Raw genomic sequence first — 57,671 nt, 5'->3', positions numbered from 1 at the left:
TCGACCACACTGCGTCCGCGCACAGGAAATAATCATGTTCTTCTGTACGCAGCAGGAGTCCCATCATGCCTTCCGCATGACCGGATACATCCACCCCCAGCAGACTGCCATCGCCAAAGATATCGTAGACTTCATCAAAAGGGAACTCCTCCCCCGCTCTCATCCACCGCTTAGGCTGACGCGTAACAGGCAATGATCTGGCCGCAAAATCCTCAGGCAACAACCCGGACAGATAACCTGCCTTCACAGCCGCAATCGAACCAAGGGAGCGCACCGCATCATAAGCCCTTGGCAAATAGATGAATTGTGCCTCCGGGAAATCTCGCACACCCGCGATGTGATCGCCGTGAAAATGAGAGAGGATGATATACCGAATATCCGAAGCTTTCAGCCCAAGCCCAGCCAAAAAATGAACGGCACTATCCTCTTCACGATAGACAACCGGTGTAATATGACGATACAGCGCATTGGGCAGATGAGCCGTTTCCTTGAAAAAGCGGGAGCTATATCCCGTATCCAGCAGGATTGGTCCATATACAGGGTGAATGATGCAAGCAAATCCTGCGGGGAAAGGTACTGGTCTTAATCGACCACCACGCAGCGTCAGAAACTCTGGATGTGTACAGTAACCCGCCGCACCCAAATATAGTTCTACCGGAGTTGTCGTCAGCATGATTCAGCCCTCCACCAGTCTGCAAATTGTTGCAATCCCTCTTCAATGGACACCCGAGGGACGTACCCTAATTGCTCCCGTGCATCCGTAATATCCAATGTCTGTGGAATAGATAAGGAGCCGACTGTATACCGTGTCAACGGAGGTTCACCCAACGCAGGAATATAGCCATGAACTCGCTCCAGCAACGCTGCCACACCATATGCCATCCGATAAGGAATGTTTCGACGACGCAAGGGCATATTCAGCATGCCAAACAGGCTGCTCACCAACTCATTAAACGCCCTCGGATCGCCATTAGAGATATTGTAAGCTCTGCCAAGCGCTTCGTCAGGGGCATCACGGCACAACAACAAGGCGTCCACCACATTATCCACACATGTCAGATCAATTAATGCCTGTCCACCGCCAATCATCGGCACGCCTGATTTCGCGTTTGCTGCGACTATTCTGGGAAATAACGTCTGATCATACGGACCAAAGATCGCTCGCGGTCGAATCATGATCGACGGAAGTCCCTTCGCATGCCCCTCCATCACAACCTGCTCCGCGAGAAGCTTGGTGGCTGCATAATGATTGGCTGGTTTGGATGGCAACGGGTCATTCTCATGTACGTCATATCGCGGTATGTAGTTAAAATAGATACTTGGAGTCGAGACATGTATGAATCGCTGTACATCATTTTTTAGGCAGCCATCCATGAGTTTCTGTGTCCCTTCCACATTACTGCTATGAAAGTCCTTATACTTCCCCCATGGTGATGATAGCGCCGCACAGTGAAAGACCACATCCTGCCCCGTGCACGCTTCATTTACTGCCGCCTCATCCCGTAGATCTCCGTTCAGAAATCGGATTCCTGCCGACTCAAGTTCTGTACCAATCTTTGGCTGTCGGCCCATGCCCGTGACTTCCCATCCCTCTTTTGCAAGTCGTGTCGCGAGATGCCTGCCCAGGCATCCCGTAGCTCCTGTAACCAATCCTCTGTTCATTGTTGTTCACCGTTCCATTCTATGTCGTGAGTCAAAGCTTCAGTCAGCGAGAACTTCTGTGATCTTGCCAGACGCCAGGCGGTCAGCACCACTGCAAATTGTTCAAACAAAGGCTGGATATCCTGCCGCATATAGACCACATCCCGGGCTCCACGCCAGGCAGCTACCCATGCCCGGAACTTTCCTTTGCCGAAGATCTGCTGCAGCCCGCTTCCCAACATGGGCAGCATGAGCATGGCTTTGCTGCCCCGTGCGGGCGTGATCATCCTTCCTTCCTTGACCAACGTCTCCGGTTCAGTTAGTGCACGCACCAAGTCATCTCCAGGGTGAAACAGATGAATCCCACTCGTTGCCCTCGGATTACACTCAATTGCGTAAACTTGCCCATCCTGACCTTCTATAAAATCAAACCCAATCTGTCCACTAAAACCTGTTGCCTGCACAAATTGTCTCACCCATGCAAGGGCCCCCTCATGTTCCACCTGTTCAAAAAACACACTGGCCCCCACGCTTCCTGTGCGGTAGCGGCTATCGTAGGTGGCGTGCGCAACCAGTTGTCCTTCGTGGGCTATGCTGTATGTACACAACACCTGACCAGGAATGAAGGCCTGTGCAACCCAAGGCGAAGCAGAGGATAATCCCCCTTCTTCCGGAGGATCGTTACGTAATTGTCGATGCTTCTTTTCGCTTACGTAACCTTCCTGAGCAGTCCCTGCCATACCCTCATCGATCAAGCGTGCTGGCATGCGAACTTTGGCGGCAAAGCGGGAATACACCGGTTTCCATACCCAATCTCCCATCGTTTCCAGAACAGACTGAGCGTCCATCCATTCCTGCTCATTGTTGATCAGACGTGTATCCGGGACCGAAAGACCGAGTGACCCTGCAAGCTGAATAAAATCATATTTATGGTGCAGCTCATGCAGCTGCTCCAGAGTTGTAACCAGGACACGACAATATGCACGCAGTCTGTCTGCCCCTTGAGCAACATAGAAGACTTCTTCACACATGGGGATCAGCAGGTCGATCTGCCAATCCTGTGCCAACCGTTCCAGCTCTTCCAGATAAGCACGTGTGTCATGACGCGGCGATGGGACCACGGCGCACTGTTCCACTGCACGGGATGATCTGGTCAGATGCCGTACGGCACTCTCCGCAACATAGACCCGATGGCCTGCACGATGAAGCATGCGTGCCAGATCGAGTGTAACGGGAGCCCTTCCGCCTGTAAGGAGCACACGAAGAGAAGCAGATGTACGATGTCCGGTTTCCCCAAATCTAGTAGTCAAAAATGAGTCCTCCCAATGATAATCCGGCAGCCGTGCCAATCATCAACACCCGATCTCCACGCTGAATACGCTGTTGTCTAATCGCTTCATGCAGACCCATCGGGATCGATGCCGCAATTGTATTGCCGTGATTTCGTGTGATGTCCATAAACCGATCTTCAGCAATGCCAAGCTTCTTGCGAATCAGTCTCATCGCCATCGCACTTCCCTGATGAGGAATGACCAATTGGAAATCCTCCATTCGATTCCCGGTCGCCTGCAGCATATCGCTGATGAATCCAGGTAGAAGTCTGGAAGCCATGCGGAAGATGGCCTGTCCATCCATATGAAAAAGATAGGGCTCCGGCTGATCTGCCTTATAATTCGAAGCATGCAGCCGTGTACCTCCACCTGCAATCTCCGAGAAGCGAGCACCTCGGCTGTAGGTTCGAAGGGAAGCATGTACAATCTGAGAGGATGACCCTTCAGGCGAACGTTCAATAATAACAGCGGCCGCTCCATCTCCGAACAGGGCCGCACTCTCTTTATCCGACCAATTGAGTCCGGCTGAGGCAATCTCGGTGGCTACGAGCAGTACTCGCCGGTAACGTCCAGCATCTACCATATAGGAGATCACATCGAGTCCGTTCAGGAAACTCAGGCAGGTTGCATCCATATCAAAAGCAGGTACGCCTGAATCTTGCTGCCCCATGGCCTGCTGGATAAATACCGCCGTACTTGGCAACGGTTGTTCCTTCGTGCCACTGGTACACACCAGGCAGTCGATATCACTGAATTGTAATCCTGCATCCGCAAGTGCAGCTTCGGCAGCCTTGGCACCCATGTAGGACGAGGTTTCTTCACCCGAAGCATAATGGCGTACACCTACACCTGTGGCTTTGCTAACCCAGCCCGCAGGCACGCCCAAGCGGCGATCCAGTTCCTCATCGGTGACCTCCTGTTCAGGCAGGTACTTCCCTGTTCCTGCAATCCTTACTCTTCTAAGTTGCATTTCCCCAACCTCTTTCTGTTCATCTGACTGATATATATAAGTTCGTATTCAAAAAGACCGGTTTTCAGTACCGAGAAGATGGGATGAAGCTAGAAATGGAGTAGCGGAGCGTAGGAAAACTACGTGAGCAACGGACATTTCGGCTGAATTCCATATTCGATGCTGATGATGCCGATAGGCATACTTCGTAATCAAAAGCGGACTTTTTGAAAAACCTCTATAAGTTCAGCTAATTAGTATTTACACTTACACTCCGATGACAGAACAACTTTCCGATCGCTGTTATCCCCAGATTTTTTTGATTCCCTTCTTAAAAAGGGAAAATCCGGGGATAAGCATATGCTTCCGATGCAGCTTTCTTTCAGAAAGCTTTTAGGCGAACGCTTCGCTTCTTCAAGTTATTTCTGTCCCTCCGTTATCGTGTAAATGTTTAGTTGAACATATATAAATGAAATGAATCCTCCACCTCAAATGGCGAAACGCCATGAAGTAAACCTTAAAATATATAATAAAGGGCAGATGCCTCTGCCCTTCCTGTTGTGTTTTCTTTTGTATAAAGTGTCATTTCTTCTTATTCAAAATCTCGGCAAGAGCGGCATCTAGTGTACCGTATGTGAACGTGAATCCTTCCCTCTCCAATCGCTCAGGAATCACCCAACGACTCTTGAGAACGAGTTCCGTCTCTGTCCGAATAAAACGTGCGCCCAGTTCAAGCATCCAGCGAGGAGAAGGCAGTCCAATCCGAACACCCATCTGTTCTCTCAGACGCGTCATCAGCTCCCGATTCGTAACCGGATGAGGCGAAGAGGCATTGAATACACCATTCAGATGTGGATGCTCTTGCAGATAGATCACCATGCGGAACAGATCCTCGATATGAATCCAGCTGAACTGCTGTGTGCCTGCACCTTGCGATCCTCCCAGTCCAAAACGGACGAGGTTCGTCATGGGCACCATCACGCCACCCTCGCCCAGCACAATCGCAATTCGCAGTGCAATCTGACGCGTAGACGGCAGACTGAACTCAAAGAAAGCCTGTTCCCAAGCTTTGGCAACGTCGACCGAGAAGCCAGAGCCAATCTCGCCTTCTTTTTCCGTCATGGGACGATCTTCAGCATGTCTGTATATGGTCGCCGTACTCGAATTAATCCATAGTTCGGGAGGATGATTACAAGCCAGGACGGCATCGCCGAGAATACGTGTTGTACGCGTTCTGGATTCCAGAATGACTTTGCGATTCTCCTCCGTATAACGGCAATTTACCGATTTACCTGCCAGGTTAATCAGCATCTCTGCTTCTTCCAGTGCCCCTATAATTCCTGCACGATCCTCCCAGGCAATATGACCGGGCTGACGCGAGATAATCAGCACCTCATAACCCAGCTTCCTGAACCTTTGGGCAAAATCCTGTCCGACAAATCCCGTTCCACCAGCTAATACAACCTTCTTCACGGTATCCCCTCATTTCCCATACTGGGTAAAGAACTCGCAAGATATAGATTGGAATGTTTCTATGCATGCAAAATGTAGATAATAGATTAACACCGCCGGTGATCCGTTGGTTTGATTTATTTCACACCCAGAGCTACGTACAAGCGATCCCGCTCTTCGATAGCCCATGCGTTTGCAGGGTTTTGTTCCAATTGATATCGGAGTTCATCATAAAAATCATGGATCATGAATCCGTCCGGCAAGTTCCCAAGCATCGCTGTAAAGTTGTACTCTGGCAGTGTTCTTTTTCCTTCACTGATCTGCTTCAACCAATCCATCCAATTTGCAAGAGTAAGCACTTCCTCCTGCCACAACTCGGCCTGTAACCCAAGCGCATCTTGAAGTTGCTCGTACGCCAATGGATCAGCGAAGGCTCGGCAAGCCTGAACAGCCAGTTCATACAACTCGGTCACTGCACGACGTACCTCATGCTTAAGTTCGACCTCCAAGCCTCCCATGTAATCCTGAATCTGAATGCTCTGTCCATCATCGTATAATAGCGGTGTCTGGGCCAACAGGCGTACAATCTCTTCCATCTCGTGCATTGAAACTCGCTTCTGCTCATAGAGAGCAGGTAATTGATATGCTGTAATGATCATTCACTCCTACATCGTTCTTCTATTAATGACCTATATTATAACATGGTTTGGCAATCATCTATCAGGATAACTTGACTATCCACTACAAGTTGTAGTAGTTTATACGTACTACGTAGTGTAGTAATACGATCGTTATGGACGCATAACGATGTTAAGGAGTGTTCACTGTGAACCAGATTCAAAAATTATCCGAAACAGAAATGGAGTTAATGGTCGTTATATGGTCATGCGCCCCACCGGTCACCTCCACAGAACTATTAGACATATTCGCTGAGAAGGGGAAAGCGTGGAAAGCGCAGACCATGTCTACCTTTCTGTCACGGTTGGTGGATAAAGGCGCACTTACCGTCACGAGACGTGGACGAACCAATGATTATGAGCCTCTTCTAAAGCCCGAAGATTACAAACTACAGGAAACGCAGCACGTTCTTGATGGACTGTATCAAGGTTCAGTCAAGAATTTGGTTTCGGCCATGTATGATGGTGACAAGCTTTCAGACGATGACATTTCAGAACTGAAAAAATGGCTTTCGGAAAAGTAGGTGCAGATGATGAATATCTTTTTTGAGATTCTGTGCAGCCTGACCGTGGCGGGAAGTATCGTTTCTGTTTGTATTTTGGCACTACGACTTATACCCGTATCTGTTTTTCCGACCAAGTGGCTCTACAGACTCGGTAAACTGGCTATCTTGTTTTATCTGTTCCCGGTATCTCTTGGCCTTTCATGGCTTTTGGATATTGCATTCCAAACGACATCAACTATACCGGGTACGGAGAATGCAGCAGCTTCAGGCTTACTTGCAGGAACGTTTATACCGGAACAAACCATTTCGGTAACCACAGCCTGGTTCTTGTTATGTGTATGGGGCACTGGAGTCATTGGTTTTTCTGCATGGCAGGTGTACTGTTACCGGAGATTTCTGAATGAATTATCTCGTACACGTACCCCAGTCCTCCGTCATAGTGAGGCAGCTATACAGCTACCATTAATCAAAGAGGGTTTGGGTCTCAAACGTAATATCACGCTTGCTCACAGCACGCTAGTACGAAGCCCTATACTGGTTGGCTTGTTTAAACCAACGATATATCTGCCACCCGAAAATACGGTGAAAATGGACATCAGCATGGTGATTCATCATGAGTTGGTACATCTGAAACATAAAGATCTGTGGGTCAAGGCTGTGACCTTGGGCGTTAGTGCCCTGCACTGGTTCAATCCCCTGATTCATATGATTCGCCGGGACATTCATACCTGGAGCGAGTTGGCCTGTGATGAAGATGTGGTGAAAGAGATGTCCCATGAAGAGCGAAGACGATATGGTGAGACGATTTTAAATGTGATGGCGGGAACCAAGAAAATACCTGCTCAATTTTGTTCGTCCCTATCGGGTGAAGGCAAACAATTAAAAAGGAGATTGATGATTATGTTTAATGTAAAGAAACTGAAAAAGAAACATTGGATGATAAGTATGGGAGCCCTCCTGCTTATTACTGGCGTAAGTACATCCACCGCAGTATGGGCATCAAACCATACGGTTAAAGTAGAGGCCAAGGCTACTGAAGCTGTGCCTGTTCCTTCCGTATCTGAGACCCCTAAGATCGTAGCTTCTCCCGATACAGCCGGAGTTTCTGAAGCTGTAACTGCTCCCGCTGCTTCCGAAACGCCTGAAATCGTGGCTATCCCTGAGGATGAAGTTTCAGAAAATGTACCAGCTCCTTCGACTGCTGAACCTTCTGAGGCTCAAGTTGTAGAATCAGCCACAGTTCCTTCTCCTGCTGGACCTTCTGAGATGGTAGCCCTTCCTTCCGAGGACAAGGCTTCCGAGGCCGCAACCGTTCCTTCTCCTGCCCCATCTTCTGAAATGGTAGCTCTCCCTGGGGATAAGGTTTCAGTAACTGTACCTGCTCCTTCAGAAAAATAACCTATTGTTAAGGAGTAATAACCATCCTTATATGCAAACAGGACGAAGCATAGATCATAGATCTCCGCTTCGTCCTGTTTCCGTTTTTCTGTCATGTGCATTAGATAAATGTTTTGATCGTAGCAAAATATTCACGGATCATGTTGACGGGTTTCAGATAACCCGGTGACGGAGCCGATATGCCGTATTCTGCTGCATAACCATTCTTGGCAGCGATGTATTTGGAACGGAACATATGATAGTCACTGGTGACAATCATGATCTCAGGGTGCTCTAACCCGGATTCAAGAATGATTTTTTTGGAAAAGGCCAAATTCTCCTGTGTACTTGTGGAGCGATCTTCCATAATCACTTGGGCGGGGTTAATCCCCTGTTCAATCAGATAGTTTTTCATGGCGAGCGCTTCGGGAATCGATTCTCCAGGTCCCTGTCCACCCGATACAATGACTGGTGTCTGAGGGTGACTACGAATGTAGTTCAGACTTGCATCTAACCTTTGTTTCAGGGTCAATGACAATTCCGTGCCACGGATGCCTGAACCCAGGATAATGACATAGTCCGCTTCTTCCGGATCATTCGCACCAAGCTGTGTGAATACAAGTGCTTCAATAATGACAAAAGAGACGGCAACCACGCCAAATCCGGTAAGGATAATCCGTTTCAGAATAACATGCTTCTGATAGTCAATCCGTCTTAGCACGATAAAAGCCACCGTGATCATTCCAAAAAACATGACTGCAAATCGTTGGCCCCAGAAGGCCAGAAATGCCACAAAACATGCCAACAGGACAAGATCAATGATCAGTCCATTTTTGTGTAAGAACTTTTTTATCAAATCCGTAGACACTCCTTCTTGTACCCACTATTCCGCAAATCACTTATTATTCAAGCTGTTATTATCGTTAGTTTCGGCCATTGTTCCTGCCAGCGCTTCTTCTGTACTCTCTGATTATAATAGTCAGCATCCGTGAAGAATGGACTTTTGCGGACTATAAGGTGATACAGATCATGCAAACCATGCGGAGCACAGATGTTAACCCGATCTTCTTCATCCAACTGTACACCTATGGCAGTCACAATCTCTGGCCAATAGCGAAGAGCATCTTCAGTAGAAAGATAAGGATCTGTGCCATTGCGCAGATGCATTCTCGCCTGATTTTTGACCGACCACTTGGCATTGCCTGTCAACTCACGGAGCTGACACTCCAACTGTATGTCTCTTTCCTCACGCAGGTCTGACGCATCATAATAGACAACATCAATATCACTGTGCAGCTCGCGAACAGCATATCCATGCAGAACATCCCAGATATAATTGCGAATATATCCTGCACCTATGTAACATTGTGGCAAATGGAGACCTCGGACTCTCCGCAGGTCATGCATTAATTGCTCATGCTCTGTAATTGCACGGATGAATTTCTCCTCATGCAGAAAATGGTTCTTCTCCCTACTCCCGATGCTCTACTCACTCCCTCAATCTATTCTACGTGCTTCACTGCGCTTACTTCCAATATATCATGTTTGGGTGTCTGCGATAAAATGAACAAATCCCCTCAGGCGGTCACCCTAAGTTTCATCTGAACAGATGGATCTTAAGGTCTTTCACCTGAGGGGATTGCATCGAGAGTCTGATTCGAGGTTTTAGTCAGCCCCACATCCCAATCAACAAAATGCCGACAAAAATAACGATGGAACAGAGAATACGCTTTTTCCCCTGCTGTTCTTTCAGCAGCAAAATACCAAGGAATGCGGCAAATATCGTGCCTACTTCCCGAAGGGGACCCAATCTTGCCATCGGTGCCTGTTGTAACGCAAACAGAAACAACAGGTACGAGCCCGGATTCAGTAATGCTCCAAGCATAATGGTCGATCGATTCACCTTCCACTCCTGACGCAATTGACGAGAAGCCAGCAACGCAGGCGTTAATCCGGCGACAAAACCAATGTTGGTCACTTCAAGTAATGATAAGGGTGAAATATGTTCCAGATTCAGTTTATCCACGAACACGTAACTGGTTGTACATAAACCCACACATAAAGCCATAAGAACGGGCTTCAATCCCGTTCTACGCGAGCCCGTCGTAACATCTCTGCTTCCGACGCCACTGAGCACCGTAAATCCGCCCAGCATACACGCAATGCCGATCCAGCCGTACAAGGATAAGGTTTCCCCAAGAAAAGTAACTCCAATTAGAGGCACCAATAAGGTGCTCGTTCCCCGCATAATCGGATAGATCTGAGATAGGTCGCCGAGTTCGTAGGTCTGAGACAACAACCAAGAGTACAAAGCCTGCAAGCCCATAGACAGAATTAACAGCGCATAGGCTGCAATGGATAAGGGTTCACGTGCCAACTCCATAATAAGTACAGGAAGCAATATAACCGTCGGAATCATCATAATGGACCACAAAAACACACTTTTGTTCAGACTGCGCTTGGTAAACATGCTCCAGACGGCATGAGCCATCCCGGAAGCCAGTACCAGCATTATAGGTAAAATCATAATCAAAACGTTCCTCTCTACTCCATTACTCTTTTATATAATCTATTGTGCTGAAGCGCTCCCAGGTTGATGTTCTGTCTGCTCCTTCACGACAGATCCGTCTTCCAGACGAAGCCATGTATCAAAGCTGCGTTGTCCCGCCTTCAACTGAATGACGCGTCCTCCGCGCAGCATGCCTTCCCTTCCATATGTACTGTGCCCACTCGAACGCCCGTAGCAGAGACGAATGCCGTGGTAATTCCCGTGAAAATCATTCACATGATCATGTCCGCAAAAGGTTCCCATCACATCGCCCATCTCCAGCAGTGCAGAGAACAGCCCCGAGTTCACTTGGGCAGAACAGACAGGCTCGTACTTGCTGCCATAGCAGATCTGCGTGTCCCACATGGACTGGTATTCAGGAATCGGGATATGAAAAAACGCCAAGGCGGGTAGCTTATCTCCGCGGCTGCGGCCGGGATTGACGCGTATGGATTCAGACATCAGCCACTGGATCTGATTGGGCTGAATCCAGTCATAGCCGGGAATAGACTCAACTGTGGAATAACTCCCTGAATCGAGGAAATATAACACTGCAGCCGGACTCCCATCCGAATCGGCTACCTCCAGCGTGTAATTGCTCATACCTGCAATCTCGCTTGGACCAGGCTCTGTCACTGTGTACTTATGTTCTTGAATGACATCCATTAATCCATCGGGAGTAATTCGATTTTCCGTATCATGATTGCCGTACACAAATGCCCACGGAATGCCACACTCTTCCACAACTGCTACGGCCTCACGAAAAGCCTGCTCTGGATGCTCACATGCCTTTTTCCCCTGATCCACCGGCCCCGTATAGATCACATCACCAGTAAACACCACCAGATCGGGCTGTTCCGCCTCAACAACAGTATTCATTAACTGCCGGGTTCTGATATCTTCAGGACGACCGTCTTTCCAGTGCAGGTCTGTAAACTGCACAATTTTAAACGTTCCATTTTTTTGAAAAGTCAGCTGTCGCTTCACTCTTTTAACCCCCTCATTAGTAGTAAGTAAAAATACATGTTATTTAATTCTGATCTCGTTACACTCTGTATGTTGTTTTGTGTGGTATTATGTTGTTTCATATGATCTTATCTTCACATGATAGTACTGTCAATACATCGTTAATTTTATCATCACATCTCTGTTCCATATTATTGGATAACGAAATAATCAAGATTTTAAATGACACAGGTTTGTTTCAATTCAAAGTAAACACCTGGCAAATTGACAAGCTTCGCTTGACCTTTTAAACTATATAAATCAACATAAATCCACAAGACTACACAACTCATAAATTTAAAATACATATGTATACGCAATACAGGAGGTTCGACAACGTATGTCTCTAACGTATGAAGAGCGCAAAAACACCATCCTTACCCGTCTGGCTACCCAAGGAAAGGTTCAGGTTCAGGTTTTGGCAAATCTATTTCAGGTTTCCACAGAAACCATACGGCGTGATCTGGATCGACTTGAAAAGGAAGGCGAATTGCGTAAAGTCTACGGCGGTGCTGTTCGTGTACGTTCAGGAATGATCGAAGCCCCTTTTCAAAAGCGTGCGCAACTTCAGATGAATGAGAAACAGCGCATCGGCATAGCTGCCGCCTCTCTAATTGAAGATGGCGAAACCGTGATGCTGGACAATGGCACAACAACACTCGAGATCATGCGTCAACTAAGAAATCGGTCACAGGTGACTGTCATTACCAACTCCGTTCCAATTCTCACCTGTGCGCTGGAAGACTTCGCAGGTAAAATCATTTTTGCCGGAGGTGAAATCAATACAGCGGTACAAGCTTCTACCGGACCTGTCGCACATAAATTGCTGAGTCAATTCAAAGTTAACAAAGCATTCATCTCTGCCGGCGGCATTTCGTTAATGGATGGTGTAACGGACTATTTGCTGGAAGAAGCACTTGTTTCCCGCAGAATGATGGAGCGAGCAGAAGAATCCATTTTGGTAGCCGATCACACCAAATTTGGTCGATCCACGTTTGCACAGATCTCCCCCATGAATCACATATCGATGGTAATTACAGACTCCGGATGTTCGACAGAATGGGTTGAGGCCCTGGAGCAACTGGAGATTGAAACGGTTCACAAGATTTGACAGTGTGGGCCATTTTTTATACCTTTAAGGTATAATGACCGTTCTATCCTATTTTCAAGAGAGGACATTCCTGATTATGAGTAGCAAAAAAGAAATGCTTCTGAACGTGGCTGAAGAATTGTTCTACCTTCACGGCTTCCATGCCATTGGTTTAAAGCGAATTATCACGGATGCCGGGATCGCCATCATGACGTTATATAACCACTTTGAATCCAAGGATGATCTTATCGTCCAAGTACTCCTGCGGCGCGAACAGCGTTATTTGGAACAGCTCCGGCAATATGCAAACAATAAAGAGCAACCCATGTTTCTCAATCTGGCTGAAGGACATGTAACTTGGCTAAAAGAACACGAATCAAGAGGGTGCTTGTTCTTACGCGCCAAGGAAGAATTCGGAGGTCACACTGACCATATCATCGTCCAGACAGTGAATGCGCATAAAAGACATATGAGAACATTAATCCAAACATTGGCGCCTGCTGCAAGTGATCGAGATCTGTTGCGATTTTCCCTGCTGCTGGAAGGTTCTACGGCACTTGCTGAGACAGAAAATGTAAATGAAGTCTGCCGTGAATTGATCCATATGACGCAAACCAGTTTCAAATAATGCTATTCCGGGTGAGTTAGTAGTTCAACTCACTTTTTTATTTAAATGAAATTATAATGATCGTTCTATCTAAAAGGCGGTGGATTTAATGAAAAAAATGATCTTCCCAGGCATTGCACTTATCGCTGTATGTTATGCATTCGGGAGATTCAGTTATGGATTGTTTATGCCGGAAATTTCGGAAGCCTTACACTTGAATGATGCAGCCTCTGGGGCGATTAACTCAGGAACGTATATTGCCTATTGTCTGTCCCTTCTAACTGCACCCCTGTTGATTAATCGCAAGGGGCATCATTATGTCATTCAATTGGCAGGGATCAGTGCAGTGCTCGGATTAACCGGCATCGCCCTGGCTCAGAATGCATGGGTTCTTGCATTTAGTGTATTTCTAGCTGGTTTGAGTACAGGCTGGGCCTCTCCGGCACTCGGTAACATGGTTAATGCTGAGCTTGCTCCCGAGCTACAAGCAAGAGGCAACAGCTGGATTAATACAGGGACCAGCTTCGGAATTGTTATATCCGGTCCACTCTACTGGCTGTTCACGGATTACTGGCGTCTAACCTACATCCTGTATGCTGCAATCGGCGTTGTCGTTCTGCTGTGGAACAGACGTGTCATTCCAGCAACCAAGACCCTGCCTTGTACCAAATCTCTCTGGACATGTATGAAACCAACCAGACCTGGGTCTGCTCTGCTCATGGCATGTCTGTTGACAGGTTTCAGTTCTGCAATCTATTGGACCTTTGCCCGAAATTTCCTTACAGACGAGAAAGGGGCCTCCGATTCGGAAGCCGTGTTGTTCTGGATTGTGATGGGGGTTATGGGCATACTCGGCGGATGTGCTGGCCGCATTATTGAACGGATCCAGATTGGGTGGTCCTACCGAATTGGCATAATGTTATTGGCTATTTCGCTTGGGGTTATCCTTCTGCCATCCATGACTGCCAGCATAATTTCTGCCATCATGTTTGGGAGCACCTACATTTTTCTGACCAGTGTATTTATCGTTTGGGCAACGAGATTATTCAGTCCGAATGTATCCATCGGAATTAGTCTTGCCTTTCTCGCGCTGGGTGCTGGGCAATTCCTTGGCTCCTCCATGGCAGGTTACACGATTGAAGTGTTCTCCAATACAACGGCATTTCTGGCCTTTGCTGCACTCGGCCTGTTCGGATTGTTAATTCGAGTGAAATAAATGACAGAACAACGTTCTGATCGTTTTTTATTCTACTCGGCGTACACTTCCGGTCAGTCCATGTTGAAGCCGTACATCTGCAAAAGTAACTGTGGTCCCTTGCCCGACTGGGGATTGGGCCACAATGCCAACTTTGATCTCTTCGGGGCAATCGAGGCCAAAATAACGTACCAGCTTCCACTTCTCACCATCTTGGGAATAATGGAAAGCAAAGCTGCTGCCTGCGCGGGCTACACGTAAATAAGGCTTGCTGACGTCTACAGGGGATGATACACAATCATCCGAGTTACCACGGGTCACAACACTAAGAATGGACGGCTGTTCTTCAAAAAATTCAAAGCAGACTTTAGCCCAATTCGTATCGTCCACCATTACCATCAGACAGCCCGAGTCATACTGTTCTTTCATATCCACCTGTACTTGAGTGACGATGCTGAAATCTCCCTTGATTATCGTATGTAAAAATGGAGCTGAGGCTTTCACCGGGTCACCTCCCGGATCAATGAAAAAGTCACTGACTGGCGAAACGGTTATCGTTACTTTGCCGTCTTCAATGGACCAATCTGCTGGCTCGTTCAGCCATCCCAGGTTGGCAGATAAAGTTTGACCTGAACAATGTTCGAATAGATTCGTCATGTGGCACACCCTTTGTGTTGGAATATAAGTTTACTAATTTCTCTATTTGTATTCGGTATGTCTCATGGTTAATCCTGTAGGCTTAGCATCAAGTTCCATCCCCTTCATCTTACACCCATGTGTACGGTTGTATGAACCGCTCGTCCCAGACCTGTACCTCAATATATCGTTCCGGCCCCTTATCACCTTTACGGTTCCATTCCTGAGGCCAACCATAGAACTGAATAACTTCGATGATTTCATCTTTGGTATAAATCTGCTTACGATAAGGTTTAGCATCGTCAAACCTCATTGTTGGAAACAAGTCCAAAACTCACAACTGCATCTGGAAGGTCATCCCATGGAATGATTACATGATCGGGTTCTGAATACCAGGACAACAGCCATTCGCATGCACCAAGCGTCAGATAATGGGGATATGATTGTAGTGGCTTCCCACCTTTGGCAACAAACTGTTCATAAGCCCTTTGCTCAAGCGTTCTGCGAATTGCCATGTAATCTGCGGGTCGTCGACTGGCAAAGTTCCTTCCCTGAAGACGGATCTTCTGTGTAACTGTTTCTGCTTCATCCGCAGACAGGCTGGAGAGATTTCTGAAGGGACCAAGACTTTGTTCAAAATAATGATAGGCATTCCAGTCGTGCATACATTCTCCTCCTTTGAACAGGATCGATTTGGTCTTTTAAATTCAGTTGATAGAAATCGCCGCCCCTTACTATTAATAAGGTAATTTTATCCAAAATATGATAAACTGGATATACGAGATTAATTCAATGATATGAATTACAACAGGAGGAGATCAATCTATGTTTGGTGTTAACGTGAAAAAAGCAGAAGATCAACTGGTCATCCGCTGGCAGTTCTCCAAAATCGAAATTCCAATTGTACATATCACATCGGTCACTCTGGATGATACATACGGTGGCAGCGAACCATCCGCCATTCGAATCGGTCCGGTTAATGGCACAAGCGAGAGGATTCTGATCCGTACGGTTAATCAATCATATATCTTATTCACGAACAGTGTGAATTTATATCCCAATATCCGAGATATGCTACAACCGGCAAACTAGATTGTGGTTCGAAACGGATTTTTATGTTTCTCCAAGGAATAGCTCCATTTACATATGTACGCCACCAGAAAGAAGCGTGAGTATTCGCATTAAATCTTCTAGCGAATACTCACGCTTCTTTGATGCCAATACCAGTTGTTCGAAGTAACGTTCTTACAACCAACTCCATTTCGGTAGCTGATCCAACGTGATAATCTCTTCGCTGTTATACACTTCCTTCAAAAACGCCACTTCATTATGCGCCCCGTCTTTCAGAAATCCACCTGTCCAAGTACAGAACCAACTCCAGTGTACATCCTGTTCCTTCATTTGCTTAGGGTCAGGGATGGAGCCGTTCTCGGCGAGTGCAATGATTTTGTTGTCCTTCACAAGCTCACGCAGGTTGGCGTAACGTGCTGCCAGCGGACTGTGATCTCCTGCTTCCGGGTATACATCTACACTCACAATGTCCACGACATCATCCCCTGGATACCATTCCTGTTTTTCCGAGTTCCAGACCCAGATGAGATTGTGCAGCTTGTGCTCGTGCACTAATCGATTATACAACAACCTATACAACTGTATGGCAGGTTCGGGGCCTTTCGCTCCCCACCAGAACCATCCACCTTCGGCTTCGTGCAGCGGTCGGAATAACACGGGCACAACAGCATCTTTCAACTCTTGCAAGTGAACTGCAATCGCGTCGATATCCCGGATCAATAACTGATATGCTTCCGATTCAGTATCAGCCAGCGCTGAACTCAGATCATAGGTAGTCGCATCCGTATAAAACCCCCGCCACCACTCCTTGCCCGGTTCATCGATCAGATTCGTAGGTGCATTCCAGTGCCAGCATAGCGTCACGATTCCCCCTTGATGGTGCCATGCAATGGCATCCCGAATCTCCTGAGAGACCGCGCCGCGCTCTGTTCTTGATGGCGAATATTCCATGAGATCGAATCCAATCACAGCTGGTTTCCGCCCTGTATTTTCATTAATCCAGTTCAGATTGCTGTAGTCCTGCTGACCTGACAACATCCCTTTCCCATAACGCTCGACCAGGAACGCCATTAGTTCTCTGGCTTCGAATGTCGCTGCTTCATTCACCGGAGCACTGTTGATCATACGTACCGTCATCGCTAACACCTCCAATTAGGTTTACCATTTTAACCCACGACCCCCGAGCGCTCAATGCTCTCCACAAAATAACGCTGCACGAACAAGTACAAAATAATCAGTGGTGCAATCGCCAGCAAAATGCCTGTATCCACGATCATCGCCACATAGTTCGGATCTGCCTTGATGCCCGAGTTCGAACCAAAGCCCATCAGTTGTGGGATTAACTGGTTCGCCTGAGCAGGTAAGGAAGCCACCTTCAGTGAGATCAGTGGACTTTCACTCATGAATAATGCCGAATAGAACGTATCGTTGTACTGCCACACAAATGAGAACAGAATGACCGTAATCAGCGGTGAGATCGCATTGGGCAGCATGATTTGAGCAAATGTTTTGAATCCACCAGCACCGTCAATCAGGGCGGCCTCCTCAATTTCCTTTGGCATACCCTTGAAGAACTGACGGAAAATATAGATGAACAACCCTGCCTTTAGCCCACCTGCCGTAGCCGCCGTAATCATGGAGGGCCAATACGTATTCAGCAGATTGATGCCATTCTTTCCCGTGAACAACTGGATCATGCCCATAAAATCAAAGCTGCGGAAATGCAGATACATCGGCACCATAAGCGTGCTTGTGGGCACCAGAATGGTGAGAATGACCAGGACAAAGAGCACATTGCTGCCTGGAAAAGAAAACCGGGCAAAGCCGTAACCTGCAAGCGCACAGGACATGGCTGTCAGAAGCGTTGTGATGGTAACAAACAATAACGTGTTCGCCAGCAGAGGCAGGTAATCCATCACTTGCGCCGCTAGCCGAATATTATCCAGCGTAAAGTGCTGAGGAATCATATAAATCGTTGGATTGTAGATATCCTGTTTGTCCTTGAACGCAACTGAAACTTTGAGAAATAACGGATATAAAATAATAAATGAAATTCCGATGACCAGTGCATATCTGAAAATGGAATAGAGAAGGTCTGATGTTTTGTGTCGCACCCGATACATATGATAATTCTGCTTCGGAACTACTACCATGCGATCTGTCCCTGATGCAGCCATAATCTGAATCCTCCCTTAATGTTAACCGTCAGTTATAGTGAACCCGCCGTGACAACACCCACCCCACTACGATCAGTACAAGACCAATCACCAGCGTGTACAGCCAGGACATCGCCGAGCTTAAGCCAAAGTTCTGGGTTTTGAATGCGGTTTGGTAGATGGCCTGTGTGACCGGACTCCCGGCAAATGAGTCAATGATTGTATAGATGACATTTGTCAGAATCAACGGACTGACCATAGGAAATGTAATTTTCCAGAATGATTCATAAGCTGTCGCCCCTTCGATCTTCGCAACCTCATACATTGATCCAGGTACCGACTGCAGCGCGGCGAGGAAGATCAAAATCTGAACACCTGAGCTGCTAATAATCTCATAGATCCGCATGATGGCTTCTACAATGTAATCCACATAGGCCATTGGCAATCCCACATCCGCCAGCATCCGCACAATGGACACCACGTTGAACGAAGCCCCGCCATCGGCTGATGCATCGACCGCACTTGCATCTCCCATCAGATTGATCAATCCTGCAGACTCCGCTGCTGCGACTGCACTGGAAGCCAGAATAACCGGCAGGAAAAAGATCGCACGCGCCATCGTTCTGCCTCTGAACTTCTGGTTGAGCAATGTAGCCGTGAACAGACTGAAGAATAGGATCATCGGCACATTCAGCAGCATTGCTCCTACGGAATCCACCAGAATCCGGTTGTATGTAGCATCAAACAGAAGCGCATCCTTGAAATTTTTAAATCCAACGAAGTCCAGAACGTACCCGCCCGGAGCAACGGACAGATTACTCAGACTAAACCGAATCGATTGCAGGAGCGGCGTGGCAAAGAGGAAGATGAAACCGAGCAACCACGGAGAAATAAATGCAAGTCCAAGCAGCGCTCTCCGTGACTTCAGCGATAATCGAATGGTTCTCATCGGTTCACTCCTTCCACCACATAGTCAATCCCGTCAACTGTTGTTCCATCCACGGTTACTGCGTCCGCATTGTAATTCACAAGGATGGATGTACCGCCCGTATAAGTGATCCGGACCACGCCATCCTGGATGCGTTCATGCTTCAGGATCTGCTCATTCTCCAGTTTTCCCAGCACTTCATTGGCCTGCTTATACAAGGCAACAGCGTCATCCACCCAATAGCTATACTCGGTAGCGTAGGCCGAATCATAATTCGTAAGTTTCAGCCGGGAAGATGGCTCATAGGTCCATTGAAAATACGGAGCGGCCCCAAGCTCCAGGCTTCGCAGCAACTGTTTGCGCAGATCCTGATCCCCCGACGTGTTCATCGGAGATGCTGCGTAATTCATGTACCCATGAATGACCATCGCATAAAAAGGAACTTCTTCATCGGTAATATTGAACCGACTCGACCCTGCGGGTACATTCACAACATGTTGTGCACTACCCCAAGCGTAGCTATTTGCGGCGGATACCATCAGGTTCGGATAGGACTGTTCCAGCTTGCCCAGCTGCTCCTTCACAATGTGCTTCGCCGTCTCCCGATGAATCACCCGACTATCCCGATAATCTGAAGTCAGGACCTGCCCAAGATCACGAAGGGATAACCCGCCGAGATCCAATTGATTGAATTTGTCAGCAAACTCACTAACCACATAAGGAAGCTTGGCCGCTGAGAGCAAATAATAGCTGTCCCTACTCTGATCCATGCGATTAAGTGCAGGATTGTACGGATACAGTTCTGCTGTCTCCTTGGTGACAAACCGCGCTGCATCCGAGGAAGGAGCAAAGCGCATATCATCGTGATAAATGTGCTGGAAAGCCACATCCGGGAACAAAGCTCCACCCGACTGCTCAAGCTTAGCGGACAACGCTTGCAGTTCGGAACGACTGCCTACTTCACTGTCCAACTTCACCTGGGTTGGCGTGTGATGGCCGATGCCACCACCGAACCATCCCTGATACCGCATTTGTACACGGTTCACACCTTCCTGCTGTAACTTCGCTGCCATTTCGGTGGCCTGTTCGTACGTCGTCATAGCTAAAGTGCTCCGATAGGGCACGCTTAGGAACGAAGCCTTTTTGTCCACTGCACCAAGCACATCTACATAAAACGGCAACTCTGTCTGTTCCACGAGGGGTTTCAGTACATCCTGCTCGATCAACTGCTGTTGATACAGGCGGGCCATACCCGAGTAACTGGCATCTTCTCCATGAAGGAAATGATAGCGGACCTGAATATCTCCGCGGTAAGGCTCTTCGCCAAGCAGCTGAATCTCCTGCATTTTCTGCGAGGTGTACATCTCCAGTTCATCCTCACCCCGCAGGGAGAAGGTCGCATGCACGTGATTGTAACTGTTCTGCCTGCCTCCTATATCCGCGGAGATACTGGCTATGCCATCCCCTTTTTCAATGACTGCAAACCAGGCATTCTCCCCGTTTTTCAGACCAAACACAGGCATATGCGCGGATTCACTAACCTGAGGACGACTGAGTGAATTATCATTCGGGTCTGCCCCATATACACGCTGTACATACTGCTCTTCCTGGGTTTTCCCGTTGTTCAGGTGGATCAGGCTACCCGAACCGTCAGGTACGAGCATGTAGCCTTCACCTTTCGTATCCGCAGCACCAAAATAAGCGAGCAAATCAATATTTCGAATGCGGTATTGCCCACTTTCCTGAATCTGACTCAAGGGCACGCTCACAACAAGCGCTCCCTGCTCCAGTCGGTATTCCACAGAAATAACAAAGCTTGGCTTATCAGACACGCCTCCGCCTTCGACTCCATTCTCCTGATTGTCAAAAGCCAGATCGTCCGCCGTGTAACCTGCCGTCTCAAATGCACTCAACATCTTGTTCAGCACAAGCTGCTTCGAAATCTGTCCATCCAGCCGTTCCAGAATATCCGGATTGTTCTTGGTTGGATAATAACGCGCAGACGTGTATCTTGCGACAGTAGCATCCAGCTTGGAAAGAACCTTCTCCTCGAGTCGCTGCTTGCTGATCAGCTTGGGCAGTGCATCAATACCAAGTGATGTATCACCAAGTGTATAGTTGACCCGTATGCCCTGATCGATCTGGCCTGCGGTGAATTGTTTGTTGCTTATACTCGAACTGAAATTTGGAAAGTTCTCCAAAGTGCCCATCGAATCCCGGAAAGACACGTTCAACTGGGAGGACAGGACCTCTTTTTCATATGCGGAAGCGAGACTGTCCTCCGCCCGTTCTTTCGGGTTGCTGTACCAGATCTCTCCACTTTTCCCGTTACGTACTGCGATTTCCGTTGTCTCCTCGTTATAGTACAAGGCCAAACCCTGATCTTCGGCGACCAGCTTCATACCAGGCACACCCTGCGAAGAGTCGCCAAGAAACTGCAACGGGTCCTCCGTGACGGGCATGGCTTCGGTTGTTGCATCCATATAAGCCGCGGCTTCTACGGCAGGAATGCCCCTGTTGTTTATATACAGCAGTCCGGCTGCAATCATGATTACAGCTGTACCACCAGCCAGCACCGTATATATTCGTTGCCTTTTATTCACGGATGCCGCCTCCTTTAGGTCCGAAAAATCAACTCGCGGTAGATGTTATAACCGAATTCGTACAACTGTTGCAGCATGCTGAAGACCAGTGCGCCAAGGAATACAATAATGCCCATCACAATGAGTGTCAGCACCATCGTAACGATCGTTCTAACCACCGTGTACTGGTGTACCGTCATCATGCCAATGAACAGAAGCAGTACAAACCAGAAAAACGCGATGCTATTGAACAGATAATAAAAAGCAGTCTCCTCCTGCACCATGAACCGGCTAACCACGATCATCGGGGCATAGACCAGAATAACCGGAATGAGCGAGTAACCTGTTGCCAGAACGATTTCCCTGAACTTGCCTTCCCCTTCCATCAAGGTTGTTACTGCCCAGTTGGCCATGCACCATAGAAAGAAAGGTACCGCAACTGTGGCGATCTCAATGATGCTGTTAATCGTGCGAGGGTCGATGTAATTGACGAGAAATCCTGCATACTGCTTTTGCAAAATCATCATGACAATGGTAAGCGCGAGTGCTGCAAAAGCAACAAGCAGCCGTCCCCGGTTATCCGACTTGAGATCCCAGAATGCATCTATGGGGTGAAAAATGAGATGCAGCGGAAACTTAATGAAATCCTGCTTCACGATCAACCTGCCTCCTCCGTCTCCATTTAACCGCCACACGGGTCAGGATCAGAATGACAATTAGCGCGATTACAGCGGTCAGGAATGTACCAAAATGTTCCTTCATCATCTCCCGCCGATGCCTCTTAAACGCCACAGAATAACTCTTGCGATCCATCCCAAGTTCAAAATAACCTAGCGCTTCCTCGTTTTTCTTCTCCATTAATAAGGACTTGCCGATGCCGATATAGGCAATATCATAGTTGGCATTCAGCTTAAGCACTTCTCTCCATATATTCACGGCTTCCGTGTCCTCGCCCCGATAGTGGAGGGCCACCGCTTCATTCACACGGGCACCAAAACGGGTTGGCTCATAGACAACAAGGTTGTTCTTTCCCCGATCCAGAACCAAGTGATGCTCACCCGATTGTTCAATCGCGACAGGTGTTTTGAGCGTGCCCACCTGATTTCCTTTGCCACCGTACATGTAGAGCAGATGACCTTCATCGTCGTACGTGAACACCCGGTTCTGTGTCGCATCCAGTACACTGTACATGCCGTCGCCCAGCACTTTCACATCGATCAGTTTGGATGGACCGGGATTGTTACGGAACCGAATATCGCCTTTGACGTCGTAATAACCAAACCGCTTCAGCACATCTTCACCAGACGGATTCAGCCGTTTGATCGGTTCATTCGAGCCGGGATCAATATTCGTTGCATACACAAATCCTTTGTGGTCAATATCCGCATTGGAGAACTCCGTCGGGACAAACAGGACCATCTGTGCGCGCTGGGCTTTGGTGGATAACATGCGCCAGATATATTCGCCGTAGTCCCGCTCCACTTTGTTGGTACCGACGTATCCGATAAATTTCCCACTCTCGTCAAACTGCATAATCCCTTCGTAGACCCCTTGCGCCACAACGTACACTCGGCCTACATGGTCCACCGTTAGTTTCAAAGGCTGAAACTGGAATTGGGTCGACAGGATATCCGACTCGGGCTTCGTAATGGTTTGAATCAGCGTCCCCTCTCCATCCAGGACAACCACACGACCGTTACCCGTATCGGCGACGTATATGCGTTCTTCTTCATCTACAAACAATCCACCTGGAAGGTTAAAGGTCTCCTTGCTGCCCTCCATCATGAATCCATCGATTACACTCAGCAGCTTAAAGCCTGGGTCCAATACGATGATTCGATTGTTGCCGCTATCCAAAATATAGATCAACCCGGAGGGTGAAACGTTCACATCACCGGGGTCTTTGAACTCACTAATGCCGAGGTCACGGCCTGAAATGGTGCGCTCGGGCAGATAGGCATCTGGTGAAGGAACAGCCTCTTTCCAGTAGTTGTAGTTATAACTCTCATACGGCGCCGGGGAGGCCGCCGCAGGCACGGCATTCACCAGCAACAGAGATACTGCCGCCAGGAGAACAAGCCATCTTTTCACTGTGCGTGCCATATCGTTCCCCCTTAATCCTTCATGCCCGAACTCGCCATCGTCTCAATGATTCGGCTCTGAGAGAAAATAAATAGCGTGATCGGCACACTCATCAAAATCAGTGCTACCGCAGCACCCGCTCCTGCCCGGGATATTCCGCCCTGAATAATCTGACCCGCTGCATAATGCAGAGTCTTGAGCTGCTCGCTGTAGATGTATCCATTGCCATCACTGCCCCATAACATCTGGAACAGCAGTATGATCAATGTCAGCCAGGCTGGCTTCACATTAGGCATAACGATGGACCAAAAGATCCGGTATTCACTGGCACCATCAATTTTGGCTGCTTCCAGCAGTGCATCCGGGATCTGCTCCATGAACTGTTTCATCAGGTACAACCCGAGTGAATAGGCAAATGCCGGAATGATAACAGCCCAGTACGTATCGATCCATCCGAGCCAGGACATGATCATGTAGTTCGGAATTGCCGTCACTGCTGGTGTGAACATCAGTGACAGTACGACCACTTGGAACATGAATACTTTGCCCGGAAACTTGTGCTTGGCAAGCGGGTACGCCGCTGCGGAAGCCAGAAGCACATGGCCTACGATACCGATGCCTGTAATAAATACCGTGTTGAATATATAACGTGAGAACGGTACCCACGAGTCACTCAGCAGATTCAGCAGATCTGAAAAGTTGCTGAACGTGGGATTTTTGACAAATAGCGTTGGTGGAAAGGTGAAAATCTCATCCAATGGTTTGAATGCATTGTTGATCGCATAGATCAGCGGCAGCACCATGAAGGCACCAAATACGAGCAGAAGGGCAAACAGGGAGAGACTTCCCGATAGCGAGCGATTCACCCGCTTTTTGCCTGTCGCAATTGCAGCCATAGCTATTCTCCCACCCTTCGAAGCAGTTTCTGTACCAGCAAGTTGGTGCCCACCATAATCATGAACAGCACGGTGGCAATCGCCGATGCGTATCCCATCTCAAACCGCGTAGTACCAAAGTCGATCAAGTGGGTGACTACCGTCTCTGCCGCATAGTTCACGCTTGGGAACCCGGCCAGTGCAATCGACACATCAGCCACGGCAAACGAGGTTGTAAGCTGAATAACTGCGCCGAACATGAGCTGTGGACGCATTGAAGGCAGGGTAATGTACCATAGCTCCTGCCAGCGATTTTTGATCCCATCCACCGCTCCCGCTTCGTACAACGTCCGGTCCACCGTCTGCAAACCGGCGATAAACGCCAGAAATCCGGTTCCGAGACTCAGCCATAGCTGCACGAGAATGAGAATAGGCATAATGTAGGCTTCCGTCTTCAGCCATTGGATTGGCTCCAGCAGAAAACCCCATTTGATCAACAGCCCATTGGCAATACCATAACGATCTCCCGAGAAAATCATCAGCCAGATAAAATACACATTGCCCGAGATGGAGGGTGCGTAGAAGATCAGTGTCATGAACGCTCTCCATTTCGGTGTTAACTCATTAATAATCCACGCGAAGACGAAGCAAGCAATGTAACTGATCGGCCCGGTAATGATGGCAAACAGCAACGTATTCTTGATTGCAATCAGGAATACATCATCCTCCAGAAACAGGCGAGTATAGTTCTGCCAGCCAATGAAACGTGGAAATTCCAGCATATTAAAGTAGGTGAAGCTGAGTATGATCGAGATGACAACCGGAATCACGGTAAACATGAGGAACAGGAGCATATACGGTGCAAGCAGAACATAGGAATGTTTGCTGGCCTTCATTTCCTGGAGCTTCCAGCTCCACCACGACTTCATGCCCATCCTTGACGCTTTCTCAGGAGGACTGTTTTGTCCGTCTCGGAGTGATATTTGTGGCACGGTTAACCCTCCCTCTGCTTACGGAAGACCAAATTCATTACGTTTCACTCGAATCTCGTCCTGAATATATTGGGTGTAATCCATGATGGATTCCCTGGCTTCCACTTGGCCAACAACAGTTTTGTAGAATGCATTAAAGAGATGGCGGCCTGTAAAATAACCACCGGGTACTTCAGGAATGCCCTTCACCGTTTCGAATTGAGCCTTCAGATTGGTGTAATCCTCGGCAGGCCACGGCAGGGAATCCAGTGCCTTGATGTTGGCCGTTGGATAACGGGCAGCGGCACCCATCAGCCCTTCCATCTCCCGTCCAAATTCAGCCTGAATCGGTGTACTGGTCCACCACTTCATGAACGCCCACGCCGCATCCTGATCCTTGGCACCCTCCAGCATCATGACTGCGCTGCCTCCACCCGGTACGTCCCGATTCAAGGTCCCATCCGCTTGAACGGTTCCCGGTACAGGAACGAATCCCCATAAGCCTCGAATCTCCGGTGCAAATACGGACAACTGGTTATACATGGTGTAATCCGTTAACCCAATAGGCATCTGTCCTGTCCGGAAACGGTTGGCAAAATCATATTCCCGTTCCAGCTTGTAATCGGTATAGAACTCCGTCCACTGCTTGAACGTCTCGATCCCGATCCGGGAATCCAGATCCGATTCCTTGTCATCGTTCCGATAGAAGGCGCCGCCGTTCTGGAGCAGCATCGTGGCATACTGCGAGTTCGGCGGAATATTAACCCCCTGCATATTCGCCTGGGTCACAACCGGCATACCGAATTCCATGTGATTTTTGCTCAGAATCGCGAGTAGAGCCTCCACATCCTCCCAGTTCTGAGGCACTTCAAGTCCGAGTTCTTCGAGCACATCTTTACGATAAAACAGCATATTAAAGGTTTGTGTTTCCGGCAGGGCGTATACGCCTGAATCATAGGCATACGGCACGATTGCACTTTCTCTGAACTCCTGTTCTACGGTGCTATAATCACTGAATTGCGTCAGATCTACAGCCGAGTTCCGCATCGCAAAGTTCACCGGCAGATCATTGCCGATCTGCATCGCTACATCCGGACCTTCACCGGACAAGGTCGCTGGCAGCAAGGTTCCCATATTCACCAGCTTCAGATTCACGTTAATGCCACTGTCTGGTGTGAAGGTCTTGTCGATCATCGCTTTCATCGTATTCGCCTGGTCTCGTCCGCTACCAATCCAGACGGTAACCGTACGCTGATCTTCCGATGTAGATACATTGCCGATCTGGTTATAATCAATGAAGAACGAATGATAGAATATCTTCGCTTCATGACCAAGTTTTGCGAGTGGTCCCATGCCTGTTCCGGGAATATCTTGGTCAATCGAAGTGACGTACAGTGCGTCAATCTCAAGAGGCTGCTCTCGTGCCTGCTGCACCCATGTGCCGAGACCACCTGTGTTGGTTTTGTAAGCCGCAAGCCGTCTTGGAATGGTATCTGGCTTGTCAATCATCTCGTCCAGTTGCAGCGCCATTGTCTTGATCAGAGCTTCCTGATCGCTGGACTGTCCTGACAGAAGACGAAGCTGTGCGGCCACTTCTTTGAGTCGGTTACTTTCCCCACTGAACACTTCCAGCAGGTTCGGAATCTGTTTCTCCACCCGGTAATCCCGGAATTCATCAGGCTTGGTACCTGTAATCATCAGAATGCGTCGGTACATGGAGTTCAAGTTGTACAGACTGTCCTCCACATTGCGGATAAGAGGTGCAAAATCTCCGAGGCTGTTCTCCAGCCGCAGCACATGTTTTCCTTTGTCCAATTGAAACTTGTATGCTTCCTTGCCTCCCATGACGTCAATGCGATAGTCGCTTTGGTAACGGAAGGGTGCTTGCGCCATCTCAGCAAATGGAACTTCACCATCGATGGTCAGTTTGCGTGTAGAATAGATGCCTTTGACAAAATTCTGCTGTGCGGTAAAACCGATATGATAAAGTCCGCTCTCCGGCACATCCACTTCCCATTCGATCCATTGTCCTGGCAGACGCCAGTTAAAGCCGCCAATCGTATTAATGCGTACCTGGGAAGCGCTGTAAGGAGATACAGCAGAACTTGACCTTTCGCTGGTCGGGTATAACGTAGGTGAAGATTTGGCAATCGCGGCTTCTCCTTCAATGCGAATAAGTACATCCTTCGGCTGCCCGGAGGAATCCGACTGTTGTGCACCTGCAGTTTCCGCGTAAGGAACAGCTGTCTTCTCATTGAAAAGACGAATGGACCGAATCACCATGGGTTCGCGTGATGATTTTAGCGTTAGCGTGTGTTCCCCTTTTTCCAAATAAAACTTGAATGGATTCTGTTCGTACCCGTCGGAGTCCTGAAACGTTTCTTCCATCCAGCGTGGTTGCTCCACTTGTCTCGGGCGTAGGTCATTACCTTGATTGTCCTGCTCAACAACATCTTTCTCATTGGCCCACACCCGGTCAAACTGCAAATAGGCGGCTTCCGCAAAAGGAAGTTCACCATCAATGTACAATGCACGCTCAATGGCCGAACTCTTGCCTTCAACGGGATAATAGGTGGCGGACAGGTTATACAGCCCGGTCTCCGGCACGTTAATGGTCCAATCGACTTGTCCGGTCTCTCCGGTATGGAGAGATACACCATCCATTCCCTCATAATTAGTCAGTTTGCGGACGTCTTCACCTTCGGCTTTTATGTAATCTCCTGCTTCAATGGTGATGTCCACATTCGGCTGTGTAGCCTGATCCGTTCCGGATCGATACTGTGCGTATCCCTTTTTCTGCCGGGTCTGCTGCAAGACCGCATCCACTTCAATGGCAGGCAGACTGCCAGGTGGAACGTCTGCACTCTTCCCATCAGCGCCGGAAGTTACATATAGAATGATGCAGGCTGCTGCCACGATGATCACTGTGGACCATATCCATGTCTTACGTTGTAGAATTCCAGCCATCCTCCGAGTCCTCCTCATCAAGGCTGATGCCAGCAATGCCGATTTGGTGGTTCAGGAAAAGGGGCTCTGTGCAACCTTGCCGACACGAGCCCCTGCCTGAATCTTTTGCTGGTGATAAGTTCTTATTGTTTGCCCAGTTTATCAATGGCAGCTTGTGCCTGCGCTTTGTATTTCTCAGCCGTTGCTGTGACGGAAGCATTGTCTTTGATGATATCGTTCACAAAATCCCCAAAAGGGTACCCCGTGTAGGCATCATCCAACAAGATACGGCCTGTTCCAGCGATGTGCTCGCGAATGATCGCAATATCCTTCTCATCGGTATAACGACTCTCCAGATAGTCTTGACCTGGATACTCTTCAATCTGTGGGATGTCGAAGGTCTCTTCATAGATTTGGTAGACGATCTTTGGATCCTCCACACCTTTTGGAATGAACTTCGCCGATGCCGCGTTGTTTGCATACGTTACCTCTTTGCTACCCTGTGGCCCATTCGGAATCGGTACAACGCCGACAGCAAAGGTGAGATCGCCCAACTGCCATTCAGCAGCAGTGAACAGAGCTACGTCTCCATCCTTGAACGTATTGCTTTCCTCCCAGTTGGTTTTGTCGCCGGTTTTGACCTTCACGACATTCTCCACGTTATACAACCGTTTAACGAATTCGGTTGCTTCAATCGTTTTCGGATCGGATAATCCTTCCTTGCTATTGGCATCATCCACGATCGTTCCACCATTGGCCGCGGTAAAATGACGAACGACATCAAGCGCCCAGCCAGAAAATCCGAATACGTCAGTTTTGCCGTCGTTATTGCTATCTTTGGTTGCCTGTTTGGCAAGTTCCATGAATTTATCCCAGTCCCATTTACCTTGGTTATAAAGTTCTTGAGGATCAGGCAGAGATAATTTTTTGAACAAGTCACGGTTATAGTGAAGTCCCAGACCAATGCTGGTTGGCGATTCGAAGGCGTATTCATTGCCTGCAATGGCAGGGAATTTGGTAATCAGGTTAGCCTCTTGGTTGATGTTGTTCTCAGGTGTAGTGAATTCGGAGATGGGCAATAGCTGCCCTTTGAGGATAGCGGGTAGTGCGGATTTGTATTCCATCTGAACGATATCAGCGAATGGTTCGCCGGCCAGCGCAGACGTGGTGAATTTGTTCATGTATTCTTCGAAAGGTACATTGACGAACTCCAGTTTTACGTTGTATTTCTTCTCCACCTCTGCAATTTTATCGAGTCTGGCCTTATCCGAGGCCGTCTCTCCTGCCGGTTTCAGATCCCACCAAGCCGCAACTTTGATGACACGTCCACCCAGATCAGGCACATTCGCCACAACTTCTTCCGCTGCGTCCTCTTTGTCTGTTTCAGCGATTTCGGTGCTGTTGCCTGAGTTCGTTGTTCCCTCTGCGTCTGTCCCTGTCGGCGTTGTCCCCCCACCACTGCAAGCGGATACAAAAAGAATCACAGCCAATAACATTAGAGGTAAAACATTCCATCTTCTAGTCATGATTTTAACAACCTCCCCGAATGTGTATGCCAATCATGGTCCACTCTAAATCATTAACCCCGCTCATCAACCAATCGAAAATAAACAACCACCACCATTTGTTATTTTCTTGTTTGTTTTTGACAAACAAAATTTAACACAGCAAAATGTAAGCGTCAACATTTTTGTTGTTAACATTTTCTGATTATTCTGATAAAATGCTGATTAACCTCTAATATTCCTGTATTACAGCTTATTCAATATCCAGGACTCTAAGTACAAACTTATTAAACCATGATTCTAACTTTGTTTATTTTGTTATTTTTATAAAATAACAAAATAATAATTCAACAGACAAAATTCGTCATTCTATCTGAAAATATGCTTACCGTCACGTTGAACGTTCATCCTAAAATACTCTGCATCACTAACATTTTGAATTCTCTGTCCGTTATTAGATTAAGAGAAATACATCATGTTATACTAGGAACAGTTGGATATCGCTCCAAATAAGGAATACGGCAGAACTACGAGTGTAAGGATGGTATGATGAAGACAAAGGTAACAATTCAGGAGATTGCACATTTTACGGGTTTGTCGAAATTCGCGGTATCACGAGCTTTGTCTGGAAAATCGGGAGTTAGCGATCAAACGAGGGATGTCATTCTCAAGGCCGCTGGCAAACTTGGATATTTCAAAGATAACAGCATGTTGTCTGGTGAACTGTATAACAGCCATGAACTTCAGGAACCGAAGAACACACGTTCAAGCGGAACGATCTTGATTTTATTTCCCAATGTTCGGTACCAAAATCAGGACTCCGTATACTGGGGACCCGTCTTTAACGGGATTTCTTCCAAGCTGAACCAAAAAGGCATTAACATTCTAACCTTGACGGAACCATCCGCAGACCAGCTATTCACCCTTCTCAACCCGGATGCCATTCGTGGAATCATTACCGTTGGCTCGATCTCGACCCCGATTCTGCTTGAAATCAAGCGTCTCAGTATTCCGGTTGTGATGGTGGATCATCTGGACCCTGTTTTTCACAGTGACAGCATATTCACTGATAACTTTGCATCCATGCGGGAGATCATGCTCTATTTGCTCCGCAAGGGCTTCAAAACATTCCAGTTCGTTGGCAATATCGGGGATGCTCATAGCTTCTATGAACGCTGGATTGCATACACTTCTGTGCTTATGGGTCATGGGATGGAAATACATCAGATTCCCGAGCTGAGTAATCAGGCACTGGATGAGTTCCGCCAGACATTCACTTCGGTGATCAGTGAGGATAACCTGCCTGAAGTGTTTGTATGTGCGAACGATTTCTATGGGCTATACACTATAGAAGCCCTTGAGAGTATGGGTATTCGTGTACCCGATCAGTGTGTTGTCACGGGATTTGATAATCTATACGACAATATCCCATTACTGGCTACAGTTAATGTGAACAAGGAGTTGCTCGGTGCGCGTGCAGTGGATCAGATGTTATGGCGCATTGCGAATCCGGAGAGCAACGTCGAGAAAAAGTTGATTCTTGCTGATGTCATTATTCGTGAACAGTTCGGCAGGCATAGTGGATAAAAGCAGAATATATGATCGTTAATGTGTGTGGATATACATATTGAAGCATATATGGAGTTAAGCTTATGTCCACACAGAACCACACGCCAAACACCCCTTTAACCGTATTTGAGCGGCTATAGGGGTATTTGCATTTGTTGTATGTGTGTAATGTTTATTGTTTATTACATTAGGGCCGTTACATCATCCCGTTCTACGTATCTGTACGCACATCATCCCACGCCTGATCCAGATAACAGATCATCCAGTTCAATGCACGGTGACGTTCATAAGCCACTCCACCATTCAGTCCTGCAGGAGGTGTTCTGTCATTCACACGGCTATCCACACACACCCAGTTGTAACGGTAGATCAGATCTGCTTCATCCAGAATCTCGCTCTTGCTGCGCAGAGATGCATCGGAGAGAAAGTCGGCAAAGCTGTCCTTCTGTTGCAAATAACCGACATCCTTCCCAACGTTACACAACTCCGTTGGTGCACCCAATTCCTCCACATAACCTAGCGCCCACAACATGACGTGGTACGCTTCATATCCCCAAGAGAAGGAGATGATCTCCTGCTGCTCTGCTCCGTGCTGGTCGATAAACCTCTTCTCTATGGGTGAGAAAAAGGATTCAGCCTCATACTTGTCGATCACTTCCTGAACCAGAGCTGCGGTATCGTCCGCGCTTTCGCCTGCTCCCAGACACTCTCCCTTAAGCGCGGCAAGACACAGGGCCACCGCACGGCGAGCGACTTCCTCTTTACTCCGGATTGTGGTGTGCTCTTCTCCGGCCCTTGCAGGCAAGTTCGCATTATAAGGAATGCCTTGTTCAGTCAACCGTTGCTCTGAACGCACTTTACGTTGGATTGCAGACTCCGTCTGGGTTCTAGCATCGTCCAGGAAACTGGTGTGCGCTGTCACCGTGTAGTCCTCTACCTCTGACTCTCCATTCACATCCAGCAATAACTGGCCTTGTGCATTCAGCAGAGATCCACCTCCCCAGAAGATCACAGCATCCAGAGCATCAGCCAGTTGTAATAACTCGCCGAAGAATTCTTCTGAGATATCCTCTTCTGTCTCAATGCCAACCACCATGTTCAGTGTGGAACATTTGATCAATACCTTTTCCTGGAGCGAAGCATTGCGCCCTTCAATCTGACTCAAAAATCCAAGCATCCCCTGAATCATGGTCGTAAATTCCTCAGGATGTGTCTGGCTGGTCATGATATTAAAGCCTTTGGTTTTCTTACTCAGCCATTTTTTCTGAGTCACTTGAATATGAGTCTTGTCTTCCCGGCGTTTAATCGTACCCTCAGGATAAATGGATTGAATCCATTCAAACAGCTGATCCAGGTCAAACTGAGAGCTATATATCGCACAATTCCTCATGAAGTTCACCCTCTCCGTTATCGTGTAAATGTTCAGTTGAACATATATGACTAATCCTTATACGGATCGAATTCATTACCTCCGGCCATGGCGACACCAACGGGACGCAGTACATGGTTGATTTTCAGCGTATTGGCATGTGCGTTCAGTACATCCTGTAATTTCTTATACACAAACGGACTTTCATCTGTGCCCGCTCCCCGCAGCTCGACACCATAGGCACGAATCGCCTCATGCATCTGGGCTTCGCTAATCTCGCCACCCATGCGTGTGCGCAGCTTGTAATTCATTTTCCCGGCCGCCTGGGTTCGGCTCATCGTGCGCCCTGCCCCATGTACGGTGCTGCGGAATGACTCGGTATTCTCCTCGCTGTGAATCCCCTCCACAATCACCGAGATATCGCCCATACTGCCTCCGACAAAACCGAGTTGCCCAGGTGCCAGTGGTGTTGCGCCTTTGCGGACCACAACTACCTCTTCACCCATGTGCTGTTCTTTCCAGGCAAAGTTGTGATGATTATGTACGGCATATTCAGCACTTGCCCCGAGAATTCCGAGCACCTGTTCAATGACATAATCACGTCCTGCATAGGCGTATCGGCCCGCCAGAGTCATTCCATCCCAATACATATCACCCATTTCGCTGTTCAGGTTAAACAATGTAGGTGGCTGATCCATGGATTCACCAGGTGCTTTGCCACTGAACTGACGCCCTGCGGCCAGGTTAAGGAACCCACTCGCCACTTTGTGACCGAACCCGCGGCTGCCAAAATGATTCGCGATCCACACCTTCCCCGTTGCCTCTTCTACAAAAATATCCACGAAATGATTGCCACTGCCTACGGTTCCGAGTTGGTTGCGTGCGAGCGTCTTCAGCTTATGTTGTAATCCCGGTTCAATGGTATCGAACAGCTTCCAGCTCGCGTCGTCGAACAGTTCATGATCCACGGGTGTTGGATTGTTGCGGCCCACGCCGAAAGATATGGTCGAATTGATGTCATCCATAATCGTACCAATCTGATCCCGAATATCATCCCACATCAGATTGGTGCGCACAGCCTTGTTGCCACAGGCAATATCATATCCGACACCTGACGGACTGATCATATTCCGATAAGCGACAACACCACCGATGGGTTGCGAGTAACCTTTGTGATGGTCGGCCATAAGAGCCACACCCAATACATCTCCATATTGCGAGCAAGTCACCGCCTGACTTACGGCATTCTCCAGCGGTTCCCCCCAGACTTTAATGTTATCTACGATCCGCATGATTTTGTTAACCTCCTATGTATTATTTTGAAAATACATCTTTTATTTCTATACTCTTGTTCTCATTAGTTTAACAAAGATCAGCGTGACTCGAAACGTTGTCTTCCTTCAGTTCAACATTATCTACGCATAAAAAAAGAGAGCTCGGCTCCCTTTTCTTACAGTTGGTTCCTATTCACTTCTTGCTAATCTTAAACTTGAACGCCCAAGTCGCTGTGTTACCAGAATATCGACCTCTGTTCTCGGTCACCACCACGGAAAGTGTCTTGTTGGTTGATTTGGAGAACGAAGATAGTTTGACGTTGGTGCTTTTATCCCCGTAATCGGGAATTTTGTCCTGTTCTTCGGCGATGGCCTCCAGTTTCAACGTACCTGTAGACTTCAGATTCAAAGTGACTGATGAACCTTCTTCCAGATCTTTGCCGTTCACACTTGCTCCGATGGCCCATTCATTACCGACAGAGTTATTCTCGACAAGCTCTGCGCTAACCAATGTCACGGTTACCTTAACCGTTTTGGCGGCAGCATAGGAGGTTGGGGAACATACGGCGAATACCAGGCTCAGAATCATGAAAACATTAGCCCATTTTTTGAGCACGAGAGTGCCTCCCTCTTATTCGTTTCTTTTGTTAAGACTATGCCTTATTCGCCGTGTTCCTTAAGTAATCCTTCCACTTGTGTAAGAAATTTTCATCCGCTTGGATATTTAAAGATGCTTCCGGTAACCCTGCACCTTCTCATCCTTGAAACCTAACTTCTCATAAAATATATGTGCTTCCTTACGCTGATCGCCAGACACCAGAATCATGTAACCACAACCCATATCTTTGGCAATCCGCTCAATCTGGAGCATCAATCTCTGCCCAATGCCCTGCCTGCGTACCTGATCCGACACAATCACATTCTCCACAACCATGAACGGTTTGCATGGACCCACCAGATCCATACACTCAACCCCCATAACTGACCCAACCAGTTTGCCATTGTAAAATGCTCCAAGCACATGATAATGACCATTCTGCTGTATGTAATGAAACATCTTTTTCATCTGCTGTTCATTGGTAGGCATTCCCATCAACTCATTGTATAGCTGGCTTAGTGCTGGTAAATCTTCAAGTTCGATTCCTTTAATGGTAACCATCATAACCCTCCTGATTTTGTCCTATTTCGCATGCTTTGTCTTAAGTAAGATCCTTTTTAAAATAATAATGACTGTGTCCGGTCGGTGCATTCTCGATCGTTGTGATTAATTCGTAGCCATGTTTCTTATAAAATTCCGGTGCTTGATAGGAGAAAGTGTTCAACATGACAAAATCACATGATTTCTCTCGTGCAATTCGCTCAACTTCAAGCAACAACTGTGAACCATATCCCCGATGCCGTTGTTCAGAGTCCACCCACAGAATATCAACCTCCAGCCAGTTCCAGCAAAGTGTACTAAGCACACCTGCAACAATCTCGCCGGTCTCATTTTTGATATTGAAATTCAATTCTTCGTAACGATGCCTCAATTCCTCGCTCACATGTGCAGCATTAAATGCGATAAGTTGCTGGCGAACATACTCTGAATCCTCTGAAGTACTTGGATTAATATTTATTCGGGACATCCTCTTCTCCCCCTATCGCCATCACTCACAGCCTCATTCATTTCTTGCATATTTTAACATAAAATTATCCCTTAAAAAATAAAAACAACGCACCTTCTGTACAGGAAGGCACGTTGATGTAACTTGCATTAGTCCACATATGCTGTTTTAAAATGCGCTACTCTATTTCTCTCAAATCAACGTACACGTGACCTACACCAACTTTGCCCAGAGGGTCCGTAACCTTCACCTCAATCCGAATAGGCTCACTACTCGTCCCCAGTGCAGTAACGTATAGTTTCTGTCCATCCATTCTGACATCTGCCAATTGTGGATCAGGAGAGTCAGCCTGTAGTGTGAGAGTTGATCTAACGTCATCTTCATCTTCAAACATAAAGGACAGGTCAATCTCAATCTCATCTCCATGAACATAAGCGGTATTACCCCCAGGTGCCTCTATCAATACAGGAGAAGCATCATCGAAGTCATACCTGTCTAAACGTTGCAGCAACGTGTGATGCAGTGCGAAGTCAGGCTCTTCTCTCAGGGATATGGAATTGTTACTCACATCCAAGTATTGCAGATCAGACAATTCAGCAATTCCAACGGGTAAATGAACAAGCTCATTACTGTTCAGATCCAGTTCTTGTAAGGAATCTAGTCCGCTCACATCCAATAAAGCAAGTCGATTATTCGCAAGTTTCAGATACTCCAGCTGATTCAATCCTGTAACATTAATCTGCGTCAGTTCGTTACCGGATAAATCAAGCCAATTCAAGTGATCGAATCCAGAGGCATCCGCTTTGCTTATGGCGTTTCCGGAAAGGTCGATTTCGGTTACATTCAATCCTTTGAATATCTCGACTCCTGTCAGATCGGAAATACCCACATTTCTCGCATACAACCCTCCATTGGTCTGAATGAGTGCTTCCACCAATTCATCTTTGGTCAGTGGATCATCCACATCCTTTTGCAACCAATAAGCAATAGCTCCAGCCAAATGTGGATCAGGGAATTGGCGACTTATCGTATTGGCCTGTACCTTAACCTTGAGTTGTGCCGTAACACTTGCGCCCTGGACGTCAACTGCTTTGATCGTCAGCGTTGTTTCTCCAGCAGCCTGTGGAACAAGTCGAATCACTTTTTCTACGACAGTAGAGGAAACAAGGGTTGCATCTCCGGCTATGACACTGAATTGCAATTCATCACCATCTGGATCACTAAAATACGTCGAGACGTTCAAGTCCAATGCGGCATGATCTAGTGTAAGTTCCTGATCAGGCAAACCGCCACTAATAACCAGTGGCGCCCTGTTCCCCGTACCTGGATTGGACGGAGTGGAAGGATTCGTCGGAGTAGTTGGCGCAGATCCACCTCCACCACCGGTGCTTCCATTTCCATTCCCTGGTGCCGCCCCGGAATTACCGTTTGCGTTTTCTGTACCGTTCCCTGCGTTATTGCCGCCTGAAGTTGTACCCTGTACCTCGGTTACCTTTCCTGGCTCATCAGGTTTGGATTCCGAATTGGCGCCCTCTTGACTCGCAGCTTCATCAAGAGCTTGAATGACTTCAGTTGCGCGTAATGCAATCACGGCCATTTCCTGTCTGGAAGTAGAACGCTTCGGCGCAAAGTTTCCATTGTCCCCTTTCAAGATTCCCAACTCAACAGCCTGTTGTACACTTGGCAAAGCCCAGGCACTAATTTCGGAAGTATCCTTAAATGACAACTCTTTGGCCAAATTTAATGTTTCATCATATCCTTTAGCCTTCAGAGCCCGAATAATCGTTGTTGCCAGCTCTTCCCTTGTTACCAGACCAGCAGGACGAAACGTACCATCCGGATAACCATTCATAATTCCAGCCAATTGAAGTGCACGAATATAGGAACCATTCTCAGCGTTACGATCCAGATCCCTGAATAACTGATTTGGAAGCTGGACTGACGACAGCACGTTCAATTCCAATAGTTGAGCCAGTGTATACGCAAGGTCCCCTCTTGTTAACGTTGCGCTCGGGTTGAAATTCCCTGCTTCATCCGCCAGAATCATCTGTTGTTCGGCAGCCCTTTCAATGGCTTGCTTGGCCCAAGGTGCTGCCTGCTGCAAGTCACGAATGTCTACTGCATCGGTCGCTGCATGCATTGTCCCGGGAACAGAAATGACGGATAAAGACAGAAGGGCTGCCAAATAAGGCCAGACCTTACGGATCTTGTTTTCCTTATGAACTTTTCGTTTGGATTCTTGTGTTGACATTTTTTAACGCTACCTCCCACATGAACATAAACCCTGGTGTCAGCAAAGACTCGTCAGAGTTATTTAATTATCTTCATTGTAGGAGAGACCTTTGCTTGAAAACAGTCTACAAAAGAGTAGACACTGTTTCACAAAATCATAACAATCCCCGCTGCTCCGCGATTTGTACAGCATGAGTACGACTGCTCGCACCCAGCTTTGCAAACACTCGGCGAATGTGTGTATTAACAGTTCCGGGTGAGATGCCAAACTCGGCAGCAATCTGTTTGCTGGTCAGGCCCTCAGCGATGTGACCAAATATTTTTTGCTCCATCGGGCTGAGTCCCACTTCCTTTGTATCCAGCTCGGCCTCTCCTGCAGATGAGAGGCCTCTCAATCGTTTGTTTCTTGCAAAAGCAGATAATAGCTGCTTCACATAAGCCATTTTCACACCATCATCATGTATCGCCTTTGTACGACGCAGATAGAGATAGTCCTGCAGCAACTGTTTCATCTGTTCACCTTCAGCAACAAATGAACGAATATATCCTTCGGGTCCTCCCAGCACCAGAGCACGGGATAACGCTACAACACCGGCATCTGTGAATCCCTGCTTGTGCAGCATGATTGACTCTAGCAGAGCACACTCTACCTGTTCAGTGAGCCAGTCCCGTTCTTCAGCCTTTTTACGGATTCGTCTCAGTTCCTCTCGTGCATGATCGTACTGTTCAAGTACGATCATCGCACGTATGCGAATCATGGAATGGAAAATCTGATCACAGCTGATCTCAGCAGCCACATCTCCTTCGTTTGCAGACTTAGCCAGAATGGTTTGGGCCGATGCCACCGGACTCATTTCAATTAAAATTCGGTATTGATGTGCTTCCAGTGCTGGCTGCCAGTACTCCATATCCTTCACAGATAATAATCCTGAGACCTGCTGAAGCAGTTTCAAGCCTTCTTCAGGTCGACCCAGTGTAAGTTCAAGTCTGGCTTTGAGTACATAAGCTGGAACAAGCAACGCAGCCACCTTGATCTGCAAAGCCACTTCTAGAGCTCGGTCCGCATATCTGACCGCTCCTGCAATTTGATTTTGCTCCATTAAAATCTCACCATATCCAACACCATAGTAGGACGTTACATAGGCATGTTCAGCATACCAACGTTCCGTAATCGCTCCGAAGCAAGCTTCCCCACGCCTCAAGTAGCCATTAACGCCATGGAAGCTGCGCAGGCGCATACTCTCTCTCCGATCATAGTCCATATACTGAAAGGCAATATCATCAGAATAGCCCTGATCAATGTAGGACACCAAATAATGAGCCAGCCCATCTAAATCTCTATTCAAATAGGCCATGTATGCTCGCATCACACATATAACTTGCAACAAATAACCGATGATCTCAGGTTCCAGCCGCCCTTGAAGATGCACCCGGATCACTTGTTCCAGTTCATCAAGCTGCTTCACCATCTGTCCATAAGGCATTTCACGTGCAACAAGGAACAGGTAGGACATATATAATTTGGGACGTGATTTCACGATCTCCAGTGGCACAACATCAAAGTATCGCCGGAGCGTCCACCACTCTCCCATAATAAAATGGGCAAACAACTCTTCCAGCAGTCTCGCTGCATCCTGCATGTGCTGTCCGAGAATATAATGATCCAACGCTTCTGCCGGGTATCCCCGTTGTTCATACCAAAGTGCAGCAAGAGCATGTAATTCATTTACTTGTTCAGTACCACGACGATCCAGTTCACGCTTTAGAAATGCAGAGAACAAATGATGATAACGATACCAGTGCGCTTCCCGATCAAGTGGAACAAGAAAAAGATGTTCCTTCTCCAGTTGCCTTAACAATTGTGGAGCTTCCTGCATATCACTTAATACCTGACATAAACTGCTGTTCATTCTTCTCGTGATCGCTGTCCGGAGCAGAAATTGCTGCATTTCCGGTGACTGACGCTGGAATACCTCTTCAAGCAGGTAATCTGAAATCGTCCTCTCGCCAGTAGGTCCATGATCTTCACGTGAGAGAGGTGAAGATACCGAATTCATAGGGCTGACCAACGCGTTTCCACCCCATGCGTGAGATAAAGCAAGCAACTTCAATCCGGCAGCCCACCCCTCCGTCTGCTGTACCCAACCACGCGCATCTCCCCCGGCAATATCCAATTGCATAATCTCTTGGCAAAATTCAATGCCCTCTTCTGGCGTAAATGCCAGTTCCAGAAGCGTAAATTGCTTCAATTCACCTCTCAGACGCAGCTTTTCAAGCTTGAATGGAGGATATGTTCGACTAGACAGGACCAGATGAATGGATAGGGGGAGATTTTCAATAAAGTATTGCATCTGTTCATGAATCTCCGGCTGAGTTACTGCATGATAGTCATCCAGAATAAGCAGCGTATGTTGATTGGTCTGGGCAACACGGTTCAACAATAATATCAATGCTGACCTGGGGTCTATCGGGTACCGTTGCAAAAAATGTGGCAGTACATCACCGCAGAGTTCCTTAATCACTCGATTCAGTGCATGAATAATGTAGAGCCAAAACGGAAGCGGGTCCTGATCTTTATCATCCAGGCAGACACAGGCTGCTTGAACAGCTTCACTTCTCACCCAGCTGCCCAACAGTGTTGATTTTCCTGAACCCGCCGGGGCAGTCAACAAAGTGACTTTGGATTGGAACAATTCTTTGCGTTGCAAACTTAGCCGTGGACGGTCCATTGTATCTGCTGGTAAGGGCGGAAGTTCCAGTTTGGTTGATAAAATCATAAATTGAAGCCAGTCCCCGTGGAGACCAGCGGTATGTTCCTGTTGCATGAGATCCTCCCGAATCAGCACCATGGTGCACTTTTTTCCGATTCATTATATGTACATTCAGATACTCTAAGTATACAAGGAACCATGACTATGCCCCACATATTTTTGAACAGAAACAAACGACAAACAAACCCTGCACGTTGAATTGATTGCAGGGTACCATTCGCACTGTGAAGCCATGATCCAATCGACGCTTTCTATCTTCCTGTCTGTAGCAACTTATAGTTTACTAGAATATAATTCAATCCCGATAACAGCGTAACTCCTGCTGCCAGCCACAATAAAATCACATCAACTCGCACCTCAGTCAGCAAACTAAACGGAACATTGTTCAACAAAATGGCCATGATCGCTGCCACCTGAAGCACCATTTTGATTTTTCCATATCGATCCGCTGCAAGAGCAATGCCCTGCTCTGTTGCTACCATTCGCAATGCAGTAATTACAATTTCACGTCCTATAATGATTACAGCAATCCATGAACTGATCATATTCTCCTGAACCATCATGACCAGCGCTACCGCAATCAACAGTTTATCCGCCAGTGGATCAAGCAACTTTCCCAGATTCGTGATCTGATTATATTTTCTTGCCACATATCCATCTAATTTATCCGTACCTGCCGCTACCGCAAATATAATTAGTGCAATCATCACGCTTTGCTGATTGATAAAACAGATCATAAACAATGGAATCAACGCGATTCTAGCCAACGTGATTTTATTTGCCAGGTTCATTAGATATCTCCACTCCTCTCATCCATTTTGGCTAACTGACCTTTTTTCCATTTACGAATTCGGGTACGAAAAGATTTAAAAGGGGCTACCGAATTAATCTGGATCCACTTCACCATAGCCCATCCGGGTTTGGTACCCGTCCACTGTCTCATCCCTTGCACAAATAATTCCTCCTCACTCAGTGAGTCAATCCAATTCTGCCATTGTTGTTCTGTCTCCCGGAACAAAGAGCGCAGCTCCTCCAGCGTATAACTTGAATATTTTTCGTAAAATGATTCATTTAACGACCCTAATTGGTTCCATTTATATCCTGGTGCCGGCATATGACTTTCAAGTCCCAACTGTTCATTGCGCTCCCAGTCCCTCACCATGTTCATCCATCCTAACTGGTAGGCGATCATCTGGGCAGGAGTCTTATCTACACCTTCAACCCACTTATCTTTATCACTGTCATGGATGTCAGTGAATTCACCCTCAAACAATACATAGGTGCGTCGAATCGTCTCACTTAATTCTTTCTTCGAGGCATATAAGATTCCAGGCACGCTACTCCACTCCCCTCGTTTCACCGTTTTACATCAATCAGAAGCATGGACTCTATCATCATTTCGACCCAATTCTATAAAGCTTCCTTAATCACCCGTTTATAGTACCACACAGACAACAGACCAAAAATCGAATATAACAATGTATAGACTATCATGACAATGACCGTAGGTGTCGCCAGCTCCGTACCAAAGAAAAACCAACCTGATTTCACGGCAAAGTAACTATGACTCAATCCCACCACAAGCGGAATACCAAAGTTAAACAACTGCTTGATCTGAATTCCGCGCAACAGATTGCTTTGTGTAAATCCAAGTTTACGAAGAGTGGTATAATTACCCTTCTCCTCTTCACTCTCATTCATTTGTTTAAAGTACAGGATACATCCCGATGTAATCAAGAACGTTAAACCAAGGAAACCAACAATGAACATAATCAAGCCCATATTGTTACGTTGGTTATTTCTGAACTCAATCTGGGAGAAGCTCGGTGCTTCCAACTGCAGCTCCTTATATACGGTATATGCCTCTTCAGCCTGCCCCTCGTTTAGAATACGTACACCATAGTAGTCAGCCCACTCGGATTTTTGCAGCTCGGGATCGATATCCTGCCGCAGTTGCTGGTATACCGTTTCATCTACTACAGCCACAGGCGTGCCCCGAGAATAATACGCGGGAAGGACTCCACGTTTGGTTGTTCCGATCAGTTGTTGTGCCAGCCTATGTTTCAACCCCTGCAAGACGATTGGACCTTTCTCCTTAATGAAAATTAACTGCTGAATGGCATTCCCATATCCCATGAAGACCACTTCACCCGCTTGTAAATCAATGTTATCTACCATGTTGTCACTCAGCACACTACTGAACAGGTACTGTTCCGTCATGGACGCATCCATCACTTTATGAGCATCAATTTCAATGTAAATGGGCTGTCTGTGCTTCTCTTCATATGGAATCTGTTTGTGTTCCAACTCCGTCACAAAGCGATTTTTCACATCCGCCTGAGCAAAAGAGAAATCCTCCGGCAAGCTTTCCTTCGCCTGCACCTCTGCCGAATAATACGAAATGTAACTGAGTGACAGCATGCCAATAGCAAGCGCCGACACGGTTGTAATAATCGTGAGCAGCAAGGCATTAGATTTCATGCGGAACATGATTGAAGATAAAGACAACACCTCATGAATGGTAAGGTAGCCGTTTTTGCTTTTGCGAATCAGATTAAAAATAAAACTTACCGAACCCTTATAGAACAAGTATGTGCCCAGTATGACCGAGAAGAGAATCAGGATCATTGTATACATCAACTGCTGCATATCCATTGCCTCACCGCTAAACAGCCGTGCAGACATGAAGTATCCATACACAATCAGAGCAATGCCCAAGACGCCAACAATCATCTGTCCGACAGACATCTTCTGCACCTGCTGCTCCGAAGTGGCCGGCACCCGAAAGAGTGAGAGAATACTCTGTCTCTTGATAAAAGTGTAGTTCATCAGCATGATAAGCAGATACATTATCGTAAAGACAATCACCGTTTGCATCAGTGCCATCGGAGAGAAGTACAGTTTCGTAATCGCATCCACACCAAGAATTTTGAACAGTACCATCAATACCAGCTTGGACGCAAGAAACCCAATTAACACATCGATAGCCATGGAACCAAAATAGAGAATACTGTTCTCCGCACTCAAAATGCCAAAAATTCTGCCTTTCGTCAGTCCGATCAATTGAAATAATCCAATTTCTTTGCTACGCCGCTTGATAAAGATCGTATTGGCATAGAGCAAAAAGATACCGACAATGACGATTAACAGTACCGAAGATGCGCCTATAGCCGCCGCACCTTTCGTTGAAGCAGCTACCTCATCCATGGAAGGATCATACTGTAACGTCACAAAGGAAAAATATAAGGCCACACTGAACACAAGCGCAAAAACATAGAGATAATAATTCTTCAGATTTTTCCTGAGATTGCGGAAGATAATATAATTCAAGCTCATTGCTGCACACCACCCAATACGCCCTGGGTTTTGATAATATCGTTGAAGAACGATTGCCGGGACTCGTCTCCTTTATTCAACTGGGTGTAGATCTGACCGTCTCGAATAAAGATCACTCTGCTGCAATAACTTGCGGCAACCGGATCATGGGTAACCATAATAATAGTCGCCTTTCGTGCGCTGTTCATATCACTTAACTTGCCGAGCAGATCCGAAGCGGACTTGGAGTCCAACGCTCCTGTCGGCTCATCCGCAAAAATGATACTCGGCTCGTGGACAAATGCTCGTGCTGCCGAAGTCCGCTGCTTCTGACCCCCTGAAATCTCAGATGGATACTTGTCTTTCAACTCGTAGATTCCCAGTTCACGGGCAATCTGTTCGAACTTCCGGTGTGCCTCCTGTTTTGGAATGCTCGTGATCGAGAGCGGCAATAATACATTTTCCTTTACCGTAAGGGTATCCAGCAGATTATATTCCTGAAAAATAAAGCCCAGATGATGTTTGCGGAACTCAGCCAGCTGTTTCTCCTTCATTCCGGTGAATTCCTTGCCCTCAATATCAATTGTGCCCTGGCTCACCCGATCGATGGAGGAAAGTACGTTAAGCAGTGTCGTTTTGCCTGAACCCGAAGGCCCCATAATACCTACAAACTCTCCCTTGCTTACCCCAAGATCAATCCCCTTCAGCACTTCCTGTTTATTCAGTTTATTACCATAGACTTTATGAATTTTTTTGGCTTCCAGTATCCACATATCCCACTCACTCCTCTTAGATCTTCTGCAAAATGCTCATGTCTATATCATAGGCGGAATGTGCAGTGTTATCGTGTGATTCACCGAACAAAACCAAAAAGCATGTGACATTGTTGTCACACGCCTGCAAGATGCACCATGTCGTTTTTTCGCGAAAAAGTAAGTGTGACGGTTGTGCCCTCGCCAAGAGAAGATTCTACATGAATGTTCATATGAAGCGTCTGGACCACTTGACGAACCAAATATAGTCCCATCCCGGTAGCCGCCCCATCCATTCTGCCTCGGGTGGACGTAAATCCTTTATCAAATATACGCGGCAGATCTTGAGTCTCAATCCCTCGCCCGTGATCCTGAATCATGAGTATGATGTGTCCATCCTGTTCCCGACTTTCAATGAGGATGTCCGATGAATCGCTATATTTCACCGCATTACTCAACAACTGCCGGAGGATGAAGCCTAACCATTTGCTGTCTGTGAGCACACGCGATACCATTAAAGACACATCAAAGCCAATGCCTTTGGAAATGCACCACGATTTCAGTGCTCGTATCTCGCTATTCAATACCGGTTCAAGTTCCGTCTCTTCGATGAACAGATCATTATGCATAAACGGAATACGCTTCTGATGAAGCTGCTGATCCAGCAACTGATGAATTCGTAACCATTCATATGTCATTTGGCTCTGCAGCTTGTCATCTGGCAAGCGCTCGATCATCAGTTGCAACGCAGTCAGTGGGGTCTTCACCTCATGAATCCAGGACAACATCTCGTCCTTCTCCTGTTCCAGAGCGATAAAATGATGTGACGACTCCTTACGATACCGCTGTGTCTGGGAACTGACCGCCTCATGTACAATCTGCTCATATGGACTTTCGGCGATATCGAGTTCTCTTAGATCATAGCTATGATCCCAGATGCTCAATTTTTTATAGAAACGGGTCTCTTTCAGGTATCTCGCCCAGATAAAAACAAGACATACCACCACATTCAGTCCTACGATATACACCACAGATTGGAATGGAATGGACGAGTCCAGGTAGGCCACCAATAAAATAATAAGTTGCATGCTTACCAGTAGCCATAACCAACTAGCCCTTTCTCGTATGTACTTTCCGATCATGCTTCTGCCTCTTCCGTTGCCATGTACCCCTGACCTACTTTGGTTTCAATGTAACGCTCCAAGCCGATGGGTTCAAGTTTCTTCCGTAACCGATTAACGTTAACCGTCAGCGTATTGTCACTCACAAAATGCTCATGATCCCACAAGCTCCGGATGAGGTCCTCACGAGTAACAATCTGATTTTTGTGCTCGACCAGCACTTTAAGGATGAACATCTCATTTTTGGTTAACAGAACAGATTCATCCCCGCAGGTCAGTGTATTTTTCACATATTCAATAGCAGCACCGCGCCAGGTTCGAAGTTCAATATGCTCTGTATTATAGTTATACACCCTCCGCAAAGTCGCTTGGATCTTGGCAATCAATACATCGAAGTGAAAAGGCTTCTGGATAAAATCGTCTGCACCCAAATGCATGGACATGACCATATCCGCAGGATGATCCCGTGAGGACAAAAAGATAATCGGCACATTGGAGTGCGAACGAATGATCCGGCACCAATGGAACCCGTCATATTGGGGTAACTGAATATCAATAATAACCAGTTGCGGCTGAATTACGCTGTACTCCTGCAATACCTTGCCAAAGTCCTGCACACCATACACGTCATACGACCATTGGGACAAACGTTCCTTGATTTCACTGAATAACGACTCGTCGTCTTCAATGAGCATAATTTTAAACAAGAGACTTCACCACGTTTCTGATCTTCTAAGGTTGAATAAGGTAATTAGACTCCGTTGTTGCAGGATCACCTTTACCATTACAAATCGTTCTTTCGATCGCTGATTCCAGTGTACAGGGAAGTTGGGCTTATATCAAAAGGTAACCATACTTCGTAAAGAAAACAAGCCGAAACACGTATATCAATTAGCTCTCAACAGTGTGTATAACATGGCTTGCATCACTCTGTGCGTCCATTCGCTCGATTAACTGCATCGCTACGTCTCGTGGCGATCTTAATTGTCCTGCTTCATATACTTGATTGAACATACCCGCAAGGGCGAACTCCTCTGCACTTTTGCCTCGTGCAACAGCCTGTAATTCCGTATCGACCATCCCCGGATCAAAAGCAATAATCTCAACAGGGTTCTGTTGGCCCGTTTGCTCCAGAGATACGCATTGGGTGAACATGTTCATACCTGCCTTGGATGTACAGTACACTGCCATTGAAGGCGCGGGATAACTTCCCGAACCCGATGAGAGATTAACAATTTTACGTCTGGCGGACAGGTGATTCGTTTGTTGAATAAAAGATGAACTTAATATCATTGGTGCTGCTAGACTGATGTTGAGACTTTGACTTATCTCTGCCGCACTGCACTGATCGATAGGTCTTAGAGGCTCCAGCATCGCTGCGTTATTAATAAGTCCAATGAAATCGGCTTCCTGAGACGGAATTTGGCTCAATACACGTGTAATCAAATCATTGATCCCATTCAGGTCGGCAAGATCATACTGAACATGACGGTAACGCCCGCTCCATTCCTCCCCTGATTCCAACAGATCCGAACCCCCGCGTGAAATACCGTAAACGTAATCCCCCTTAGCCAATAATAACTCTGCAAGTTGTAAACCGATCCCTTTGGATGTGCCTGTAATGATAAAGTGTCTTCTTCCTGTTTCTGTTCCCATTCCGATACCACTCCTCCTCTATTTTCAATGCATGTTATTCCCCTGCTCTTACGAGTTTTTCTTTCTCCACAACGTGGCCCACAGAAAAGGTACACCAAAACACGGTTCATGCTGCTCCATCGCCTTCATTGCACGGAACTCCACACATTCAAAGCCATCTTCCAGCATGTAGCGAAGCTTCTCCTCCGTGAACGCAAGACCGCCTCGCATCGACTTTTCTTGATACACCTGCCAATCATTCATGACGATCTCAGGCCCACCAATATCGCCATAACCAGGAGCAAAACAAGTCATTCCAAAGTATCCTCCAGACCGGAGTGCATTGTGGACCATCTCGATGTAGGGAATACGCTGATGTGGTAACAGATGGTGCAGACAACCCGAGTCGTAGACAAGATCATATTCTTGCTCCGGGGCCAGTTCGAACACGGAGCGACATTCAAAATGCACGTCCAGTTGCTCTTCTGCAGCCCTTTCCTTAGCCCAGGCTATCGCTGTCTCGGAAAGATCATAAGCATCTACCTGATATCCTTGGCGGGTCAGATACAACGCATTTCTGCCCGGGCCACAACCCAGTTCCAGTGCCTTGCCGCCTGCCAGCACACCTTCGTTCATATGCGCTACCAGATTCTCATCCGGTTTGTTTGGAAAAAAGGGGATTGGTCTATTCCGATCCTCATAGAAAGGCTCCCAAAATTGCTTGGCAGATCTGAAGTCCGCATCGAGCATATCATATAGATCCTGTACACTTTTAATCGTCTTTTCCACAACCACATTCCTCCTTCAATACTCCATTCAAACCTTCATTTCCGACTCTGTTCATTCTCAACTCTTTCGTTAAATCAGCCACACTCTATTATAACATTTTTACCCAGTAGTTCTCTATTTTTCTTGTGCTTTTCTCCTCCAAAACATAAGCTTATTCCCAACAAAAAAAACGACCGACATGAATGTCGATCGCTTATAATCGTAGCGGTATTGAGTTGTAATTTAATTCGCCCGTTCCAAGACTGCAAAGTAATTCCCTTCATTATCCGCAAAGTTGAAAACACGCCCCGTTGGCATCTCGACAATCTCTCCAACCTTTACATGTTTACTAGCCAAGTCGGCATATAATTGATCCAGATTTTCGGTGAAGAACATTAACGAAGGTGTGCCCAGATTTACACCCGCCGACATCCGCTCCACAGTCTCTTTGTCATGGAGAATAATGCTCGTCTGGGAGTCTGGGGTAGGCGCGATCTCAATCCATCTCATGCCCTCGTCAAGGTTTACTTCATCCACAATGTGGAATCCAGCGACTTCAGTCCAAAAAGCCAGTGATTCATCTTGATTATTGACATACAACATAACCTGGCCGACTTTGCTAAACATGGATCAATCACTCCTCTGATCATCTAATCTCTCAACAACCTGCTTATCATTCCTCAAATTCCAATAGAGTATAACATGCAGGACAGCTTTTTTATCATATTTCTTTGCAAGTACTAAGTAAACATTAGACTTATTGAGCGGCTTTTAATTTCTTCGTAAGATAAAGCACAACATCGTCGTCCATAACTGTTTCTTCACCTGGCTGAATGTAATGATCGTGTCTGTGGACACCATGACCGTCCGGTATATATCCGCGATGGGCATATAGAACTTGCGCTTTGCCATAATCGGAAAACACACCTACACCAATGCCTGCTACATCCGTTCGTTCCAGAATAACTTCCTCTGCTCGGTCCATCAACCGTGAACCAATACCTTGGCGCTGGAACTTCATTAGTACATTAAAATCGTTAATTTCGGGAATGCCTTGTTCCCTGAAAGACGGGTAGCTGGAATTCCACAATACATTCACGTATCCGGCAAATTCTCCATTCAACTCGGCTACCAAGGTTACGCGTTCCCCATTCTGTTGTTCAGCCAGGTAATGAAGATACTGCTCAGGGGATCTCCCCCAACCCTGCTCCTGGAATGCCTTTGATATGATTACAGGATCACTCTCATTTAATAGTCTGATATGTACAGTCAATGATAAATCCTCCTTAAAAAGATATTTCTCCTTGCTATATTCCCAGTCTATCCCGAAGCAATGTGATGTGAGCAACATGGTGTTTGCCATGCCAAGCATACATGCCCAGATTATAATCCAGTCTTGTCGTTTCTTCTGATGAGGGATGATACAATTGTTTGGCATAATCTGCATCTGTCAGCGCGTTTAACAGAAACACCCAACGACGATGGAGCGCATCCAGAATCTGAAGCGAGAATTCAACATCCAGGTCTCTTGAATCACTCAATTCAGCCCAGCGCTCTTCATAATAAGGCCGAATCGTTGGTGTATCCTCTGTCAGTGCCAACTTGAAACGAATCATACTATTCATATGGCTGTCTGCCATGTGGTGAATGACCTGTTTGAGCATCCATCCACCTTCTCGATACGGCAGACTTAATTGCTCTTCACTTAGTCCCTTTACCGCTTCTCGTGCGTGTTCAGGCAACTCAGCAATGTCCTGAATCCACTTCTCCCGTTGTGCCAAAGTAACTTCACCCGTGTGTACAAATGGTCCTATCGGAAATCTTTCATCCATCCACCATTCCTCCTTGTTTATATGATTCAAAATAACTTTCAGTATTATCTAAGGAGCATATTCCATAAGCCAACAGTCTCGCATCTGTCCTTCATGCTGCTCATGTTTCTCCAATAGCTTAATCTTTTGGAAACCACATTTCTCATAACAGGATATCGCTCGCAAGTTCCAGGATTGAGGGTCCATAACCACTTTACGGGCTTGTTGTTCATTAATCAGATAAGCCAGCATGGATTGCATCAACTGTGTACCAATGCCTTTATTCCAGTAGTCTACCTCACCAATAAACTGATCCGTTCCATAGATGATCTCATCCGTATCTCCATAACCATACTCCGTTCGCTCTTCTTCCTCAAGCTCATAGAACTGAATGTATCCAATCGGATTCCCTTCGTGCTCAACGATACAACGAGTAGCAGCATCATCCTGATTGTAAAAATGTTCTCTCACATGCTCCAGGTCATGCGGCCGATCACGCCCTTCATAATATTGAAGAACTTCCGGGTCTGACAGCCACTTCACCAGATGGTGTTCATCTTCTGTTTCCAAGAAACGTACGGTGATTTCATTCGATTCATATACATTCATCATTCTGATTACTCCTTATTGATCTCCAGATTCTCACCCGTAACCCAACTCAGATCCTTTCCTAACAAATGCTCGTTGTGAACATAATACACCATGGGATTCTCAAGCGGTTGAGTCGTTCCATCCGAAGATCTGAGCGTTAACCGCAACTTGTAGCTCCCTATCTCATCAGGTATCGCAAATCCTATCAGATTATCAGCTGATTTCATGGTTTTCCCCTGTGCCTTCAGATACTTTTCCAGAATGACTTGATCAAGATAGGAGCTGCCAACAGACGAAGGCATGTACCACGCTTCATCTTGTTCTTCAGTGAATGTGACCCCTTCCCATCCAGGAACAACGGGATACACCATATGTTGATCCTTGTCTTCTCTTTTTCGCGTTATCTCTAACTCTACCTCGACTACATCCGTATCAATCTGCCTGATTGTGCCTGCCATCACAACATCCTGAGCACTCACACTTGGAATAACATAGCTGTATATGAGCAGAGTCACCAAGAGGATTATCGTTATTCCCGTAATCCAAAATATTGTATGTTTACGCATCTATCTGATCCTCCCGTCTGGTTAATCTTACTTCTGGAGTAGTTCCTTCTCAGTTAAAGATTGAGTTAACCTATCCAACTCAGGGGATGCCGTCCAATCACTGGAGGCATTCAATCCATGCTTGATTGTATGTATCGCGCTATGTGCAGACATGTATATATTATGGTGGATTCCAGGTTGGACAATAATGTGCTCTCCTGCACGCATCACTCGAATCGAAAACATCTGATCGTCTCCATAACTGGCATACGCAATCCAGCCGGTTTGCACCACATAAAACTCCGTTAGATTGATATGTACATGACTGTTTTGCCATGCTCCCTGGGAAGAAGCAACGGTTCTACAATAATAACTGCCATCTTCTGCTATCATTTTATATTTTTGTTCCCCATTCTCCATCTGCTCGAAGCTGGTTTTGACACCCGTTTCACCATATTTCTGTTCTGAAAATTCTGTGTTCAATCGGCTTCATCTCCTGACAAAAAATCCCTTTATTTAAACATTCGACATAGGTAAGTCGATTCTCCTGTTTGGATATGCGATATATCTTTATTAAAATATGAAACGCTTCTCTTCCAGCTTCCGTATTAAGGTCGAAGCCGTATGTATCCCCTATAATAAACCATCTGATCTGGAGGTTGAGCGCATGTCATTTTTCAAGAAAATGTTAGCCAGTGTAGGTGTTGGAGCAGCCAAAGTGAATACGGAATTGCATACACCAGAGGTCACGCCTGGAGGAATCATCTCGGGGGTTGTGTACATTGAAGGTGGAGATGTGGAACAGAATGTAGATCGAATCTATCTTTCAATTAAAACCCATTACATACGGGAGCGCGATGATCGCAAAGTAAAAGAGACAGCCGTTATAGCCAAATATCTGCTCACCGAAGGTTTCACATTACAGCCTGGAGCCAAATTGGAGAAAGACTTCTCATTTGACCTGCCAGAAAATCTGCCTATTACACTGCATCGTGCAGAGGTATGGGTAGAAACGGGCCTCGATATTTCAAGTGCTGTAGACCCCTCAGACCGGGACAGACTGCATGTTGTTCCTAGCAAAGACATGAACACCGTGCTCGATGCAATTGATATCCTTGGTTTCAAACTACGTGAAGTCACCAATGACTATGCACCAAAGTTGGGCGGCAATCTGCCATTTGTACAGGAATTTGAATTTGTACCAACAAACAAATTCCGTGGGCATCTGGATGAGTTGGAAGTCATGTTCTATCCCATGGGCGATTCGCTGGAGCTGTTATTACAGATCGATCGCCGCGCTCGTGGACTCAGTGGAATGTTCTCGGAAGCGATGGGCACGGATGAAAGTTTCGTCCGCCTGCATCTGTATGAAAGACATCTGGAGCGGGGGGCACATTCTGTCGCTCAAGGATTGGAAGAAGTTATATCCAAACATATCTAATCTATAGTTTGTGTAACAAATAAAAACCGTCCTCTATCAGACAGTTCTGATAAAGGACGGTTTTTGATTTTCGGAGTAATAAGGCTTCGAAGTTCTCCCCATGCAAAGACAGTTTAAGTACTTGGGACAGTCATGGAGCTCATGCGGACAAACCTTCAGGAACGCTGTGTCCAGCGCTGCATTCTTAATCGAAGACCGTAATATACTGCGGTGAGCAAAACGAATCCGGCAACAGCCATGATTATGGATGTTGTATCCCACTGAACAATGGATCCAAAAGCAACCTTGGATTGCAATGGCATACCCGATGAAGCAGTGTTCATCAGATCAGGTACATAATTCATGGTCATGACCATGCCTTGAACGATATTCCAAGCTACAAAACCGATGATGAATAACAAGGTAACCAAAAAGGATTCCATCGCTAATCGTTTATTCATGCTTGTCATTTTGCCTCCTCAAATAATGTTGTGAAGGATTTCTTTATACAAGATCTCTTCCCACTCAATTAGACAAAACGTGCTGCATCTCCTGTTTTAGACGATCTTTATTTTCATCCACATATTGATACAGCAGGTCAAAGCTTTCCTCGTTATCCACTTGCATGCTTAAATTCGCAGCTTCCAATTCAATCTCCTGCAATATCTCATGAATCTGTTTCCCATGTGTTTGCAGGCTTGTCGTGATATCGTCTTCGGACAGGCCATTCACATTATCTCGTAATTGCCCGTGCGTTACGCCGCTCTCGGACAACATCTGTTCTATTTTCTTCAGGATCACGGCATCTGCATCATTGCCGATCCGCTCCATCGCTGCTATTGTCTCAACCATATACTGCCCGCTGGCATTCTCCAGGAAACCGGTCATGCCGTTCATGGACAGCTCGGTATCCAGATCGATGATCAGAATGGTATCTCGCAATACTTGCGGAAGTCCCGGCCCACTCTCTCGAATCGTTGCAAATTCAGCCCGATAAAGGTCCATGGCAATACTCCCTACCACCTCTTCACCTGACATCTCTTCAAGCTGATCGAGGGGTAACAGCTCCTGCAGTTCTTCTTGTAACTTGTTCATCTTTCTCTGCCTCCTGTATCTCTCTGTCTGAATAGTTTGAACGAATGTTTTTACACTGGACCACTACGCGGTCAGAATAAACTTCCGATCGCTGTTATCCCCAGATTTTTTCAATCCCTTTATTAAAGGGGAAAATCCGGTGATAAAGGCGAACGCTCCGCTTCTTCAGTTTGTTTCTGCCCTCTCCGTTTCGTGTAAATTTCAAGTTCAACTACGCCGACACGTTATTCCATCATAGCAGAATACGCTATACAAGTTGAACTTATGGAAGTTTGTATAGTTTATCCTTTTAACAAATTTACAGGGAATATCGTCAAGTTAACGTGCACTTGACCTCTGGAAAATGTTCCGCTGTTATGATCTTGTCATCACGAGTCTTGGGAGGGGTAATGATGCGCCTGGCCTTGTTCACAGACACCTATCTTCCGGAAACCAATGGTGTTGCTGGCACGCTCCACCGCTTGAGTAACCATCTGAACCGCAGAAGAATTGAACATCTGCTGTTTACTCCGAACTCCGTCATTGAAGGAAGCCATGAGACTCAAGTCCGATCGGTTGCCAACATCCCTTTTTTTCTATATCCCGAATGCCGCATTGCTCTACCCAACAGAGCAGACACGCACAAGCAGCTACAAACCTTTCAACCCGATCTGCTGCATATCGCCACACCTTTTAATATGGGATTGCTTGGTCTGAGGTATGCGCTCAAACACCATCTTCCCCATGTGGTCTCCTACCATACCCACTTCGATCGTTATCTCGAATACTACCGGTTGAAAAGTATGATTCCTCTCTACTGGAAGTATATCCAGTGGTTCCACCGTGCCTGTGAAGCAACCCTAACTCCATCGCAGGAAACGTTAAACACCCTTCAAGCCCAAGGCATTCAGCGTCTGAAACTTTGGTCTCGCGGGATTGATTGCAACCTGTATTCCCCTGATAAACGCAGCTCGGATATCCGTGAACGATACCACATCACCGCTCCCCTTATTTTACTCTACGTTGGACGCATTGCCCCGGAAAAAGATATCGCTACACTCACGACTACCATGCAGCAGCTGCCCCAGGAAATGCAGTCCCGTGTTCACTGGATTATCGTTGGCGACGGCCCATCTCTCCCGAGAATGCGTCTGCAATCCCCACCCAATGTCACCTTTACAGGCTATATGCATGGCGAAGAACTTGCTTTTATGTATGCTTCGGCAGATCTGTTTGTGTTTCCTTCCTCTACGGAGACATTTGGCAATGTGGTACTGGAAGCGATGGCTTCAGGACTTCCTGTGGTGGCGGCCAATGCCGGAGGTGTAAAGGATCTGATATCCCACAACCGCAACGGTGTGTTATTCGAGCCTGGTCAGGCTGATGCACTGATTCGGGAGATATGTCTCTGGGGAAATCACGGGAACCAATTGAGGATAATGGGACTGGAAGGCAGAAAGCTGGCTGAGCAGCGGTCGTGGGAGCATATTTTTGATACACTGATCGGGGATTATGAGGAGGTTATAGAACATCGGAACAGAAAAACGAAAGATCGAATTATTACTGCGTAGTCTGATGAAATCAGTTTCTTCCAACAACCCCTAACTACCACCACTGCCCTATGCAAAATTAAACTGGTTCGCTCGTTCAGGCTGCCATAGCATTTACACTCCGCTAAGGTCAGCCTGAATAGCGAATATGTTGAGCGTTAAGGTGTGATACCAGAAATCAGATTTCCATTCTGAATGCAAGGTAACCCTTTTCCACACACCATAGGAAGTCTGTGTTGGACGGATAGAAAAAGGCATGATCTCATTGAACTGAATCATGCCTTTTATTGCAAGAAATCTACTGGGTGAATTTACTGAACGGGACTTTGATATCTACAAATCCTTTAGCGTAGGGTGCAACCTCATAAGGATGGAATCGGATGACGATGCCTTCATCATATAAAAAGAATTGAGAAGTTTGATCAAGCTGAAAATCATAAATATTTTCTTCAAAAATTGAAACTCCTGCATTATACATGGCTAATAGACTGTTGGAGATTGATTTCTCTACCTTCTCCATCTGATTATCATCTTTAACATACTCGCTTAGCTTCAGTTCTTTCCCCGTTCTTAAATCATAGTTATATGATTTTGTCGCATCCATTCCATGTGCTCCGCCAGTGTACACATGATCTTCATATACCACAGATAACTTTTCTTTTGCATTGTATTTTACACTGGCCATGGTAATGTAGAAATAATTTTTGTTTGATTTCTTTTCTTCTTTGTCCAGGCGAGCTGCTTTCACTGCGTGAAGTTTAAATGTCTTGTTCAGCTTATCCGTCACAGATTTCTTACCACCTGTTAGATGTATGTATGGCTGTCCTTTGTAATATTGGACCTTCGTTTTCACTGTAATCGTGCTGCCTGCCTCTACATGACTACTCGGAAGAATTATAGCAATCAGTACAGTGATCAACAGGTAATTCACCCATCTCCATTTTTTTCTCTCAGTTCTATATTTCATCATTATGGATAACCCCCTTTGGCTCAAATGATTTCGTTTCCTGCATTTTGTTCCATATTACCTGTGGAGTGCCCTTTAGGTCTGTTCCGCTCTGAACGTTGCCAATCCAGATGTCCTCTGCTCCCGGATGTTGTAAATAGTGCCTGAGCGTTGCTTTGATTAGAATAGACGAATGCAAGTCCAGTACCTCATCCAGCGGTATCCAGAATAACTCGCCTTCATCCGAGGCCACAAAATGTCGATGCGTGGTCTCTCCGAAATATATAAACTGCTGCCAAATCTCACCACCATTAACCTCCAACAGAATATATCGAAGCCGAAAGTGTTCGACATCCTCTTGCTTGAACCCGGTCTCTTCTTCAATCTCCCGATAGCTGGCAGTCATGGGTGTGTTCAGTTCCCCTTGTTCCAGATGTCCGCCAATGCCCCCCCAGAATTCAAAATCAAACAATCTGCTACCCGCCTTCTTCATCATCAGCATGTCTGAGCCATTGCTCAAAAACGCTGTAGCCATCTGTCTAATCTCCATATGTATGTTCCTCGCTTTCCAGACTGTGATATTAAATTTTACTTATATAACCGTCTTCTAAAGCAGTTTCTTTAACTCACTTAGATGTTCAATCGTATGTAAAGGACCCGACGTAATGCTGTCCTGCCACGGCTGGTTGACCTTCATCCAGATGGTGCTCATGCCTACGCTTGCTGCTCCCTCAATATCGTTCACCGGATGATCGCCAATGTAGATACATTGCTCTGGGCTTAGACCGAAATGATCAAGCGCAAGCTGAAATATGCGTGGATCGGGCTTTTTGACTCCTGCCTCTTCTGAAACAATAATATGGTCGTAATCCTCCCGGATACCGAGTTGATCGATTTTTCCATACTGAATATCGGTCTGCCCATTGGTGATTAACCCGGTTTGGTATTTCCCCCGCAGATGCTGAACGACTTCTCGCGCCTGTTCCATCAGAACTGAACTTCGCACATACTCTCTGCCATAGAACTCCATCAGTTCTGCATGTGGCGGATGCTCTGCCCAAGGCAGTTCATTCAACAATTCGTTGAACAGAAGTGGTTTGTCCTTATAACCATCCTGGTCGAGTTCAATAATTCTTTTGAGAATATCTTCCGTTGACTCAAGATGGGCAAAATAGGTTTTAATCAAACTCCGAG

Annotated in this window: 58 protein-coding genes (2 of these 58 running past the window's edge); 9 read left to right on the top strand and 49 right to left on the bottom strand. The window is 46.7% G+C overall.

From position 1 onward, the window contains the following. The 6 genes from IFU39_RS20595 to IFU39_RS20570 form a co-directional block, all read right to left on the bottom strand. Nucleotides 1-673 carry the 5' portion of an MBL fold metallo-hydrolase gene (locus IFU39_RS20595; protein ID WP_192134611.1) on the bottom strand. Its footprint begins 188 nt before the window's first position, so the window shows 673 of its 861 coding nt (coding positions 1-673); its start codon is at nt 671-673; its stop codon lies off the left edge, out of view. Then, on the bottom strand, nt 667-1,662 hold the full coding sequence (locus tag IFU39_RS20590; RefSeq protein ID WP_192134609.1) for an NAD-dependent epimerase/dehydratase family protein: 996 nt from the start codon (nt 1,660-1,662) through the stop codon (nt 667-669). Before IFU39_RS20590 ends, IFU39_RS20595 begins: the two co-directional genes overlap by 7 nt. Then, on the bottom strand, nt 1,659-2,951 hold the full coding sequence (locus IFU39_RS20585) for an ATP-grasp domain-containing protein (RefSeq protein ID WP_244661045.1): 1,293 nt from the start codon (nt 2,949-2,951) through the stop codon (nt 1,659-1,661). The genes IFU39_RS20590 and IFU39_RS20585 overlap by 4 nt, the downstream gene beginning before the upstream one ends. After that, nucleotides 2,941-3,942 (bottom strand): beta-ketoacyl-ACP synthase III, encoded by a 1,002-nt coding sequence (locus tag IFU39_RS20580; protein WP_192134607.1) that lies wholly within the window; start codon nt 3,940-3,942, stop codon nt 2,941-2,943. Before IFU39_RS20580 ends, IFU39_RS20585 begins: the two co-directional genes overlap by 11 nt. Nucleotides 3,943-4,503: 561 nt before the next feature. After that, nucleotides 4,504-5,394, bottom strand: a complete 891-nt coding sequence (locus IFU39_RS20575) for a TIGR01777 family oxidoreductase (protein WP_192134606.1) — start codon at nt 5,392-5,394, stop codon at nt 4,504-4,506. 116 nt (nt 5,395-5,510) lie between these two features. After that, nucleotides 5,511-6,032, bottom strand: a complete 522-nt coding sequence (locus tag IFU39_RS20570; RefSeq protein WP_091014907.1) for a hypothetical protein — start codon at nt 6,030-6,032, stop codon at nt 5,511-5,513. A gap of 167 nt (nt 6,033-6,199) precedes the next feature. On the opposite strand from IFU39_RS20570, the gene IFU39_RS20565 reads away from it, so the two are divergent. Continuing rightward, the gene (locus IFU39_RS20565) at nt 6,200-6,574 is read left to right on the top strand and encodes a BlaI/MecI/CopY family transcriptional regulator (RefSeq protein ID WP_017689706.1); all 375 of its coding nucleotides are present in this window, start codon (nt 6,200-6,202) and stop codon (nt 6,572-6,574) included. A 9-nt stretch (nt 6,575-6,583) separates the two neighbouring features. Further along, nucleotides 6,584-7,954 (top strand): M56 family metallopeptidase, encoded by a 1,371-nt coding sequence (locus IFU39_RS20560; protein ID WP_244661044.1) that lies wholly within the window; start codon nt 6,584-6,586, stop codon nt 7,952-7,954. 100 nt (nt 7,955-8,054) lie between these two features. Here the strand turns inward: IFU39_RS20560 and IFU39_RS20555 are convergent, their stop codons facing one another. From IFU39_RS20555 to IFU39_RS20540, 4 genes are all read right to left on the bottom strand, one after another. After that, complete coding sequence (locus IFU39_RS20555; RefSeq protein ID WP_105597912.1) at nt 8,055-8,789, bottom strand: YdcF family protein; 735 nt, start codon at nt 8,787-8,789, stop codon at nt 8,055-8,057. A gap of 50 nt (nt 8,790-8,839) precedes the next feature. Next, nucleotides 8,840-9,340 (bottom strand): nucleotidyltransferase family protein, encoded by a 501-nt coding sequence (locus IFU39_RS20550; RefSeq protein ID WP_192134602.1) that lies wholly within the window; start codon nt 9,338-9,340, stop codon nt 8,840-8,842. A gap of 262 nt (nt 9,341-9,602) precedes the next feature. Then, a complete protein-coding gene (locus IFU39_RS20545) occupies nt 9,603-10,460 on the bottom strand; it encodes a DMT family transporter (protein ID WP_197997844.1) in 858 nt (285 codons plus the stop codon). Nucleotides 10,461-10,502: 42 nt separating this feature from the next. Beyond that, nucleotides 10,503-11,468, bottom strand: a complete 966-nt coding sequence (locus IFU39_RS20540) for a metallophosphoesterase (RefSeq protein ID WP_192134599.1) — start codon at nt 11,466-11,468, stop codon at nt 10,503-10,505. 358 nt (nt 11,469-11,826) lie between these two features. Here IFU39_RS20540 and IFU39_RS20535 point away from each other — a divergent pair, with 358 nt between their 5' ends. The 3 genes from IFU39_RS20535 to IFU39_RS20525 all read left to right on the top strand — a co-directional run bounded on the left by IFU39_RS20535 (nt 11,827) and on the right by IFU39_RS20525 (nt 14,399). After that, nucleotides 11,827-12,597, top strand: coding sequence for a DeoR/GlpR family DNA-binding transcription regulator (locus IFU39_RS20535; protein ID WP_192134597.1), 771 nt, complete (start codon nt 11,827-11,829; stop codon nt 12,595-12,597). A 76-nt stretch (nt 12,598-12,673) separates the two neighbouring features. Then, nucleotides 12,674-13,204, top strand: coding sequence for a TetR/AcrR family transcriptional regulator (locus tag IFU39_RS20530; protein ID WP_192134595.1), 531 nt, complete (start codon nt 12,674-12,676; stop codon nt 13,202-13,204). Between the two features lie 88 nt (nt 13,205-13,292). Next, the gene (locus IFU39_RS20525; RefSeq protein WP_192134593.1) at nt 13,293-14,399 is read left to right on the top strand and encodes an MFS transporter; all 1,107 of its coding nucleotides are present in this window, start codon (nt 13,293-13,295) and stop codon (nt 14,397-14,399) included. A 27-nt stretch (nt 14,400-14,426) separates the two neighbouring features. Here the strand turns inward: IFU39_RS20525 and IFU39_RS20520 are convergent, their stop codons facing one another. The 3 genes from IFU39_RS20520 to IFU39_RS20515 all read right to left on the bottom strand — a co-directional run bounded on the left by IFU39_RS20520 (nt 14,427) and on the right by IFU39_RS20515 (nt 15,679). After that, on the bottom strand, nt 14,427-15,035 hold the full coding sequence (locus IFU39_RS20520; RefSeq protein WP_192134591.1) for a DUF1349 domain-containing protein: 609 nt from the start codon (nt 15,033-15,035) through the stop codon (nt 14,427-14,429). Between the two features lie 109 nt (nt 15,036-15,144). Then, nucleotides 15,145-15,327, bottom strand: a complete 183-nt coding sequence (locus IFU39_RS33025) for a hypothetical protein (RefSeq protein ID WP_244661042.1) — start codon at nt 15,325-15,327, stop codon at nt 15,145-15,147. Then, the gene (locus IFU39_RS20515; protein ID WP_223199898.1) at nt 15,317-15,679 is read right to left on the bottom strand and encodes a hypothetical protein; all 363 of its coding nucleotides are present in this window, start codon (nt 15,677-15,679) and stop codon (nt 15,317-15,319) included. Before IFU39_RS20515 ends, IFU39_RS33025 begins: the two co-directional genes overlap by 11 nt. Nucleotides 15,680-15,839: 160 nt before the next feature. Between IFU39_RS20515 and IFU39_RS20510 the strand changes: the two genes are divergently transcribed. Then, nucleotides 15,840-16,106, top strand: a complete 267-nt coding sequence (locus IFU39_RS20510; RefSeq protein ID WP_105597906.1) for a SunI/YnzG family protein — start codon at nt 15,840-15,842, stop codon at nt 16,104-16,106. 153 nt (nt 16,107-16,259) lie between these two features. On the opposite strand, the gene IFU39_RS20505 is transcribed toward IFU39_RS20510, so the two are convergent. The 10 genes from IFU39_RS20505 to IFU39_RS20460 all read right to left on the bottom strand — a co-directional run bounded on the left by IFU39_RS20505 (nt 16,260) and on the right by IFU39_RS20460 (nt 30,151). Beyond that, a complete protein-coding gene (locus IFU39_RS20505; protein WP_105597905.1) occupies nt 16,260-17,222 on the bottom strand; it encodes a glycosyl hydrolase in 963 nt (320 codons plus the stop codon). Between the two features lie 29 nt (nt 17,223-17,251). After that, nucleotides 17,252-18,208: a carbohydrate ABC transporter permease gene (locus IFU39_RS20500; protein ID WP_105598443.1), complete on the bottom strand. Its 957-nt coding sequence runs from the start codon at nt 18,206-18,208 to the stop codon at nt 17,252-17,254. Between the two features lie 82 nt (nt 18,209-18,290). Then, a complete protein-coding gene (locus IFU39_RS20495) occupies nt 18,291-19,190 on the bottom strand; it encodes a carbohydrate ABC transporter permease (RefSeq protein WP_105597904.1) in 900 nt (299 codons plus the stop codon). Next, the gene (locus IFU39_RS20490) at nt 19,187-21,772 is read right to left on the bottom strand and encodes a DUF5696 domain-containing protein (protein WP_105597903.1); all 2,586 of its coding nucleotides are present in this window, start codon (nt 21,770-21,772) and stop codon (nt 19,187-19,189) included. The genes IFU39_RS20495 and IFU39_RS20490 overlap by 4 nt, the downstream gene beginning before the upstream one ends. 14 nt (nt 21,773-21,786) lie before the next feature. Continuing rightward, nucleotides 21,787-22,407: a YIP1 family protein gene (locus IFU39_RS20485; protein ID WP_091014929.1), complete on the bottom strand. Its 621-nt coding sequence runs from the start codon at nt 22,405-22,407 to the stop codon at nt 21,787-21,789. Then, complete coding sequence (locus IFU39_RS20480) at nt 22,388-23,854, bottom strand: NHL repeat-containing protein (protein ID WP_091014931.1); 1,467 nt, start codon at nt 23,852-23,854, stop codon at nt 22,388-22,390. Before IFU39_RS20480 ends, IFU39_RS20485 begins: the two co-directional genes overlap by 20 nt. Nucleotides 23,855-23,865: 11 nt before the next feature. After that, nucleotides 23,866-24,729, bottom strand: a complete 864-nt coding sequence (locus IFU39_RS20475) for a carbohydrate ABC transporter permease (RefSeq protein WP_105597902.1) — start codon at nt 24,727-24,729, stop codon at nt 23,866-23,868. A gap of 2 nt (nt 24,730-24,731) precedes the next feature. After that, complete coding sequence (locus IFU39_RS20470; RefSeq protein ID WP_047842211.1) at nt 24,732-25,643, bottom strand: carbohydrate ABC transporter permease; 912 nt, start codon at nt 25,641-25,643, stop codon at nt 24,732-24,734. Nucleotides 25,644-25,718: 75 nt separating this feature from the next. Continuing rightward, nucleotides 25,719-28,646 carry an extracellular solute-binding protein gene (locus IFU39_RS20465; protein ID WP_192134589.1) on the bottom strand — a complete coding sequence of 976 codons (2,928 nt, stop codon included), beginning with the start codon at nt 28,644-28,646 and terminating at the stop codon, nt 25,719-25,721. Between the two features lie 122 nt (nt 28,647-28,768). After that, entirely contained in the window at nt 28,769-30,151 is a 1,383-nt protein-coding gene (locus IFU39_RS20460; RefSeq protein ID WP_192134587.1) for an ABC transporter substrate-binding protein, read from the bottom strand. Between the two features lie 528 nt (nt 30,152-30,679). Here IFU39_RS20460 and IFU39_RS20455 point away from each other — a divergent pair. After that, nucleotides 30,680-31,717: a LacI family DNA-binding transcriptional regulator gene (locus IFU39_RS20455; protein WP_017689723.1), complete on the top strand. Its 1,038-nt coding sequence runs from the start codon at nt 30,680-30,682 to the stop codon at nt 31,715-31,717. Nucleotides 31,718-31,910: 193 nt separating this feature from the next. On the opposite strand, the gene IFU39_RS20450 is transcribed toward IFU39_RS20455, so the two are convergent. The 21 genes from IFU39_RS20450 to IFU39_RS20350 form a co-directional block, all read right to left on the bottom strand. Then, a complete protein-coding gene (locus tag IFU39_RS20450; protein ID WP_192134585.1) occupies nt 31,911-33,089 on the bottom strand; it encodes a DUF4272 domain-containing protein in 1,179 nt (392 codons plus the stop codon). Nucleotides 33,090-33,139: 50 nt separating this feature from the next. After that, a complete protein-coding gene (locus IFU39_RS20445) occupies nt 33,140-34,360 on the bottom strand; it encodes an RtcB family protein (RefSeq protein WP_192134583.1) in 1,221 nt (406 codons plus the stop codon). A 175-nt stretch (nt 34,361-34,535) separates the two neighbouring features. Continuing rightward, nucleotides 34,536-34,958 (bottom strand): hypothetical protein, encoded by a 423-nt coding sequence (locus IFU39_RS20440; protein ID WP_253432554.1) that lies wholly within the window; start codon nt 34,956-34,958, stop codon nt 34,536-34,538. A gap of 108 nt (nt 34,959-35,066) precedes the next feature. After that, nucleotides 35,067-35,501 carry a GNAT family N-acetyltransferase gene (locus IFU39_RS20435; RefSeq protein ID WP_076318268.1) on the bottom strand — a complete coding sequence of 145 codons (435 nt, stop codon included), beginning with the start codon at nt 35,499-35,501 and terminating at the stop codon, nt 35,067-35,069. A gap of 40 nt (nt 35,502-35,541) precedes the next feature. After that, nucleotides 35,542-35,967: a GNAT family N-acetyltransferase gene (locus tag IFU39_RS20430; RefSeq protein WP_192134581.1), complete on the bottom strand. Its 426-nt coding sequence runs from the start codon at nt 35,965-35,967 to the stop codon at nt 35,542-35,544. Nucleotides 35,968-36,124: 157 nt separating this feature from the next. Beyond that, on the bottom strand, nt 36,125-38,197 hold the full coding sequence (locus IFU39_RS20425) for an S-layer homology domain-containing protein (protein WP_192134579.1): 2,073 nt from the start codon (nt 38,195-38,197) through the stop codon (nt 36,125-36,127). Between the two features lie 136 nt (nt 38,198-38,333). Next, complete coding sequence (locus tag IFU39_RS20420; RefSeq protein ID WP_192134577.1) at nt 38,334-41,003, bottom strand: LuxR C-terminal-related transcriptional regulator; 2,670 nt, start codon at nt 41,001-41,003, stop codon at nt 38,334-38,336. A gap of 197 nt (nt 41,004-41,200) precedes the next feature. Continuing rightward, on the bottom strand, nt 41,201-41,740 hold the full coding sequence (gene pgsA / locus IFU39_RS20415) for a CDP-diacylglycerol--glycerol-3-phosphate 3-phosphatidyltransferase (protein ID WP_105597893.1): 540 nt from the start codon (nt 41,738-41,740) through the stop codon (nt 41,201-41,203). Beyond that, on the bottom strand, nt 41,740-42,285 hold the full coding sequence (locus IFU39_RS20410) for a ClbS/DfsB family four-helix bundle protein (RefSeq protein WP_105597892.1): 546 nt from the start codon (nt 42,283-42,285) through the stop codon (nt 41,740-41,742). The genes pgsA and IFU39_RS20410 overlap by 1 nt, the downstream gene beginning before the upstream one ends. A gap of 74 nt (nt 42,286-42,359) precedes the next feature. Further along, nucleotides 42,360-44,285 carry an FtsX-like permease family protein gene (locus IFU39_RS20405; RefSeq protein ID WP_192134575.1) on the bottom strand — a complete coding sequence of 642 codons (1,926 nt, stop codon included), beginning with the start codon at nt 44,283-44,285 and terminating at the stop codon, nt 42,360-42,362. Beyond that, on the bottom strand, nt 44,282-45,037 hold the full coding sequence (locus IFU39_RS20400; protein WP_036610294.1) for an ABC transporter ATP-binding protein: 756 nt from the start codon (nt 45,035-45,037) through the stop codon (nt 44,282-44,284). Before IFU39_RS20400 ends, IFU39_RS20405 begins: the two co-directional genes overlap by 4 nt. A gap of 116 nt (nt 45,038-45,153) precedes the next feature. Beyond that, nucleotides 45,154-46,158, bottom strand: a complete 1,005-nt coding sequence (locus IFU39_RS20395; protein ID WP_192134573.1) for a sensor histidine kinase — start codon at nt 46,156-46,158, stop codon at nt 45,154-45,156. Continuing rightward, nucleotides 46,155-46,844: a response regulator transcription factor gene (locus IFU39_RS20390; RefSeq protein ID WP_017689733.1), complete on the bottom strand. Its 690-nt coding sequence runs from the start codon at nt 46,842-46,844 to the stop codon at nt 46,155-46,157. The genes IFU39_RS20395 and IFU39_RS20390 overlap by 4 nt, the downstream gene beginning before the upstream one ends. A 184-nt stretch (nt 46,845-47,028) precedes the next feature. Next, nucleotides 47,029-47,793, bottom strand: coding sequence for an SDR family NAD(P)-dependent oxidoreductase (locus IFU39_RS20385; RefSeq protein WP_192134571.1), 765 nt, complete (start codon nt 47,791-47,793; stop codon nt 47,029-47,031). 48 nt (nt 47,794-47,841) lie between these two features. Then, on the bottom strand, nt 47,842-48,522 hold the full coding sequence (locus IFU39_RS20380; RefSeq protein WP_192134792.1) for a class I SAM-dependent methyltransferase: 681 nt from the start codon (nt 48,520-48,522) through the stop codon (nt 47,842-47,844). Between the two features lie 261 nt (nt 48,523-48,783). Then, nucleotides 48,784-49,167 carry a VOC family protein gene (locus IFU39_RS20375; protein ID WP_192134569.1) on the bottom strand — a complete coding sequence of 128 codons (384 nt, stop codon included), beginning with the start codon at nt 49,165-49,167 and terminating at the stop codon, nt 48,784-48,786. A gap of 130 nt (nt 49,168-49,297) precedes the next feature. Beyond that, entirely contained in the window at nt 49,298-49,813 is a 516-nt protein-coding gene (locus IFU39_RS20370) for a GNAT family N-acetyltransferase (RefSeq protein WP_105597886.1), read from the bottom strand. Between the two features lie 34 nt (nt 49,814-49,847). Beyond that, a complete protein-coding gene (locus tag IFU39_RS20365; protein WP_192134567.1) occupies nt 49,848-50,372 on the bottom strand; it encodes a YfiT family bacillithiol transferase in 525 nt (174 codons plus the stop codon). 48 nt (nt 50,373-50,420) lie between these two features. Further along, nucleotides 50,421-50,960 carry a GNAT family N-acetyltransferase gene (locus tag IFU39_RS20360; protein ID WP_192134791.1) on the bottom strand — a complete coding sequence of 180 codons (540 nt, stop codon included), beginning with the start codon at nt 50,958-50,960 and terminating at the stop codon, nt 50,421-50,423. Between the two features lie 8 nt (nt 50,961-50,968). Further along, on the bottom strand, nt 50,969-51,508 hold the full coding sequence (locus IFU39_RS20355) for a hypothetical protein (RefSeq protein ID WP_192134565.1): 540 nt from the start codon (nt 51,506-51,508) through the stop codon (nt 50,969-50,971). Nucleotides 51,509-51,535: 27 nt separating this feature from the next. Continuing rightward, nucleotides 51,536-51,970, bottom strand: a complete 435-nt coding sequence (locus IFU39_RS20350; protein ID WP_105597883.1) for a hypothetical protein — start codon at nt 51,968-51,970, stop codon at nt 51,536-51,538. 184 nt (nt 51,971-52,154) lie between these two features. Between IFU39_RS20350 and IFU39_RS20345 the strand changes: the two genes are divergently transcribed. Further along, entirely contained in the window at nt 52,155-52,928 is a 774-nt protein-coding gene (locus IFU39_RS20345) for a sporulation protein (RefSeq protein ID WP_091014960.1), read from the top strand. A gap of 155 nt (nt 52,929-53,083) precedes the next feature. Here the strand turns inward: IFU39_RS20345 and IFU39_RS20340 are convergent, their stop codons facing one another. Both IFU39_RS20340 and IFU39_RS20335 read right to left on the bottom strand, forming a co-directional pair. Then, nucleotides 53,084-53,368, bottom strand: coding sequence for a hypothetical protein (locus IFU39_RS20340; RefSeq protein ID WP_192134563.1), 285 nt, complete (start codon nt 53,366-53,368; stop codon nt 53,084-53,086). Between the two features lie 64 nt (nt 53,369-53,432). After that, on the bottom strand, nt 53,433-54,002 hold the full coding sequence (locus tag IFU39_RS20335) for a DMP19 family protein (protein ID WP_192134561.1): 570 nt from the start codon (nt 54,000-54,002) through the stop codon (nt 53,433-53,435). Between the two features lie 392 nt (nt 54,003-54,394). Here IFU39_RS20335 and IFU39_RS20330 point away from each other — a divergent pair, with 392 nt between their 5' ends. Beyond that, nucleotides 54,395-55,552, top strand: a complete 1,158-nt coding sequence (locus IFU39_RS20330; protein WP_192134790.1) for a glycosyltransferase family 4 protein — start codon at nt 54,395-54,397, stop codon at nt 55,550-55,552. A gap of 277 nt (nt 55,553-55,829) precedes the next feature. Here IFU39_RS20330 and IFU39_RS20325 read toward each other — a convergent pair whose 3' ends face one another. The 3 genes in view from IFU39_RS20325 to IFU39_RS20315 are tightly spaced (at most 57 nt apart) and all read right to left on the bottom strand, a layout consistent with a single transcriptional unit that may run on beyond the window. Then, the gene (locus IFU39_RS20325; protein WP_091014974.1) at nt 55,830-56,501 is read right to left on the bottom strand and encodes a DUF3298 and DUF4163 domain-containing protein; all 672 of its coding nucleotides are present in this window, start codon (nt 56,499-56,501) and stop codon (nt 55,830-55,832) included. Further along, the gene (locus IFU39_RS20320; RefSeq protein ID WP_244661041.1) at nt 56,488-57,027 is read right to left on the bottom strand and encodes an NUDIX domain-containing protein; all 540 of its coding nucleotides are present in this window, start codon (nt 57,025-57,027) and stop codon (nt 56,488-56,490) included. Before IFU39_RS20320 ends, IFU39_RS20325 begins: the two co-directional genes overlap by 14 nt. Nucleotides 57,028-57,084: 57 nt before the next feature. Further along, nucleotides 57,085-57,671 carry the 3' portion of an HAD family hydrolase gene (locus IFU39_RS20315; protein WP_192134559.1) on the bottom strand. The gene runs 76 nt beyond the window's last position, so the window shows 587 of its 663 coding nt (coding positions 77-663); its start codon lies off the right edge, out of view — the gene reads right to left on this strand; the stop codon is at nt 57,085-57,087.

Source organism: Paenibacillus sp. CFBP 13594 (assembly GCF_014842675.1).
GTDB lineage: Bacteria > Bacillota > Bacilli > Paenibacillales > Paenibacillaceae > Paenibacillus > Paenibacillus amylolyticus_B.
Note: the sequence above shows the minus strand (reverse complement) of the source record. Positions and strands in the feature narration are given on the sequence as shown.

Bases quoted from the DNA above. Each gene is read 5' to 3' on its own strand.
- IFU39_RS20590 (WP_192134609.1), bottom strand. From the start codon at position 1,662: ATGAACAGAGGATTGGTTACAGGAGCTACGGGATGCCTGGGCAGGCAT.
- IFU39_RS20580 (WP_192134607.1), bottom strand. From the start codon at position 3,942: ATGCAACTTAGAAGAGTAAGGATTGCAGGAACAGGGAAGTACCTGCCT.
- IFU39_RS20570 (WP_091014907.1), bottom strand. From the start codon at position 6,032: ATGATCATTACAGCATATCAATTACCTGCTCTCTATGAGCAGAAGCGA.
- IFU39_RS20560 (WP_244661044.1), top strand. From the start codon at position 6,584: ATGAATATCTTTTTTGAGATTCTGTGCAGCCTGACCGTGGCGGGAAGT.
- IFU39_RS20550 (WP_192134602.1), bottom strand. From the start codon at position 9,340: ATGCATGACCTGCGGAGAGTCCGAGGTCTCCATTTGCCACAATGTTAC.
- IFU39_RS20545 (WP_197997844.1), bottom strand. From the start codon at position 10,460: ATGATTTTACCTATAATGCTGGTACTGGCTTCCGGGATGGCTCATGCC.
- IFU39_RS20535 (WP_192134597.1), top strand. From the start codon at position 11,827: ATGTCTCTAACGTATGAAGAGCGCAAAAACACCATCCTTACCCGTCTG.
- IFU39_RS20530 (WP_192134595.1), top strand. From the start codon at position 12,674: ATGAGTAGCAAAAAAGAAATGCTTCTGAACGTGGCTGAAGAATTGTTC.
- IFU39_RS20525 (WP_192134593.1), top strand. From the start codon at position 13,293: ATGAAAAAAATGATCTTCCCAGGCATTGCACTTATCGCTGTATGTTAT.
- IFU39_RS20520 (WP_192134591.1), bottom strand. From the start codon at position 15,035: ATGACGAATCTATTCGAACATTGTTCAGGTCAAACTTTATCTGCCAAC.
- IFU39_RS33025 (WP_244661042.1), bottom strand. From the start codon at position 15,327: ATGAGGTTTGACGATGCTAAACCTTATCGTAAGCAGATTTATACCAAA.
- IFU39_RS20515 (WP_223199898.1), bottom strand. From the start codon at position 15,679: ATGCACGACTGGAATGCCTATCATTATTTTGAACAAAGTCTTGGTCCC.
- IFU39_RS20510 (WP_105597906.1), top strand. From the start codon at position 15,840: ATGTTTGGTGTTAACGTGAAAAAAGCAGAAGATCAACTGGTCATCCGC.
- IFU39_RS20505 (WP_105597905.1), bottom strand. From the start codon at position 17,222: ATGACGGTACGTATGATCAACAGTGCTCCGGTGAATGAAGCAGCGACA.
- IFU39_RS20500 (WP_105598443.1), bottom strand. From the start codon at position 18,208: ATGTATCGGGTGCGACACAAAACATCAGACCTTCTCTATTCCATTTTC.
- IFU39_RS20495 (WP_105597904.1), bottom strand. From the start codon at position 19,190: ATGAGAACCATTCGATTATCGCTGAAGTCACGGAGAGCGCTGCTTGGA.
- IFU39_RS20480 (WP_091014931.1), bottom strand. From the start codon at position 23,854: ATGGCACGCACAGTGAAAAGATGGCTTGTTCTCCTGGCGGCAGTATCT.
- IFU39_RS20475 (WP_105597902.1), bottom strand. From the start codon at position 24,729: ATGGCTGCAATTGCGACAGGCAAAAAGCGGGTGAATCGCTCGCTATCG.
- IFU39_RS20470 (WP_047842211.1), bottom strand. From the start codon at position 25,643: ATGGGCATGAAGTCGTGGTGGAGCTGGAAGCTCCAGGAAATGAAGGCC.
- IFU39_RS20465 (WP_192134589.1), bottom strand. From the start codon at position 28,646: ATGGCTGGAATTCTACAACGTAAGACATGGATATGGTCCACAGTGATC.
- IFU39_RS20460 (WP_192134587.1), bottom strand. From the start codon at position 30,151: ATGACTAGAAGATGGAATGTTTTACCTCTAATGTTATTGGCTGTGATT.
- IFU39_RS20455 (WP_017689723.1), top strand. From the start codon at position 30,680: ATGAAGACAAAGGTAACAATTCAGGAGATTGCACATTTTACGGGTTTG.
- IFU39_RS20450 (WP_192134585.1), bottom strand. From the start codon at position 33,089: ATGAGGAATTGTGCGATATATAGCTCTCAGTTTGACCTGGATCAGCTG.
- IFU39_RS20445 (WP_192134583.1), bottom strand. From the start codon at position 34,360: ATGCGGATCGTAGATAACATTAAAGTCTGGGGGGAACCGCTGGAGAAT.
- IFU39_RS20435 (WP_076318268.1), bottom strand. From the start codon at position 35,501: ATGGTTACCATTAAAGGAATCGAACTTGAAGATTTACCAGCACTAAGC.
- IFU39_RS20430 (WP_192134581.1), bottom strand. From the start codon at position 35,967: ATGTCCCGAATAAATATTAATCCAAGTACTTCAGAGGATTCAGAGTAT.
- IFU39_RS20425 (WP_192134579.1), bottom strand. From the start codon at position 38,197: ATGTCAACACAAGAATCCAAACGAAAAGTTCATAAGGAAAACAAGATC.
- IFU39_RS20420 (WP_192134577.1), bottom strand. From the start codon at position 41,003: ATGCAACAGGAACATACCGCTGGTCTCCACGGGGACTGGCTTCAATTT.
- pgsA (WP_105597893.1), bottom strand. From the start codon at position 41,740: ATGAACCTGGCAAATAAAATCACGTTGGCTAGAATCGCGTTGATTCCA.
- IFU39_RS20405 (WP_192134575.1), bottom strand. From the start codon at position 44,285: ATGAGCTTGAATTATATTATCTTCCGCAATCTCAGGAAAAATCTGAAG.
- IFU39_RS20400 (WP_036610294.1), bottom strand. From the start codon at position 45,037: ATGTGGATACTGGAAGCCAAAAAAATTCATAAAGTCTATGGTAATAAA.
- IFU39_RS20395 (WP_192134573.1), bottom strand. From the start codon at position 46,158: ATGATCGGAAAGTACATACGAGAAAGGGCTAGTTGGTTATGGCTACTG.
- IFU39_RS20385 (WP_192134571.1), bottom strand. From the start codon at position 47,793: ATGGGAACAGAAACAGGAAGAAGACACTTTATCATTACAGGCACATCC.
- IFU39_RS20380 (WP_192134792.1), bottom strand. From the start codon at position 48,522: ATGCTCGATGCGGACTTCAGATCTGCCAAGCAATTTTGGGAGCCTTTC.
- IFU39_RS20375 (WP_192134569.1), bottom strand. From the start codon at position 49,167: ATGTTTAGCAAAGTCGGCCAGGTTATGTTGTATGTCAATAATCAAGAT.
- IFU39_RS20365 (WP_192134567.1), bottom strand. From the start codon at position 50,372: ATGGATGAAAGATTTCCGATAGGACCATTTGTACACACGGGTGAAGTT.
- IFU39_RS20360 (WP_192134791.1), bottom strand. From the start codon at position 50,960: ATGAATGTATATGAATCGAATGAAATCACCGTACGTTTCTTGGAAACA.
- IFU39_RS20355 (WP_192134565.1), bottom strand. From the start codon at position 51,508: ATGCGTAAACATACAATATTTTGGATTACGGGAATAACGATAATCCTC.
- IFU39_RS20345 (WP_091014960.1), top strand. From the start codon at position 52,155: ATGTCATTTTTCAAGAAAATGTTAGCCAGTGTAGGTGTTGGAGCAGCC.
- IFU39_RS20340 (WP_192134563.1), bottom strand. From the start codon at position 53,368: ATGAATAAACGATTAGCGATGGAATCCTTTTTGGTTACCTTGTTATTC.
- IFU39_RS20335 (WP_192134561.1), bottom strand. From the start codon at position 54,002: ATGAACAAGTTACAAGAAGAACTGCAGGAGCTGTTACCCCTCGATCAG.
- IFU39_RS20330 (WP_192134790.1), top strand. From the start codon at position 54,395: ATGCGCCTGGCCTTGTTCACAGACACCTATCTTCCGGAAACCAATGGT.
- IFU39_RS20325 (WP_091014974.1), bottom strand. From the start codon at position 56,501: ATGATGAAATATAGAACTGAGAGAAAAAAATGGAGATGGGTGAATTAC.
- IFU39_RS20320 (WP_244661041.1), bottom strand. From the start codon at position 57,027: ATGGAGATTAGACAGATGGCTACAGCGTTTTTGAGCAATGGCTCAGAC.